Consider the following 57671-nt stretch of genomic DNA (forward strand, 5'->3'; position numbering starts at 1 on the left):
TTGCCTGAGATTTTCCCTATTATTTCGCGTTCCAAAAATCTGTCAAGAAGTATCATATTAGCCTCAAGTAAATCCTCTGGAGTTCCAGTATCTTTCCACCAACCTTCTACTATACTATAGTTAACTTCCTTTCCTTCGTTAAGTAGTTCTTGGATAGCATCAGTTATTTCTAATTCTCCTCTCCAACTAGGCTTAATTTTTTCAATAGAATTAAAAATACTTGGAGTAAATGCATATACTCCTACTAATGCTAAATCAGATATAAACTCCTTTGGCTTCTCTACTAGTTTTATTACTTTTCCTTCATTTATTACAGCTACACCAAATCTATTAGGATTATTTACTTTAGCAAGAAGTATAGAAGCTTCACCATTAAAATTTATCAAATTTTTAAGACCGTCAAGCACTACGTTATCTCCTAAATACACAACAAATCTATCGTTACCTACAAAGTCTTTAGCCTTATAAATCGCATCAGCTAGACCAAAGGCTTCTCCTTGATAAATATATGTTACGTTTATATCAAAAACAGATCCGTCTCCATAGAATTCTACTACTTTTTCTGGATGATTATTTCCTAGTATTATAGCAAAATCTCTTATTCCTAAATCTCTAAGAGATAATATACCCCATAGCGAAACTGGTTTACCTGCTATCTTAAGCAACTGTTTTGGTCCAGTATGCGTTAATGGTCTAAGTCTTGTTCCTTGACCACCGTGAAGAATAACAGCTTTCATTAATTGATTAAAAGAGCGCAAATATAAAAATTTGAAATATAGTAATGCCAATATAATTCAGCATATCTCTAATATTGCGTAAAAATTTAATATATTATTTTCACTTACTCTCTTTTATAATTTTAAATATTATAGTTATGATACCTTAATGCTTAACTATTTTAAAAGTTTTTCAAAAATTGACGATTTATTCTACAAAATTTTTAGATAGATATATGAGCAAATATATAATTTATTATATAAATGTTTAAAGAGAATAAACATTGTTTACTTTATAAAGTAAAAAATTTAATATATTAGATTGCTAACTTAAAAGTTCTTTCCAAAATTTTCATTATTATTAGATTTATTTAATCAGATGTATAAAGTCTATTTGATCATATATGAATTCGAAAAAAGTAGTTATGTCGATAGCATTCGTATTAATTTTAGTTAGTGCAGTTTCATCTGTATATCTCTTATCATCTACATCAATAACTGAACAATCTCCTCAAAATAGTGCTCACAATTCATATGCTTGGATATCTGCATCTCAAGTAACTCCAGGAAAATGGATAAAAATAACTAATCAAGATTTCGCGCCCGCAAATAAAACTGAGGTATTCCTAGATGGCTGGATAGGATGCCATGTAGCAGCTATGGATTCATGGCTAATATATTACGTTTTATCTCATTATGGGGTAAACTTCACTTATGAGTTTCATACATCAGATCCTTATAGAGTTCCACCTAATGTTCCAGGATTAATATTCGAAGGATACAAGGCACCTAAGAATTCTCCTATAATGTTTGACTGGATATATATGTATAATGAATACCTAAATGAGACTACATTACCAACTCCAGAGCCAATGAATTACACAATAAGCCCAAGTATAGCGACCTATGACGGATTAATGGAATTAAAAGACTTCGCACCACAATGGATATATAATATAGCCATAACATATAACGTTCCGATAGTAGGTCAATTTAAATCTCCACCTCACGTAGTAACCATGTTAGTAGTTACAGGACCTAATGGCACATGGTTATTGCTGGGACCATCATATCCTCCATCTGCAATAGCCAAATTAACTCCAGAACAAGTAATGGAAGATTTACTAACTCAGAGTAATCCAGAACTAATGCAGGCAATTTATCAATTTTGGCAAGTTTTAAATGAATCTATGGGAAAACCAGTTACTATAACAGTTAGCCAACAACAAGAGGAAATAACATATTTACATGGATTTGGATTCACCACATATTACCTATCTAATACTCCAAGCATAAGTACTGGTCCATCTTCATGGAATATGTATGCTAATAGTCCAAATAGAAATCCAGTATTTTCCGGAAATCTAGATGTCAACTGGATATATCAACAAATGAACGCTTTTCAGTATGGAAACATAACAGCCTGGGAACAAGATACAAAAATGCTAGGATCTGAATTTGGTTCAGGATATGAACAAGCGGCTGGTGATGCTGTAGGTCCATCATTTGCTAACGGAATAGTTTACGTTGGTTCAGATAGCGGACAGCTATATGCCATAAATGCGCAAACTGGAAACGCGATATGGATATTGAGTACGCCTGCAGCAGTAATAATGTCGGAACCAGTAGTTTACCATGGCATGATTTATGTAGGATTAGGTCCAGCTACTTTCACGTATGAACAAGGTAAATTAAACGCATACGGTGGTGGACATAGAGGATTGTATACTGGATTAACTGGTTTGCTAGCAGTAAATGCTAGTGATGGAATACCGAAATGGATATTCTTAACTAAATCTCAAGCAATGCCCACTGCAGTTGCATATAATGGAATGGTAATGTTTGATGATGGAGACGGAAACGTGTACGCATTAAATGCTACTAATGGAAACTTAATATGGAATTACTCTTATGATGGAAGTGCCAATATGGCAAGTTTAGATTTATATGTAGGGAACAATTATGCATTATTAATAACAGCGTTCTCTCCAGGTTATCCTGTTAATATGTCTGCAATTGTTGCATTATACGTTAACAATGGAACACCTGCATATGTTCTTAAAGTGCCCTTTGCATATGGTTCTTCAGTAGGTGATGCAGTACCAGCAGTATATGGACAATATTTAGTAGATAGTTTCATGGGTTATCCGGTATATCATGGCGTTTATTTAAATCAAATATACGTTAGGCAAGTGTTATTAGTAGCTAATGTTACTAACGGAAATATATTATACGTTGAAAATATAACTGGATATGGTCATCCAGGTGACGATAATAATGGCTTTAGTCCACTAGTATATAATGGAATTATTTACGTACCTTCTCATATAAATAGAACCGTAGCAGCATTCAATTTAACCTCTGGTAAATTAATATGGATATCTCCACAGATGAAGCATGCATCATTAGCTGATCAGCCAGTTTACTATGATGGGTATATAATAGTGCCAGATTTTGATCATTTTGCAGTACTTAACGCTGCTAATGGAGACTTAGTTAACAAGTATTATGTTGGAGTAGATCTAGGTAAGGATCAGCCAATAATAGTAGGAAATACTATAATAGACTCATCAATATTTGATTATGTAATAGCTCTTCCTATAAGTCAAGTGATTTAAATTCTCTAATTTAGATTTTTATTTTAAAACTATTTTTGGTTTAAATGGTTTAGGTTCTGGAAGTTTTAAATAAAATATTGAAGCTAAAATTCTTAAAACGCCTACACCTAACATTAATAACCTTATGGAATCTATTCCTGCTATTGACGTAAAATATTCTGCAAGTATTGAGCCTATACTAGAGCCTATTAGATCTCCTAAACCACCTATTGCACTATATATTCCCACAGATCTCTTTACATCACTTGAAGAATCATAGAGGTAAGACATATAAGCTGTAGAATTAACTGAATTAGTAAATCCCGCAACTACATTAGCTAAATATATTTCATATACCGACGTTGACAGCGCATACGCTAAAGGAAAAGTTGCTAATGCGAGTCTTCCAGTAAACATCATAATTTTTCTGTTTTTGTCTACTAATTTTCCTATTTTTCTTTGTAACAAAAGCGTAGATGAGCCAGAAATTACGCTGATAATGGCAACTTCGCTAAAATTCATCTTAAAGACATACACTTGTGCCATGGGGAAGAGTGGCCATGCTAAAGACCAAACTATATTGAAAAGGAAGGATATTAAAAGATAATCTTTCAATTCTCTAGATATATTTATTTTAATTGTATTTTTTACTTCGTAATCTACATCAAATTTAGTAGATATAACGCCATCAAGTAATGTGAGTACGCCAGCAATAATAAAGAAATATCTTATTAGCGAGAATCTCTCTCCTACTATAAATCCTGTTATTAATGTAGCTATAAGTCCTCCAAAAGTAGAATAAAAAGAATATTGAGCTAATATTTTTCCTCTGGATGTTAAACTAACTTTTTCCATTATTAAATACCAACCAAATATAGATATTCCCATAGAAGCGTCAAGAGCCAAGTAAACTATAGTGAAAAAAATGCTAAAAGGGACTATCGATAAGACTAACCATAATATACCAGTTAGAAATGTTCCAAAACTAACTAACGTTTTTGCTCTAGCTTTAACATAACCTAAAAAGAATTGTACTACTGAAGGTAAGACTGTTCCTGCAGAAGATATTAAACCCAATTGCTCTCCTATAAGTCCGTAAGCCGCAGAGACAAAGGAAATAAATGGTTGTACTAATTCTAACGAAAAGTTCTTTAAAATAATGTAAGTCCGCAGAGGTTTCATTCTACTTTCTCTTAAGGCTTCTTCCTTATAATTATTATATTCCTAAATTAGCGAAGAAAAATTTATTAAGTGAATTTTTAAAAGTCAGTTATAAATTAAGTTATAAAGTAATCTATATTTACTTTACTAATCGCATCATCAATTTCTTTTAATATATTCTCTTCTAATTTCCATCCTATACTTTCAATATTCTCTTTTAAATGATTGATTTTTGAGGTATTAAATATTGGAAAGACATTCTCCTTATTAAGTAACCAATTCAATACTATCTGAGCTAAAGTCTTTCCTGTTTCTTTAGAGATTCTCTCCAACTCCCCTAGTAAAGGTTCTAAAGACGAAATATATTCTTGTCTTGCTAAATAATACCACCTAAATTCGTCTCTAACTTCTTTTCTACCTATTAGATAACCTAAACCTAAAGAATCATAAGCCAATAGAGGAATATTTTCTTTTTTCATATAAGGATATATTTCTTTTTCTACATCTCTAAAAAGCAGATTATAATGCAGTTCATTAGCAGCCACATCAGTTTTTGAAAGATATTCTCTGAATTCTTTCATTAAAGGTAGGGAAAAGTTACTTAATCCTACGTATCTTACTTTTCCTTCCTCATATAATTTTTCTAGTGCTTTAGCAGTTTCCCTAATAGGGACATAAGAATTTGGCCAATGCACTAAATATAGATCTATATAATTGACATTTAGTCTTCTTAAACTTCCTTCTGCAGCTCTTAATACGTCGTTATATCTTAGATGATTTTCGGAAACTTTAGTTATAATAAAAATATCTTCTCTCCTAATTTCCTTAATTATCTCACCTAAAATTCTCTCAGACTCTCCATTACCGTAAGTTTCCGCAGTATCTATAGCGTTAATTCCTAAGTTAATCGCCTCTTTAATTATCTTTTTTGAATCTTCTCTAGTAACCATAGTTTTAGTTCCGAACTCCCAAGATCCTAAAATTAGAGGAAAAATTTTTTCCTTTGTCCATCCAAACTCCATACTATAATTACTATTTCGTATCATTAAATCTATCTAGATAATATTCTACTTCTCTGCATAACTCTTATAATTCCTTAAAAATAATTTACAATGATGAATATACTCATAATTCTTAATCGGTCTACAGGCAAAGCTGTAATTTTCCTCCTATATTTAATCTCAAGGTTATTATCAATACCTTGGTTTTATCAGTTTCTTTATTACCTATTTACTTTCCCTGACGCTAGTTTCTCTGGTTTCTTTATAAATCTTGGTTTAATACCCCTATTATTTATTGTTCTAATAATAGTGGCCATTATAAAACTGATCCTAAAAATCAAACATAAAAATTGATTATACATTTTTTAGATAAGGTTATGTATACTACATTTTTCAGTAGGAAGTTTTATAATATCATTCACTGCGTTTATACACGCGTAGTAAAAATGAAAGTAAACGAATTAAAGCCTCGTGCAGGGGCAAGTGTAACTGTAAAGGTAGTAAGTGTAGGAGAACCCAAACAGGTTATGAACAAGGATGGGTCAACTCATAACGTTGCCGATGTATTAGTCGGCGATGAGACTGGATCTATCCTTTTCAGTCTTTGGGATGATAATATAAGCAAAGTAGCAACAGGAGATGTTTTAGATATAACAAACGGTTACGTATCAATAGTAAGAGGATCAATGAGATTAACATTAGGTAGAGACGGAAAAATGGAAAAAAGTACAAAGACTATAGAAAATGTGAATACTGAGAATAACTTATCCAATAAAACAGTAGAAGATACAAGATACGGCGGCTATAGAAGAAGCGGCGGAAATTTCAGGAAAAGATTCTAAACTTTTGTAACCATAATTAAAATTTAATTTTCATTTTTTAGTGCTTATCTATTCTATCATTATTAATCTAGAAAGGCTTATATTTTAGGCTAGAGAGTTTATATCAATGAAAGCGATAGTAGTAAAACCAAGCAGTAAAGGAGTAGAAGTAAGAGATGTAAATGAGAAAGAAGTGCAGAATTTTGGAAGGGTAAAAGTTAGGATTATAGAAAATGGAATATGCGGTACTGATAGAGAAATTGTACAAGGAAAAATGACATCCGCAAGGGCTCCTCAAGGTAGAGATTGGTTAGTTTTAGGTCATGAGGCCTTAGGAGTAGTTGAAGAACCTTTTGGAGAATTTAAGGTAAACGATGTGGTTATGCCAGTAAATAGAAGAGGATGCGGAAAATGTAATAATTGTCTAATGGGTAGAGCAGATCATTGTGAAACTGGGGAATTTGTTGAAGCAGGAATAAGCGATATGGACGGATTTATGAGGGAATATTATTATGATGATCCGAAATACTTAGTTAAGGTTCCCAAAGGTATAGAAGATATAGCCATATTAGCACAACCTCTTTCTGACTTAGAAAAATCAGTAAATGAGATAATAAAAGTTCAAGAAAGAGTTTATTGGACATGTAATGATGGTACATTCTCATGTAGGAGAGCTCTTGTTATAGGTAGTGGGCCTATAGGGATTTTGGTATCAATGCTTTTAAGATCCCATTCTTTTCAAGTTATTGTAGCAAATAGGAGAGAACCAACAGAAATAGAGGATCAAATATTTCAAGAGATAGGTGCAGAATACTTTAATTCAGCAAAAGGTTATACAGAGCTTAAAGGAAGATTTGACGTAATATTTAATGCGTCTACTGCTCCTCCAACAGTAATAGAGGACATAATACCGTTTTTGAATTATAACGGTGTTTTAGGACTTTTCGGATTTCCACCATCAGGAGAAATGAAGCTTAGTTTTCAAGAAATTCAGAGACTGTCTTTAAAAGGTGTAGCGATATTAGGATTGGCAAATGGACAAAAACCTCACTTTGAGGAAGCAATGAGACATTTGTCACAGTGGAAAATAACTTGGCCAAAAACTACAAATAAACTTATAACCAGAACAGTACATGTTGACGAAGCGCCTAAAGTTCTTTCTTTCAAAGAAGAGAATGAAATAAAAGTTAAAATTAGATGGTAAAACTGATAAGACATTTCTTTTTGTAGTAAATTTTAGTTCAAATTTTTAATCTTTACAATCATTATTATTTTATGACATTTTTATTATCTGCCACATATGATATCGTTCCAGAGAAAGATAGTATATTACCTCCATTAACGTCAAAGGTACCTAAATATATTCTAGAAAAATCACCATCTATATCTCCTTTAATTCGAAATAAGACTAAGTATAAGGGATTGACAATTTCTCCCTTAAAAAGAGATGGACAGTATCTTTATTCTATTCCAAACTCTCCAGTAAATGTAGCAAAATCTGGTACGAAAATGTCATTTCATCTCTCATTTTCCACTCAAGATATAGACCCAAGTATTTTTTATATAGACGAAATTCAAGATACTCCTTATGGAAAATTTTATATTACGCTTAATCAAATAGAAGTAAAAGAGATGATAAATCTTAGTTTTAAAATTAATGATTTCTTTGTAATACGGTTTGAAACTCCAACCTTATTATCGAACAAATATATGCTTCCTCCTCCATTAAAAAGAAAAAATATTAAAGCAATGAATAAGCTTATTCCTCAACCTTCTCTAATATTTTCGTTTCTTACTAGTTTATGGAACTCCATTGCTGAACCTAAGGAAAAGATAATAAAAGGAGACTTAGATTGGACTCCATACATGATAGGCAGAATATCTGATGTTATTTTTACAGAGCTGGGATATTCTATTAAACCTATTACAGTAATTTTAGGAAAAGATAGTCACGATAATCTAAGAGAAGCTAGGGGCTTTATAGGTTGGACAAAGTATAAAGTTACTCATTATAGAAATTATATTAGAATTATGGAACGTCTGTTAGGATTAGCATCAATAATGGGTATAGGAAGATCTAGAGGAATTGGTTTAGGTATAGTTAAAATACTAAACCAAGGGCAAAAAGTTTTAACTTGAATATATTTTATTACTTACTATTGCTGCATATTTATATATTTTCTTATCATTCTCACTAATATTGGAGTTAATTAAACTATTTAGTTCTCTATTTGAAATATAAAGAAGTTCCTCCCTTCTTTTAGATCCCATAAGTACCTCGTATATTAAATTTGATACTTGTATTGAAAAGCTCCTCGTAGAACTATCAGGATTTAGAGCATCTGCTGCTATATCTCTTAACATGTAAGAAATGTTTTCATAAAAAATCTTATTTTCAAGAATTTTTTTAACTCCTATGCTATATCCGCTTACAACAGACGCAGTACTCATTCCTCCAGCGTCAGAAATTACATACATTCTAGATTGATCTATTATCGCGTTTGTACTCACCATTTTATACGTAAGCCATAAAGTAAACGCAGTTAAAGGTTGAAATCCAGGAATATAATCTATTCCTTTTAAAAGGTCCGGTATAACTGTAAAACTATAATCAATATCCTGTGGAAATAAATGTATTCCTACTCTCTCTCCTCTAGAAAATGGTGCAACTCCTAACCTAGTTAAAGTCCATCCTACCACTGATAACATGACATATGAAGGTTCGATTTTAATATCGTTTTTCCTATTTCCAACGTAACCTGGATACCTTCCAAATTCGTATAATTCTGGTTTTATGAAAGATAAAGCAGAAACTTTTTCACATTTCTTTTCCTCTGGAGTTATTTTCTCTAAGATTTCTGAAAGATTAGAGTCTGGGGGTATATTAAAACATTTTAAAACTGACTGGAAAGGTTTCTTATCGTTTCCACTCATTGGTAACAACATGACGCGTTTTTTAGTTCTCTTTTGTATAGAATCTTCTTTAGCTTTCGCTATTTGATATGCTATATTAGAAACGTTTTTTACTTCTTCATCCGATATCTCTATTTCGTCCTTAAGTCTTCGTGAGCCTTTAGCCAGCGAAGCTACTGCTATTATATAATTATCTCCAAATATATCGTAGAGTTTAACTCTCATTTTCCATCTCCTCAAGAGATTTTATAAACCTACTTTTAGCTTTGGATCCTTCATCTACGGACCTTTGTTCATTACTGTCCAGATTATCTCCTACTATTAGTGGAGCTAAAAGAAAAATATATCCCTTTGCTATATTCTTCTTCATAGAAAAGGCTTTTAGCCATTCTACCATTAGCTGAAAATCTCTCATTTCATAATCATTTACATTCAGTTTTCCATCTATTATTCCTTCCATATCTCTATCAAATTCGTTAATTAACACTTCCCCATATTTCTTTAGATAGAGCATTTCTTTCCTTAAATTTACCTCTGATATTGTATGAATTCCTCTAATAGCGTTTAAATGATTCATAATCGTAAGGACTGACCAAAATTTTATAATTTCATTATTCCAATTATTTTTAAAGAGAAATACAGATCCTCCTATTTCATGATAAATAAAAGTCGTAGTTTTTCCAATTGGTTTACATTCATCGTCAAATTGCCTTTGATAGTACTCCGCAGCTTTTCCTATATCGTGGAAGGCTGTTAGGAAAATTGTAAGTTTTTTCAATTGTTTCCAGTCAATATCATATATCTTAGATAATCTCTTACTAGCTACAATAAAATATTGATTATTAAATATCTTTTCCACTTTGTTTACTGCACCTTTAGAATGGTCAATCAAAGTCTGGTTAGAAAATGCACAAGGTTTCATAATATACCACCTGTTTCGTCATATCCCTTTATTACTATTCCATCAATTCCTTTCTTTAAGAAATATATTGAAATACAATCTCTTCTTGGAATAGCATCTAAATATTCTTCCTTTCCATCTTTTATCACTTTTTTATTGCTTTCTAATTCTTTTAATGCTTCCTCCTCCGTTAGAGGAATTGCACAATTTACTGAATAGCATCCAGGCGGAAAACCCATTACCAGTGATACCTCCCTAGTAAGATTACATTCCTCCTCTATGAGATCCCTTGAAGTTAATGAGAACAATACATTATCATCTATTAATTCAAGTGACTTCAATAACATTGGGTTTAGATCGCTGTGTCCTTTTGAAACCGACATTAAACTTTGGTCTATTGATCCTCTTTTTCTAATTTCATTTAATGTTTCATTAACTTCGTCTCTATCATATACGTAGCCTCTAAATGGAAAAATTATAACCTCACCGTACCCTCCATAACGAGCTACTCTTCCAGCCCTTTGGATAATACTTGACGCTGGTGCAGCCTCAGTAATTAATCTATCAAATGATTTATCTATTCCAGCCTCTATAACTTGAGTGGAAATTACTAAATTATAATCATCAATAGATTCTATTTTTTTAGTCCTATCAATTTTATTGAATTTACTATGTAGAAGAAGAGGATTAAAATGTTTAAGAATTTTGTAAGCTTCTATCGCATCTTTTCTAGTATTAAAAACTATTAATGTCTTCTTATTTTTATCTATTGGGAATTTTTCTACGAGCTGGTTAATGGTTAGTTTCTCGTCATCTATAAAGTCCATACTTATCTTTCTTTCAATAGAAAAATCGTTAGCATTTACTTCACATAAATTTCCGTTTATTTCAAGTTCCTTCTTTATAAGTCCCTTAATATTTTCAGAAAGAGTGGCAGTCATAATTATAAAAGGTACACCTAAATCGTTTAAAGCCCTTAAAGAAGCTATGGTAGAAGTAAGAGGCCTACCCTCTTCTGAGAAAAGATGGAATTCATCAAATATCACTATCGAAGAATATATCATAGCTCTAGGAATCTCAAAATGAGAACCATTTCCTTTTATTACTCTTTTTATTTCTGCAACTGGTACTTTAAACAAATTGAGAATAAATGTATCAAGAGTAGTAATGTTTACTTTCTTTAAAAAATATGGGGAATCGGTAAAATCCATATCTTGGGCAGCTATCTCTCTTTTATCTATTCCCAATTTTTCAGAATTTTTTAGTAATTTTCTATACAAATCTTGAACTATACTCCTAAGGGGCAAAACATGAATTACCCTATCAAAGACTTCATTTCCTTTAATTGCTGCTAACGCTAAGACTTCAGTCATTGTAGTCTTTCCATATCCAGTAGGTGCAGTAAAAATTACAGATTTCCCCTCTTCTATTTTCTTAATTGTATCTTCAATACCAGATCTTCTTGAAAAATTCAAAGCGTTTATAGTATAATTATAATAATCCATTAAATTAGTTAACGACGACGATTTCTCCTCCAACATCGTAAGCCTCCTCCGCTTCTACTTTTGCTTCCACGGAATACAAAGGAAAAGAGGATATGGGCACTGCATACGTTTTCTTTTCTCCTTCCTCTCCCCATGTCTGACCTCCTTCCCAAAAATCTATATATTTTATGAATGGTGAAGCATCGTGTTTGACTGTAGCTGGAAAATAATATTTTGTAGTAACTCTACCTGAAACTTTTTTTGCTTTTCCAATCTCAACATTTTCTACACTAACTATTCCTTCCTTAGAGCCTATCCTAATTATGGACCAACTTAATTTCTCTAGTTCTTGAGGTTGAATCTTATCTGTAATGAATACTACTATCATTTCTCCATTTGGAGAATATATTTTCCCAGTAGGAACAATATTGTATCTATATGCCTTCTCTTTTCTTCTTTCAGGTCTTTGGAAATACGTTACAACGTTCCTGACTATATCCTCTATATAAATTCCTGCAGAATTATCCTCATATCTAGCTGCAGCTATTATGTTATCGAAGTTTTTAGCAGGGCTACATGTTTTCCCTCCAATTTTTACTAGATCTTTTCCCCTGAATTTGCCATATGATAGGGCGCCTATAAGGGTTGTAGGAGGAGGAAGTAATAAACCAGATTTCGATTTAGAGGATAATGGAGAAACTACAGAGAATCCCCAGTGAAATTTTATGTATACCTTAGAATAAAAAAATTCACTCATTATTTTCACTAAGTGATGATATTAGGTCTTCTGGACTATTTACTACAGTAGCTTTTCCTACATCAATACCTTCTTTATTTATGGCGTATATTGACGTAGAACTACCGTTCAATATTGTTTTTGCTCTCTCTATCCTTTCAGACGTTAATTTAATGTAATCTTCTGAATGTCCAGGCTCTGGAATAAATGGAAAATCACTCACCGTAACTACTGCAGATTTTAGTTCTATTGATGGCAAAAATCTAGATCTCTTTCCTCCAAAATATCCAGTCATTATTGAATAAAGTGCATTTATAGCCACCTTTCTCCTTTGATCTTTAGTTTTAACTAGCTCATCTTCTTTGTCTACTTTCTCTCCATAGTTAGAAGGAATCCCTATGAATTCATCGTCTAATGAAAAACTTAAAGTGTAAAGAGCAGATCCAACTTCCACGTTAAATATAGCCTGTTTCTCTTTGGAGCTAACTACGGAATATCTAACGTGAAATTGAGCTTCTAATTGTGCAGGTATCTCGTCTTTAGATAGGACTGGAATCATGTAACCTACCATAAACTTAGAAGATCTCCTTACAGGATATTTACCAGCATACATAAATCCTCCAATATCTGCTACAACGTCTTTAAGCATTACGTCTACCTCGAATCTTCTTGCATCATTGTCAGATTTTGGTGGATTTATTCCTTCTTCTTTTAGCGTATCATCGTCTGAGAATTTTATAAGCTCCCCTTGGTAAGTTTTTAAAGATACGGGTAATCCATTTTTTTTAGCTAAATCGGCTACAGCCATTTGATATGCATGGGCAATCGATTCTCCAGAGATTGCTGGAACATATCTTACAACGTATCCGCCATCAGATGTCCGTACAACTACTGGAGCTGTTCTATGTCTTGTTAAGTTACCTACTGATTCTACTCCATTGAGAGACTCGACGTTTATTAAAAATCTCAAACTTCCAGAAATCATTGATTCCCACCTAATTTTGCTTGATTTACAATAGACATAGCTATGGCGCCTGCTTTTCTTGCATTATAAATATCTTTCTCGACCTCTAGTAGGAAATTCTCTATATCTGAAGTTGTTGGCAAATATCCATAAATTGAGAGCATTTTCTCTCCTTTTATAGATATTATAGGATGGTCATCCTTTTTATTTTGGAAAATATCTCCCTTAGAAATTCCACTTTCAATAATTCTTTGAGAATCATTTAAAACTTTAGTTATAGCTTCCTTTGATAAAGCATTTGCAATTCTGTCTATGAGCGTTGGAGAGTCCGTATATAAAGACGATGTTGCCAAAAGGTTAGCTATTCTTTTCAACACACCTTCATCCATGAGAGATAATTATATAAAGAAATATATAAGCTTTTATGATATTTGGTGATGAAAGTCTTTTCAGAATTATGAAAAATTATTATATATACTAATGAATATTTCTCCTTTTTTAGTTAGAGAAAGCTGTTCTCCCTCTTTCTTTATATAATAATTATCTACTAATTTATTCACCTTCCTCCACGCAGTAGTTACTGGTATTTTTACTCTTCGTGAAATTTCAGACACACTTTTTTCACCTTCATGAATAGCTAAAAGTATTTTAACGTCGTCCTCCTCAAAATCTTTCCTTACCATTTCATCTATTCTCCAAGAAATTACTCCCTCTAGACTCTCAGCTTCAACCTCAATTTCAGCATTTAAATCAAGAATTAAGAAAGCTGATAGAATTTCCAAATTCACAATTCTCATACCACTAGAAAGACTCAGAACAAACGAAGTATATTTAGAAGACTTAATCCATTTGGAAATAGAGGAGACTGAAGATACGTAATCCAGATAATTTATTTCAAGAATATTTAACTGTACTGATACTTCTTTAAGTAAATTATTAAAAGAGTCAATTGCCTTCTTTACTTTCTCATTATCTCCCAAAGGTTTAACTAGTAAAACTCCAGATATTTGCGATCTACCTCTCCGTAGAAAGGCTCTCAGCAAAAACTTTTCCTCAAAACCAACAGAAGAAACTAAAAGAGACATGATTTAATTAATAAAAGAAGAAAAATAAGCTTGATGCTATAAAATGCTTTGCTTAATGGTTGGATTTTACTAAGCCTTAGACTGGATCAAGATAAATTCTAAACTTAAGTTTGATTAAAATATGTTAACATTTTTCCTGAGGAAATTGAAGTAAATCATAAAGCATGAAAGAGGATAGTAAATAATAATTTTATTTTACTACAGTATGTTTTATGGAAAGATATCTCTGGATCTCCTTTATTCTATTGGCTTTAGGAATAATATTTGACGGAATTTTAATTCTATTCTTTATATTCTCAATATTAGCCCTTATTACAATATCGTTAAAAAGAAAAGAAGTATTTAGACTATTTTTATCAGCAATGCTAATAGGCTTCATTTTCGAAAAGATTGGAGTATCTACCGGTATACCTTTTGGTCATTATTATTACAATTTTCCACCCTACATTCTAGGAGTTCCAATATTCGTAATTTTTGCATGGGGAATTATCTCATTTATATCTTATTTGCCCATAATGCAATTCCCAAAATATCTAAAAATAATATTATTCCCATTAATGATGGTAATAATTGACCTATCTGTAGATCCAATCATGGTTTCAGCCCACTATTGGACATGGGAATATTCGTCATTAAACTGGTTCGGAATACCTTTAACAAATTTTTTAGGGTGGTATATAGTATCTATGATTATTATCATTTTTAATTTATTTAAGATGAAAGAAAATAAAATACAGACAAATCCCTTTCCAATAATTTATTTTCTGTTTTCTCTAAAATTCTTCATTTTCGCAAAACTAAAATTGTTAGAACCCTTACTTATTGCCACAATTATTTCTTTATTAATGACAATTTTAATATTCTATATTTCGAAAAGAATTCAGCCAATTTGATAACAAGCAAAACTTAACAAAAACTCTTTCACTTCACAAGAATATAATCCATTACCTTTAAATTTGTTATTGTTTTTGGACCGGTTAAATTATATTAGATCTTGGACGTTAGATCAAGTAAGTTCTAAATCTATCGATTGATTAAAAGTAAGTTTAATATTATTTATGAAAATAAAGTAGCATATAAAACAAATTTATTATAGTTTTATTGAAAAATCTCTTATGTCTATTATTTTAACCAGATATTATTACTTCTATAACTTAATCATATTTACTATTAATAATATTTAATTTTATAACAATTATTTTTATATATTATATTAATTTATTATAAATTAATTTTATGATTGCTAAATATCTATTAAATTTTCTATAAAATCATGAAATTAAAATTAAAATATAATTTTTTTAAAAAATACTACTATCCAGAGATTTTAAATATCATCAATACAAGATTTACCAATGACTAAGATTTGTCCAGTTTGTGGCAAAGAAAACGATGATAATGCTCAGTTTTGCGTTAATTGCAATTACGATTTTTCCTCACCTCCTCCAGTTCCAACACCTTCTCCTTCAAATTCTTCAAAATTCCCTAAGAAAATTATAGGAATAGCCGCAATCATAATAATTATAATAGCTGCAATCATTTTTTTACCTTCATTTTTCCACCATCCAACTTATACGGAAGCCTCGGCTGCAGAAAAAGCATATGGAGGAAAATGGATAGTTAACACTACTTACAGCGGGACTGAAATAATAAATTCTAATAATACTGTATCAATAAAATTCTTAAATGGAACTTCAACAGTGCTAACAGTAAATTCTACGGGCTTAGCCGGTACCAAGGCCTTAATAATGATACTAACACAAAAGAATTCCACAAATTATATTGAGTTAGCCGACATAAATTTCACCAATACCACAGTAGCATCAAAATATTTCTCATTCTTCTACACATCAATAGAGGAAGAGTCGTCTTTCACCAACATGAGTATTAATAATGCAACATACCAGAACTATAAACTAGTATATATTGCAGGAGGATCAGTAAAAACGGTTTATGGCATATATCCCGTTCCTAGTATTGCAATGGCTATTCATGGATCAAATGTAATCACTTTAAGAATAAACGGATTTTCGTCTAATTTAAGCCAAATAGTCGACTTATTAAAACCATTAATTTAGACATTATATATTTTATATTTATTTTTCAATTTTAGTTTTCGACATGATTTATGACAATCACACTTTCAACTCTATGAAAGATTAACGGCTCCTCCACGTCGGGAGGAGGGACGGGGTTTTCCTGTACCTTTCAACTCTATGGAAGATTAACCACTTTCACACAGGAAGGAGCGGGTTCTATAGATCTCGACTTTCAACTCTATGGAAGATTAACATGCTTTAGATTTCGTAGTAGTAGTAGTAGGCGTCATAGTCTTTCAACTCTATGGAAGATTAACGATATTCGTAGATCTGCCGCGTACTGGCATATAAATTATCTCTTTCAACTCTATGGAAGATTAACATGGCGAAGGAGAATGACATGCATGAAAGGAATGAGAATGCTTTCAACTCTATGGAAGATTAACCAAATCCAGAAGTATTAGACGCTGTAACAAATATAATAACCTTTCAACTCTATGGAAGATTAACATTATTATGTTGTCTTTTCGTTTGGAAGAAGGGAAAGTACTCTTTCAACTCTATGGAAGATTAACTATTTTCGTAACAGGGATATGGAAAAGTGATACTGGTATTACTTTCAACTCTATGGAAGATTAACCCGTCAACCGTCCAAGTGATATTCTTTTGAATTATAACGAGCTTTCAACTCTATGGAAGATTAACTGCGGAAATTGCCCTAGGTCCTATAGCAAAAATTGCCCTCTTTCAACTCTATGGAAGATTAACTTATCATTTGCTGATATTTTTCCAATACAAAGCACAGTAATCTTTCAACTCTATGGAAGATTAACAAAAAGATGATCTATAACGGTAGCAATTTCCACATAAATGACTTTCAACTCTATGGAAGAATAACAGTGCCATGTCGGTTGGTGAAACTTTATCAACATAGCCCTTTCAACTCTATGGAAGATTAACTTATTTTTTTAAACTAGTTCTTAACTAGAGTTATATTAGCTTTCAACTCTATGGAAGATTAACACTGAAGGGTAATAAAAAGCAGATGGCAGTGAAGTTAATGCTTTCAACTCTATGGAAGATTAACAGTATTACGTATTTCTGAATGATGTCAAATACAGGGGGTTGCTTTCAACTCTATGGAAGATTAACTAAACGTGACGAATAGGGTTATTATAGGCAACGAAACTTTCAACTCTATGGAAGATTAACTAGTCGATAAAAAAATAGCAAACGACTAAACGTAAAAATACTTTCAACTCTATGGAAGATTAACCATCTGAACGTCGATAAAAGTAGTGTCGTCTGGTGGGCGTATCTTTCAACTCTATGGAAGATTAACTGCGATGAGATGGAGTATGACACCTTAGCGGTTAGAGCAACTTTCAACTCTATGGAAGATTAACCGATATATCGAATTATTGCCGGTAGGCACAATCACGCTTTCAACTCTATGGAAGATTAACGAGAGCAATATGTCACAGTCAAAAAACCCAAGATGGGAATCTTTCAACTCTATGGAAGATTAACGCGTTTAAGCCTGGGGTAGATCTCCCTGCTCTCCACTTGTACTTTCAACTCTATGGAAGATTAACGGAGACCTAGTAGATTTAGGTATGGATTTCTTCTACAGGTCACTTTCAACTCTATGGAAGATTAACTTAATTAACGGATACACTAGGCTGAAGATAGCTAAGGAATTCTTTCAACTCTATGGAAGATTAACTAACTCTGGAGTTTTAGAACCTACCAACATAACTTCTAATTCCTTTCAACTCTATGGAAGATTAACTGAATGTTTTTATACTTGTACTATTCTTTTTCCTTCTTTTATTATTTAAGGTTTTCTTTGTCTATTTCCTTATATTTTTTCTTTAATCTTTTACTCATTTTCTTTTTTCTTTATTCATTTTTTGTCTGTCCCGTGTAATTTCGGGATTTTTATGAAGAGAAATTTTTAGTCTTCATTTGGAGAACGTTAAAAAATTTTATCGTAAAGTGAAAGAATCTCCCGATTTTTGAAAAAATCATGAAGATACAAAGAAAAAGAGGAAAAAATTAGTATATAGACATGAAAATAGTTAAAATTCTTATTATTGCTAAATAGAAGTTTCTCGATTGAAAACTTGCATTTAATTAATAAAAGTTATAAATATGGATATAAATGCGTTATAACTGAAAATAAATAAATTGTAAAATCGGGAGTTAACCTAAAGTTGATTGTAGTTTGTCTAATTAGATTACTATTAACATAAAAGTAAATGATGTTGACTAGACTCGACATGATAAGAGGGTTGAAGAGCCTCCACGAAATAAGAGCCACTGATCCTGTCCAAGAAGAATTAAGGGGATGGTACTACTACAGTCCTCCAGTAAAACCTAGAGCTTACCTTTCTCTTTCTATTTCAGATGTAGCATATGCCTACTGTCCTACCAAAAGAGACGTTTATCTTAGGAAAGTAACTGGATCTAAAGGAAATTACGAAAAACCCCAGATAATTAACGGTACCGCTATTCATAAGGTGTTTTACAAAGCATCAAAAGACGTTTGGAGCATAATATCTTTAGGGAAAGATCCTATAGAATCTTTTAATTCTTTAGCTCCAGAATTGGAATGCCCTCAAAATCTTCAAAATTATTGTATAAAACTCTATAAATACTTGACTATGTTATGGTTATCAGAAGTGGCTAAGGCTAGAAGTTCCTATGGTGGAGAATCTATTGGTCTAGTACCTTGGCTCAGCGAAGTGAGAGTAGACGGATCTATGCTAGGCCTTTCAAATAGGTTATCGATAGATGCTATAGCGGATTTTTCTATAATAGAGATAAAAACGGGAAAGCAAGAAGATTTTCACAAATTAGGTGTAGTAGGATACGCATTGGCCATAGAATCTAGCATGGAAATACCTATAGATTACGGATTTTTAATATATGTAAATGGATTTAATAGAGATAGTATAGAGATCTCAACTAATGCTATTTATATTTCCTCTGACTTAAGGAAAGAATTTCTCGATAGAAGAGACGACGTAATTGATATGATATTAAGTGAAAAGGATCCTGGAATGCCTGCTTCATGCCCAGATAGTTGTCCGTTTATAGAGGTGTGCAGAAAATGAAGTCTGTTTTACTCTCAAATTACGGTGTAAAGCTTTCTGTAAAGGGTAGAATGTTTATACTCTCTTCCAAGGAAAAGAAGGAAACCATATCCCCGGCAGACGTGGACCAATTTGTTATAATAAGCTCTGGAATTTCTATTTCATCAAAGGCAATAAGGTTAGCAATGGAATACGGCATAGATATGGTTTTCCTTGATAATAGAAAGAATTGGGCTAGGATATGTTTTTCTAACCCTATTATGACAGTCGAAAACAGAAAGGCCCAGTACATAGCTATTTTACAAGGTAGAAAGGAATTCGGAGAAGAAATAATAAGAGCAAAGGTAGAGAATCAAGCAGGTCATATAAAATATTGGTCTAGGAAGATAAAAAGAGAAGATTTCTCTCAAATTTTGAATTACACTAACAATGAAGCAACAGCAGCCAGAATATACTGGAGTATGATAGCTGACTTACTTCCTAATAAAATAGGATTTGAAGGAAGAAATCATGACTCTAAGGATGTTTTCAATATAAGCCTAAATTATGCATATGCAATACTTTATTCAGAATGCCATAAAGCTCTGTCTTTGGTAGGCTTAGATCCCTATGCAGGATTTATACATAAAGATAGGAGCGGTAACGAAAGTCTTGTCTATGATTTTTCTGAAATGTTTAAACCAGGAGTAGTAGATTTTACGTTAATGAACATGATACTAGAAGGTTATATACCGCAAATAAGAGACAGCTTACTTTCTCCGGATAGTAGAAAAGAAATAATAAAAAGAATTAATACAACGCTAAACTCTAACGTAAAAGACTCTGAAGATGGTGAAGTAAGAACATTTCTCCAAACCATAAGAGTATATGCTATGAAGATGTCATCCTCATTAAAAGGAAAAGAAAACTTCAGAGGGTTTGTTCAAAGATGGTAAGAGTAATAGTAATTTATGATATCACTGACGATACACAAAGAACTAAATTATCAAACGAACTTTTTAAAATAGGACTTTCAAGAATTCAAAAGAGCGCATTTTCAGGAGATATAGATAGCCAAAGATTCAAAGACTTAACAAGAATATGTCAAGATTTCATAAAATCTTCTAACGATGTCATTCATGTAGTAACTTTAGGGATTAGGGATTGGGAAAGAAGAATAGTATTAAGAGGAGAGTAAAATGATCCCTGTTACATTATTAAAGCAAATGGATTTCTGTGAAGCTATACCATGGATAATTCAAAGGATGAGCTATCAAGAACCCGATACTTTTTCTTTAATAAAAGGAAGAGAAATAAATCTTAACGATGTCGCAAAAAAATTAAACTTGGAAAATCCTAAATTCGAAGTTTTTGTGAGTGACTCAATAATATCTGGGAAAGTTGATATAATAGGTGGTAAAAATAGACTAATTGTCGTGGAAGCTAAGGAATTTCATAGAAGAAGTTTTCTTCACTTTAGAACGCAACTATTGGCATATGCATATCTAGTAAATAAGGAAATAGCTCCGGTAGAAAGGGCAATATTATTCATGGGGAATAAAATAGAGCTTGATATAAAGCTTGATAAAACACATTTAGAAGCAGTAGAGAATAAAATTCAAAAATTGAAGAGTATATTAGATTCAGAAGATCCACCCGTGGTTAATAGGGATAAAAAGGATTGTATCTCTTGCCAATATAGGAGAATATGTCCAGTAACCTCGTATTAATTATGTTCAATACTTATCATTTTATATTTAAAACTTGGGATTGCCTATAACAAATTATTTCGCCTAGTTTACTAAGATAGTATCCTCCATTTTTCCCTTTCTGAAAAACAATTCCGGCTTCTTTCAGTTCTATTAAATGATTTATTAAAGTTTTTCTAGATCTATTCATAACATTGGCTAGTTCATCTATTGTAATTCCCTGATTTCTATATATATTTAATAAAATTGCCATTTTTTCTTTAGATATATTGGAAATTAACGATTTTAATTCTAAATTTTCGAAGAAAATTTCAAAATTATCCCCTTCTTGTGTAATAAAAAATTTAGCTTTCTTGTTTACTGCCAAAGTAGAGACAACAATCGCAAAGCCTATTAATCGCATTCCTCCAGAAACATCTACTATAAAAGGCTCTGGATATTGTAAAATTTCTGTAGATATATTTTTTACTATATCAAAAAAATCAGTAAGTTCTATTTCTAGAAGATTGGGTTCCTTAAGAAATAACTTAGAACAATAAGATTGAATTCCTTGATATGCTCTTAATGATGCTCCAGCTATAGGCTTAGGAGCCACAAGAAGTATATTATCACTTTTATCAGCAAATGTATTATGTAATCGCCTAATCATAAAATCCTCATGAAAACCTAAACTGAAAAGATAAGTTTTCATAGATTATTTATGGTATTACTTATTTTAAAGTATTATCTTCCGTTAACTTTACGCTAAAGTATGTGAAAATAACTATCTCTTGTACTAATTTTTTCCTCTTTTTCTTTGTATCTTCATGATTTTTTCAAAAATCGGGAGATTCTTTCACTTTACGATAAAATTTTTTAACGTTCTCCAAATGAAGACTAAAAATTTCTCTTCATAAAAATCCCGAAATTACACGGGACAGACAAAAAATGAATAAAGAAAAAAGAAAATGAGTAAAAGATTAAAGAAAAAATATAAGGAAATAGACAAAGAAAACCTTAAATAATAAAAGAAGAAAAAAGAATAGTACAAGTATAAAAACATTCAGTTAATCTTCCATAGAGTTGAAAGGTTCTCGAACTGTATCCTCTCAACGTCGCTAGCAAACATTGTTAATCTTCCATAGAGTTGAAAGTTTGACATAAAACTTTTTTATATTTAAACGTTTTAACGGCGTGTTAATCTTCCATAGAGTTGAAAGTATAGTACTATTAGACCTATATGCCATGGAAAACGGGTTGTTAATCTTCCATAGAGTTGAAAGAGTACTAGTAGCTCAGGAGGACCCTAAGTATAATATTCCGTTAATCTTCCATAGAGTTGAAAGCTCCAGACAACACCAAGTAGTAAGGCGTGAACATGCTCATGTTAATCTTCCATAGAGTTGAAAGAGTGCTGTCCCGCAGCGTCATAAATCACCTTGTTCCCGTGTTAATCTTCCATAGAGTTGAAAGATTAATACAAAACCAGCTTTTTTATAAATTGTATTTGTATAATGTTAATCTTCCATAGAGTTGAAAGTTGACTGAGGGACATACTGTAACTTCAGCGTTTGCACTTCGTTAATCTTCCATAGAGTTGAAAGGACTGCAATTGAGCTCCACAGCCCGCCTGGATGGTAGCATGTTAATCTTCCATAGAGTTGAAAGTAACCATTACGATGTATAGCTGATCGCCTACATTGGCCTGGTTAATCTTCCATAGAGTTGAAAGCAACACTGTGCAAGATATTGCAAAAAAGTTCAACTGCGGTTAATCTTCCATAGAGTTGAAAGTTTCACTCAAATCGCTCTTATTCCCTTCTCCCTTCCATTGGTTAATCTTCCATAGAGTTGAAAGAACGTCGTTTGAGACGCTGACGGTGCCGTGTTGTTATTAGTTAATCTTCCATAGAGTTGAAAGCAGCCTTTTCCCTAAATTTCTTTTCTGTTTTTATTATATGTTAATCTTCCATAGAGTTGAAAGAAAATATGAATGAGTAGAATTGAATTTTCTCTTATTATATGTTAATCTTCCATAGAGTTGAAAGAATTTCGGGCTTTGCGCCTGGCCCCTTTTCTAACTCTCTGTTAATCTTCCATAGAGTTGAAAGCATCAACGTTAATGTTATGTGACTCGGCGTACTCTAGCACCGTTAATCTTCCATAGAGTTGAAAGATACATTCTTCAGGAGTAACGGTAATATTAAGAACTTCTTGTTAATCTTCCATAGAGTTGAAAGTGTTTTCTAATCATTTTTTATAGTTCAAAACTTTCTCTTGAATAGCTTTGGCTAATGCCTTTATTTCTTCTGGAACTTTAACGCTTTCAATTCTATATTGCCCCATAAAAAGCTCCTCAATAAAAGGCATAAAAATCTTAATATTTTCAATATCTGCTACTGCATATTCAGCGTTTTTCATCTCTTGAGGAAATGGTGGTATCATATTAACTACTAGTCCCCATAGTCCTTCAGATCCATAAGCTCCTTTCTCAAGTCCTTCAATATATTTTTTAGTTTGCTCTATTGATGACTCGCTAGGATCTGTGACATAAATTCTAAACCTTTTCTGATCTGAAAGAGCTTTCCTGAACATATTTCTTTCAATCTCTACTATTTCATCGTTGAAGGTCACTAACGAAGGGTTATCAACTATGTATACATCAAAATTTCTTTTCAATATAGAATAGTAGGCGTCTTCTAATTTTTGTCTCAAAGAAGGATCCTCGGCTTTCTTTATGTCGTAATAAAATCTTCCATAATCACCAAAAAATTTTAGCACAGTTAGTCTCTCTAAAACAGTTTTACAAGAACCTTCAATTTTCTCTCCATTAACTACTTTGTAAAGTAAGCCTGGATCCTTTATTCCTATAAGATTAGAGGCCCAAGATAATGGATCTCTATCTATTAGAAGGACTTTCTTTCCTTCTAATACATATTCCTTAGAAAGGAGAAGGGAAATAGTAGACTTTCCTACTCCTCCCTTAGCTCCTAGGACTACAATTCTCATTATAAGTTTATATAGAATATGTACTTAAAAAAGGCTTTTATGAACTGTATAAATATCTTGGATAGAGTTAAATTAAAAGTATAAACAAATATTATATTTCTACTAAGAGAAAAAGACTAAGAATAGAGTAGATTATTATGGCAGTTAAGGATTTTCCTTAAGTAATCGTTGGTGATATTTTCCTATTATTATTTAAAAATAAAATATTCAGTTGAGGCTTAAATAACCAATAAAAGTGTGGAAATTTTATACAGTCTATTGAAATATAATGATTTCGTTTTTAAGAAAAATGAGCTCATAGTTTTTTCTCTTATATAAAAATTATTTTCTCGTAATACTCTACACGATAATAGAAAACAATGAAAAAAATTTCATACTTTTCCACATAGTAAATGAAAACTTTTAAAAGTCACGAACCTTAATAAAAGGATTTTAATAAAATTCGCGGATATTATAAAGAAATAGCCTAAATCAAGAAATTGAAAGCTATATTATGATCAAAATGAAAGTTCAAATCCTCCAAAATCAATACTTTATAAGATATATTTTAATAGGAATATCTGCAGCGTCATTATTAATGGCGTTACATGGTCTAATAGGACATGGAGAAATTGTTGAAGGCGGATTTCCAGGTTCTGGATAAATATTATAAAGGAAACGTTTTTAAATATATATTTTAGAACATTTATAAGATGAGCTTTTTAGCTGAAGATTCTGCTGTTTCTAAAGTTCTTTATTATGTTCAGAGATTCGGAGATCTGAATTCACAAGTGATTGGCGCTTTATCGAAAGTAAAGTCTACTAAAACTATAATAGACGAATTACGTTTAAAAAAGAAATTATTTGTATCGTTATCACCTAGGCATAGGAGTCTTGGACTTAAATATTATATAGCTTATGCTATTGGAAATTATAATATATCATTATTGAATGTTTATAATATTCTAGACGAAATTCCTGTTGTTATAGCTCGTAATATAATGAATCCAAAAGAGCTAGTAATGGGTCTAGTTTACACTACGCATCCTTCATTTATTAGGGGATTGGAGGCTTTAGTTTCTGCTGGTGTAATAAAATACTACGAAGTATATGAAGAAACTCAAAGATTAGAATACCCAATAGATTATTCTTCATTCGATTTTAAAGAATGGAAATATAGGAATAATTTCTTAGTAAGTGAACGTGAACCCTTTGATTTCCCTGATCTTTCTGACGATTTTTATCCCGACACTTATGATGTAACAATTTTAGGAAAGAAACAAGCTCATCCTACTTATTCCCTTAAAGATATTTCACAATCAACACGAATTCCATTTAAGGACGTTTTATATCATTATCAAAATCACATAGTCGGAAAAGGTTTAATATCTGTATACAGAACTTATCTTTTTCCTATAGATTATAGAATATCTATCTTTTTCAAAGATGATAAAGATCTTATATCTGAGTTGAGTAGAATCCCAACTTTGCTTTATATCTCAAAATCTGAGGAAATGGACTATGCCATGATAGTTGGTCAGAACTATATGCTTTTTGATATTCTTAACTATCTAAATTCCTTATCAGAAAAATATACTGATATAAGCATAAAGGTTCATCCGAATAATTCTAATTATTCGTTAACTGCTTCAATACCTTATGAGCATTTTAATGGAAAATGGAACTTTAACCCTGAAGTCATGGTATTAAGGGCTGAAGAAAGTCTATAAAAGAAGTTTTATGTTACGCTAAATCCAAGGCTCTGTAATTTAGCTATTAATTCGCTACCTTTATGAACTTTGCTAAATCTCAATAATTCTACACCGTTTTGTAGGAAAACTACGTCTTCTACAACGTGATTACCAGCTGTCCTAGTATTTATGTACTGCGGATTTACTGCAGATACTAGAAGATTTGGTGTATTAAGAGGTATTTCATTCTTTATTTTTCCAAATCTTAAGTGTAAGGCTCTTTCATTTGTCACAACGTATTGATTGGCAGATCTTAATAAGAAATACATTCCTAAACCTAGTATAATTAACATGATACCGAGAGCTGCTAGAAATATTGTTAATGTTAGTATAATACCTATGATAACTATTGCTATTGTATAATTTTTTCTATAATTGCTTAATGGGAACTCTTTCCAAATTATCTGTTCTCCAGGATTTAAATCCATATTTATCTTAAACTGAACAACTTGATTTTAAGTTTTTTAATCATAATACTTTCGTTTAATTAAAAAGTACACTCAATCATTTTCCTCTTAACCATGCAATAATGCACTATTTTCTAAAATATGTAAGTAAATCTTTTCATAGAAAAGAATATTCTTTATATGTTTTTCATAGATCAGAAAAGTTAATGAGAAGTAAGACTTAAAAATAATCACGTAAGATAGGAATTTTTGAATTATGATGAAAATTCAAATATTTCATTGTCATTAAATGAAGCGAAATGTTGATTTAGCTTATGTAATAACTTAGTTTATGCAAAGCGTTGCTGTTATAGGGAGCGGAAAAATAGGTTACGCTATATTAAACGCTATAAAATGCAATTTTAATGTAATAGCTACTGGTAGGAGGGAAGAAACTATAAATAAAGTAAAGTCTTTAGGTATTGAAGGTACAAAAGATAATGATTACGCTGTAAGGAAAGCCGACGTCGTAATTCTTAGCGTTAAGCCTCAGCATTTTTCTACTGTTCTTACGCAAGTTAATAAGGAATCTTGGAAAGGGAAAACTGTAATCTCCGTAATGGCAGGTATAAAATCGTCTACCCTTTCTTCTCTTCTACCTCAAACTGAGGTATATAGAGCAATGCCAAACATTAATGCGTTAGTTAACAAAGCTACTACGGCAGTAGCTGAAAGAGAAGGGGAAAATAAGGAAATTGTAGAGAAAATTTTTAGATCTATAGGCAGCGTGTATTGGATTCCAGAAGAGTTAATTGATGTATGGACAGCATTAATAGGAAGTGGTCCAGCTTTTATTGCAGAAATATTGGACGCGTTTGCTTTGGGAGCCGTTGCTTGCGGAATGCCAAGAGATTTGGCTTATGATTCAATATTAGATATGGTAAACGGTACGATAGAAATGTTGAGGTCTAATAAATCTCATCCAGTTATATTGAGAGATCAAGTAACTACTCCTGCAGGAACCACTATAAGAGGGCTTATGACCATGGAATCTGAAGGAGTTAAGTCAGCAATAATAAAAACTGTAGAAGCATCATACCAAAGATCAATTACTATAGGAAACGAAATTGACAAAAAATTTAGGATGTAAATTTAGATATTTCATTATTGATAAAATAATAAACCTATGCAAAACCTTAATTGAATTGTTCTTGATGGATTTTCTATATGAACAGTTTTTAAACGAAAAATCGTTAATTTAGAGATTCTCACAAATAACTATAAAAATACTTTTTAATAGATTAGTAAATAAAACAAAATCGGATACTTTAGACCTCAGTTTCCGTTTTCAGAAATAATATCTACTTTGAAATTTCCCTAAAGTGCTATACTAGTATTTTCTAAAAGTTCTTATACTAGGATTTGGTTGTATATCCTTAAGTCTAAAGCTATAAACGTTTTGAAAGCAATAACGAAAACTAGCGCATTTTCTGAAAGAAAACTTTGTATAAATCTAATTAAAGCTTCAATAAATCACTTATCTTGTTTCTTATAAAAGCTAAATAAAAAATTTAGTCAGAATTAAATTCCTTTGGATATCATTTTTCATTAGGAAAATATGAAAGTAAGTAAATACTAGTATTGTAAACTTCATTTCCAAACCATATTTCTGCATTAATAAGCTCCATACAGTTACCAGACGATGTGTTTGGCCAGTTTCCGATTTCATAGATATGATTTCCTACATTAATTATGTTTGAATATAGTTTGTTATCAACTTCTATCTTAGAAGGTTCACGTGGCAGTATTGCGTAAAGTTTACCATTGTGGGAAACTAGATATGGAACGAGTGGCGTTGTTATCGTAAAATTAAGTTTAATAGTAACGTTTGTTAACCATGAATAAACTAATAATTCGTAATTACCAGGATTTAGATCTGATAATCTGGAAAACGCGTTGTAGAAAGCTGTGTTATTAGGAATTGGACACAAATAATCTATCTTTTTATAAAACCACATAGTCTGTCCAGGCTTAAACGTATAATTTTTTGGAATGATAATAGGACTCCCAAGTATCACTCCTGTTGGTAATAAAGAATATGCCGAATCATTTAGTGGATTCAATATCTCAATATTTAGTGGATAACTTCCAAATAATTCTATTGTCGTGTTGGGTTTAAAAAATTCATCAGTAAGTATTATTATAGAGCTATTTCGAAGGTTAGTAAAGGAAACATTAACATAATAGTAAAATCCATTAAATCCTAGAGTTACATTCTCTGTAAAACCATTACGCGTTACAGTTAGTAGTTTACTTCCATTTAGTGAACTGCCACGCCCTAACGGACGTGGCTTCCTGCTTCAAAGCCGAGGCTTGCCAAAGGTAGAGGTCTCAGCTCCACAGGCACTAAGGGTCGTTCCGACCCCGAGCACTAATGTGAACCCACAGTATCCCAATATGGGACTGTTGAATGGAGCAGAGGCGTACCACATAGACCCTCGCTTTAACCAAGGCGTCTCAGTGACGCTTACTCCGTCAGTGACTGCCATTAATAGAATATTTGAAAAATACGTATTTAAATGTAACCACAAAGGAGGCTCCTACGGCGATTTTCACGAACAACACTCCTAAACAAGAAGACAAGCTTTACAAGAGTAAAACTTTTATAAAGAGAACAAGAAAATAACACAAGCCGAAAGTGAACATGGGGATAAAACCCCGTTGGATAGGCTGGCTATACGTCCCCGCGATCTAACATGTGGGACAACATCCCGAGTAGGAGCGTGCAAAAATTTAAGGGGACGTTCTCATAGTTAGTTCGCACTATCTCCTAACAAAATTAACAATACAACGCGTATTATAGAAAAATTCAAGAATCAGAAAAAGAGTATTACACATACAAAGTGAAGATCCTAAAGTTAACCTCTATCGAGTGGTTTCCTCGCCTCTTCAAGCTATCGCCTAGCCATGTTAGAGGCGAAGCATGTGGAGCCTATCCATCTCCACCCTTACCGGTAGACCCAAAATCATATTAGAAAAAATATTTCTGGTAGGATAATATCGAATTTATAAAAGATAAAGAAATTTATAAGAGTGTAAAGAATTGAAGAAAGGGTTTAAGGTGAGGGAGATGGAGTATTACCACGTGAGATAGGAAGATGGTAACACCCGGTCTCCCTCACCAAAATAACATTCAACAAATAGGATATAAATTACTTTCCATGTTGAACTTCCAAGGGGAAAAGGTAGATGAGGTAGCAAAAACTCTCATCTCCGCGTGTTTGTGGAACGATTCAGTAGAGAACAAGTCCAGAGCGTATGACGTATCCCCACAGACCGTGAGGAATTACGTAGAGAAACAAGGGATGGAAGTGATTGAAAAGCTATTGGAAAGAGCTAGGAAAATATCCTTAGAAGTACTGAAGGGAGTGAATGAGATAGATCTTTCAATAGACTGGACAACCAAGACGTGGTATGGGAAACCAGTGAAAGGGCTCGGGAGCTCTGAAAAAGGAAACTCGTGGAACTACGCAACTGCAACAACCAAGTATAAGGGGAAAGTACTTTTACTTGCCTTTATTCCGCAAGTGAACGGTATGACTAAGGACGAGATAGTGAAGGTTCTTGTGGAGCAAGTAATGGCAATGGGATTCAAGATAAGGTTGATAACTCTTGACGCTGGTTTCTACACAGTTGATGTGCTCAATTTCATTTCACAGTTTAAGTATATAATTGCTGTCCCAGCTGGGGACGTGAAGGTGTTTGAGGAGTTTGACGGGGATTACACAACTAATAGTAAGTAGGAGGGATGAGCAGGTCAAGTTCAGGCTTCTCGTGTATAGCAAGGAAAAAGTGAGGAGAAAGAAGAGTCTTGTTTATTTTGCTAGGGCTACTAATCTAGATCTGCCCAAGAGGGAAGTGTTGGATTTGTACAATAAGGTAAGAGGTCCCATAGAGACCTCTTATAGGAACATTAAGGCTTTTCTTCCATTTACTAGTTCTACTAAGTTTGTTTTCCGCACGTTGATCTTCGTGCTGGCCCTTGTACTCTACTCCTTATATACCATATTCAAGGGGGAGGTGGGGAGAGAGGAATTTAGATTATTATTAATTCTTTTATTTCCTGATTTATTCAATCCAGAGAATTTTACATTTAATATAATTGAAACACTTATTTACACTATAGATTTATTTTTAAGGAGGTGATTTTGGGTCTACCGGATAATGAGGGGCATAGGTAAATAGATTTCCATTAAATATCCACTAGCACCTGCAGTAGCTTGAGAAGTTCTTGAAGCTATACCTTGAATACTTGAGGCAGCACCGAAATCTTCAGTAGATATCCCTTTCATGTTTACTGTAGATCTACTCGGAGAACCAAAACCAGCTATGAGACTTCTGAGTATGTAAATAAAACTTCCTATAAAATACGGAGAAAACGGAATTAAAATTAATAAAGCACCGCTTAATATTCTAGTCCAAGAAGCTATATTCAATATGCTTATCCATTTAGATAAATTAGATGCAAAGAATGAGCCCAATGCAGTAGCTAAATATGATATGCTATAAATTATTCCTATGTCATAAGATGATATTTTATACATTAATTCAAACCATGCTGAAGCGTAATATTTTCCATTTTCTAGAAGTACTTTAGCGGTATCCAGGTCTTCTAAAGCTTGCTCAATCCATTCCTTATAATCCATTATGAAGATTATTTGGAAAAAGAAGTCATATAGCTTTCTATAGTGTTTCATAAGGTCTTAGATTCTGATTTCGGCAAACGATTTGAAAGTTAGAATAAAACCATTTTATGTCTTACTTTATCAAATTATAAATATATAGATAATAAATATGAATCAGTTATTTTATTTCTAGGTTATAATATTCCTTGAAAGTATATTTAAGGAAAGTAAATATAAGCATAACTACACTAACTAATACGTAAGTCCATCCAACTCCAATAATTTCTATTAAAATGCCCCCCAAAGGGCCGGAAAGTGTAGATAATCCGTTGGCTATTACTCCAATAAATCCAGTAGTCCTTCCCCAATATTCTTTATCTATATATCTTAGTAATGTGGCCGACGTTAATGTTGAATTGACTCCAGAAGAGAATAATATGAGGAAAGTAGGAATTAATGCAAGAAATATATTATTAATAAGGATGTATGATGCCAATGACGCTGATATTATTAGTCTAAATATTATTTGATAAAAGCCTAATTTTCCTTTATTTATTCTTAATGCAAATATCGATCCTACTACTATTCCTATTTCAGCTGATATAAGTAGTGCACTAAAATAAATTGGCCCTTGATGTAAGACGTCTTCAACGTAAAATAATAGTAGTAATCCCTGCATTTCGAAGAATAAATTATCCGTTGTAAGTATTGTAAACTGAGTTAACACTTTACTTCTCTTCACATAGTAAAACCCGTCAATAAGACTTTTCTTAAAACTATGCATCCTTTTTTCTTCAACATTCTCTGTAATATTCATAGATAATAAAAGAAATCCTACTACTACTAAAATAATTAATGATGGAGTTATTGAATATTTAAAGCTAATAGCAAGAAATATTCCTGCCAAAGCCTCCGCTAAAATCCTTAATGACCTAAGAGTAACTCTATTAATAGATGAGACCTTCCTATAATCCTTTTCATTCACATTTTCCTTAATCCATATACTTAAAATGATACTTGCTATATCAGAGGTAAAACCGGTTAATATAGCAAAAGTGTAAAATAGTAAAATAATAGTGAAAATATCGTTGTTAGCAAGTAAGGCAATTTGAGACAGGAATAAAATAGTAAAAAGCGTTATTATTAATCCCAAAAGTATTGTCTTCTTTTTCCTAGTTAAATCCATAAATGCTCCGGTAAAATAACTGAAAAAGTAAGCTAATGAAGAGAGACCTATTAGAATTCCAGTGAGTAAACTTGAACAAGTTAGCTTTGATATTATCCATTCCATCGTAAATATTGCAAGCGTTATATTGAAATTAATTAAATTAATTGACATTATATTATACAGAGCATTTTTCCAATTAGTTTTCGACATATTCTACTATCTCTTTCATTTTTCTAAGATTTTCCTTAAAGCTTTTCCATTTAATATCATTAAGCATTATATCATTTAATTCAACTAAAAATCCTTCGTATAAACCTAAGTAATAATTACAAGCATAATTATCTATGATAACTTTTCCATTTTCGCCAAACTTTAAATCGCCAAGGCACGCATTGCAAATTTTCATTATATCACATGTTCTACATTGGTCTATATTAGTTTTTACATTCACGTACTTAAGAAAATTTTGAACTTTAAACAATCTATAATTATTTAATCCATTAATAATATTACCCATATAAAATCTGTTATCGTATGAGAGCATATAACATGAGTATATATCACCATTTGGCATAATAGTTATATTACTAAATCCTGCACTGCATGGTAGACCCAAAATCTTATTAGTAAAAATAATTTTTATTTGTTATTAATGGTTCGTAAAGATTTAATGTAATTAGTTAGATAATTATATGATAATTTTTATAAATTTCCAAGTACCATATTAGATTTTTTATATTTCCACACGATTAACTGAGAGATATTATTATAATATTAGAAAATGATAAAGATGTATATGATAGAATCTGTTTTATTTACATTGATTATTTAATACATTATTCTTAATGCTCTTGATTATGAGTATAATGAAGTATGTTCCTTTACTTATGAAGAAAAAATATGAGGTTTAATGTTGAATTTATATTTGTAATATGATTTTGGATCTACCGGTAAGGGTGGAGATGGATAGCCTCCTTTGTAAAACTTATATACTTCTTTTTCAAATATTCTATTAATGGCAGTCACTGACGGAGTAAGCGTCACTGAGACGCCTTGGTTAAAGCGAGGGTCTATGTGGTACGCCTCTACTCCATTCAACAGTCCCATATTGGGATACTGTGGGTTCACATTAGTGCTCGGGGTCGGAACGACCCTTAGTGCCTGTGGAGCTGAGACCTCTACCTTTGGCAAGCCTCGGCTTTGAAGCAGGAAGCCACGCCCGTTAGGGCGTGGTAGTTCACAGTCAACGTAACCTTAGGAGGATTCGCTCTTTCAGTACTTACAAATAATATAGTATTAGGAGGTATAATAATAGTAATAACTGATGTTTTTGTAGTAATTTTAGGATCGTCGTTCATTCATAAATTTGAGAGTTACGCTAGTGTTCTGTTAATTCTTTTAGGAATTTTTGTAACAGTTGAGGTTACAGCAAAGAATATACATACTCCTGCAGGAAGCTCGATTTCGTCTTTTTGGTTAGTTTTCCTAACTTCCTTCGGTGCAATATTAAGCTGGTCTCCTTATGCAAGTGATTATAGTAAAGGAATTAACTTAAGTTTAAAGAAATCTTTACTTTACACTTCCTTTGGAGTAACTATTCCGAGCGTTTGGCTAAGTTACATTGGTTATCTTAGCGCATTAGCAATGGGAAAACCTTCACCAATTGCTGACGTTTTAGGAATTTTAGGTAAATATTTCATTGCAGGAGTATCAATAATGATTTTAGGAATTATATCAGCAGATGCGTTAAACCTCTATACAAATACAGTAGCATTAACGTCTATAGTTAAGACGAAGAAAAGGATAGCAACGTTAATAGCAGGAGTTTTAGGATTCATAATTTTTTACTTTGTTTATCAAAATTTTCTAAACTTTCTAATAAATTTCCTCAGTAGTCTAGGCTATTGGATTTCTCCTTGGATAGGCATATTAATAGCATATACAATGAAGAAAAAAGATTGGAAAATAGCATGGTTATCTTTTGCTGCTGCTATAATTTTAGGTTTACCTTTCATGAACCTTAAACAGTATGGAATACCTTATGAAGGCCTTGTATCAAGTATTTTAGGAGGAATAGATATTTCTCAAATAATTATGCTGATAGTCTCAATTGTAGTGTATATGATTCTCTAAAAGATAAATATTCTTTAATTGAAGTTTTTTATAATTTTAGTTAGTCTTGAACTTACACTCGCTTCATCGGCTAGTATGGAACTACAGAATTAAATACCGTATTAGGTTATGTACAAAGAGTAAGGAAATATCAGAAGTTAATAGTTCAAATTCCCTTATTTTTTCTATAAAGGTAAAATAACTTATTCACTCAGTGAAATTAATGGGATAGTAGAAGGCAGTATTTTAAAATCTATAAAATTTTAATATAAATTTTCGAGATTTATTCAAAACAAATGATGTAATACTAATCTATGATTAAAAAGGAATTTTAAGGTGCAATTCCATTTATAAATAAAGGAGAATTATGGCAATCATAGTTAGGAAAGTTCATAAGAAGGATGACGGCAGTACAATTTGGATAAGAGTAGGAGAATCTCCTCCAGTAATAAAGGATGGGAATGTAATTGACGGTGGATTTTTTATAAGAGTTGGTGACGATAAGAGCGATAAAATAATTCGGTTATCCGACCAAGAGGCTTTAGATATAGCATATAGGATAATAGAGTCCTATAGGAGACACGTTAGGATTTTTACTAAACTGGACGAGCTATCGTATGAGCAATATAAGAGAAGTAAGGAAGTTGTAAAAGAAGATGATGAAGAGGAGGAGATTAGGAAAATAGAAGAAAAAAAGAATTTAACTCCAGATAAAATTGAAGGAGAATTGATAGATTATTTAATAGCTGCAGGTGGAGAAACAACTTTAGACAAAGTTAGGGAAGAGTTAGGAGAAGAATATGTTGCTTACTTAAAAACAATGAAGAATAAGGGAGTAAGAATTGAAGGAATCAAAGTTAGCCTAGACAAAGATTTTAAAAGTACTTAGATGATAATCCTGTCTTTAAAGATTTTAAAGTAAAGTTATCTTTTATAAGATAAAGGAAATATAAAGTAGATATTATAAAGAATATTCCAGATATTTCTATATTTATAAACCTAAAGAAATACGATATCAAAAGGAGATAAGGAATAGGATAAGCTTTACTATAGTTATACCTTGATGTTGAATATATTATACAATTAAAGAAGAACATTGCCATAATTCCTAGAGCAAAAGCGTGAATTTCTTCTCCCAAGAAGATTGAGGCTAAGGTTATAAAAAGCGATACAAAAACTACCGATAATCCATTTTTTATTATCTTTGAGTTATAAAATAACCATACAAAATAACCTAAGAGAGAAAAAAATAAGAAATTATGGTAAATTGTTAATATTATTAAAATAAATATTGGCAATTGTTTTATGCCAAATTTAGGTTTAGCTCCTACTGTTGCAGTAAATACGCCAATGTTTATTCCAAAAAGATAAAACAATAATCCTACCATTAAGATTGAGTATCCTAAATATGGATAAAAAGACCAAGCAAGCAATGAGGAGAAAGGTGAAGCTAAAACTAATAGATTAATTGGAAATTTACTACCATAATGTATTACGTCTTTTAATCCCCACAATTCATTAAATATTAATGATAACGATGCTATAGCTTGTAATGGATAAATAGGAATAGCTATAAGTACTAACGAAAGAATATGTAAAGGAAAATATTTCCTAGCCGGGAAAAAGAGTCTTAACAACATTCCAAAGAATAAGGAATAAGCTCCTATCATCATAAAATAAGGATGAAATGGCAATCCTTCTGCTAAGGATATCCCTCCTAATGACCAATATATAATTGTCAGGATAATAAACGGTATGTTGACTCCCCACGGTTCTATTGCCTTTTTCATATCAACTTTAAGTATTGAATACAGATATTAGATATTTATGCCTAATATTTGAGTTTCAATCTCAAAATATTAGTACTATTTTATTATTCTCTATGTTAGGACTTCTGCCAAATTCAAAAGTTAAGATATCTTTATCTTTAAATAGAGTTTTTAGTAAAATATTGTTTATCTTAATTTTTTAATATAGTATAAAATAATCTGCTATATAATAGAAATACTTCCGCGGAAAACACGAATATTATTTCGTTATGAAAGCATTGTTACTCTTTAGCTAAAACACTTATCTACTTCATTCTTCCTCAATGTTATTATTTTTCTTTTAGTACAATAGTCTTATGGATTGGGAAAAATTAGGAGAAAAATTTCCTTATTTGGAAAATGATGTAAAAGAAGCAGTATTATCTATACTTAAGGCTAGTGAAAGGGAAGATAGAGAGTTTAATATTATTTCCTTCTATTCTGGCCTAGGAAGAGAGATTAATAATATAGAAGATACATGGATAAAAAGAATTAATGATGAATGTAACGAGTATCCTTCAGTATGTGAAGGTTTGGCTAGAGGTATATCTGAATTAAAGGAAATAAAAAAGGAAAAATTCATGACTTTAATTTCGTCTAAACTTATGGCAATTTATGTATTATCTAAAATAGATCTTTCTATACCAACCCTTAAGGACGGAATAATTTACGCTATTGACGTAATAAAGGAAGAAAAAAATTTAGGCGAAGTTGGCAAAAATTTTGGCGAAAATTATCGTAGAATGCCAATAGAAATTAAGGAAAAAATGAAGGAATTATTAAATAATAGTTCTTTTGCTTATGAGTTTTTAAGAGCTATAAATTTAAATGAGTTTTCTGATATATATAATTTCAAAAATTCTGAAGTTATGGAAGTAATAGGAGAAAAATTCAACCAATTAAATGATTTTCAAAAGAGAAAAATACTTTTTAGTGCTGATAGAGGTCTCGGTAGAGGCATAGGGAAAATCTTTGACTCTTTAACTTATTCTTGGAAATTAAATATAATTGAGGAGGCTAAAAATAATAAGGAATTTGCATTAGGGTTAATTGAATGCATAGATTTGGAATATATTCAGGATAAAGTCTTCTTTGAATTGCTTAATATCGCTCTAAAGGATTGTAAACTTTCTTTTGCAATGGGTACAAATTTAGGTCAGAATTTTTCCTATTTAACAGAAGATTTAAAATCAAAAGTCGAAGAAATCACCTTTGAAAATAAGGAATTTGCAAAAGGAATCGGCAATGGATTCTCAATAACTTTCAATAAATTCTTCGATCTCTTTATGAATTACAAAGAATTAAAGGAAGAAGACGAAATTAGAATATTAAATCTAGCTTTGAAAAACAAGGACGTGGCTGAAGGAATTCTGCAAAATCTCTCCTATATTATTCTTTCAAAGCATAAAAATAAGATTCTTAAATTAGTGGAAAATAATGAACAATACATAGAGAAATTCCTAAAACTTCTAAACAGGAGAGTAAATGAATTTGATATAGACGAATTATTTAATTTGGCAAAAGGTAAATATATGGTAGAATTAGGGAAAATACTATGCGAAAACTTTCCTCAATTAAATAAGGAAAAAAGGAAAAAAATTATAGAGAAAATAGAAAACAGAGATTTCTATCAAGGATTTCTAGAATGTGGAGATAAAACTTCTTAGCATTTAAAGAATATATTTATTTGTTAATGTTGAGAATTTAATATATAATGTTAAATCTAGGAACTTCAGCAGACATTTATCTTAAGGAAGGGGACGAATTCCTTAACAAAAACGATCTAGTTCAAGCAAGCGAAAAATACTACAAAGCAGCAGAAGAAGCAATAAAAATACTAGCTATAATATTAAGACTAAAATACATAGAGAAGGAGGTTTCAAAAGAAGGTTGGAATACTAGAATACTTAACGATGCAGTATTTTTAATTTCGGAAAAAATTGATGAGAAGATACCAATTTATTGGGCTTCTGCTCTATCTTTAATAACAGTAAACTTAAGTAAAGAAGTAATAGAAGATCTTAAAAAAGACATAGAAGAGTTGGTTAAAATTGCAGATAGAGAATATAATGCAATTCTTGAAGGAAGGGGACGAATTCCTTAACAAAAACGATCTAGTTCAAGCAAGCGAAAAATACTACAAAGCAGCAGAAGAAGCAATAAAAATACTATCAAATAAAAATAACATTAAAGTACTTTCTAAAGTTAAAAAATTTGATAGATGGAGATCAGAGTTTTTATTTGAAGCATCGTTAGAGCTCTCTGCCAATTATTCTATAATAAAAGATATATGGAAAAGTGCTTGGATACTTCACGTTGAAGGATTCCATGAAACTAGATTAACTAAAGAGAAAGTAACATTTTATGGAAATATAGTTAAAAATCTTTATAATATTATAAAATAGTTATTGTTGTTGTCCAGATTCTTGTGGCATTCCATAAGTTTGTACCCACATTTCAACAATGTCATAACCATACATTTTCTTAAATTTCTCTCTGCCTTCAGCAGACATCTTTAGTGGAGACCAAGGAGTATCTAAGTCAACATCTACATTAACACTTTTAGCAGGAACACTTTCCTTAATAACTTGCTCAACTGTGTAAACTAAATCGTCAATAACTGGGCAGCCTGGAGCTGTTAAACCTAGTCTAACATAAACGTCTCCATCGTCGCTAATTTTCAATTCATAAATTAATCCAAGATTTACGACATCTACAGGAATCTCAGGATCATAAACTTGAGTTAGACCTTCTAGAATTTTTTTTCTCCATTCATCTACGTTAATTTTGCTTGACATATGGTAAAGTATGCTTTACCAGTTTATATATTTCGCTTATAATCTCGCTTATTATTTATTTGAATTTATTTTTGAATTTATTCTCCTTATTTCATAGGTTTATAATTTATATATCCATAAAGAGATTTGATTCTATATTGAGAATAACTAATACTGGAGCATTAAGCCTCATATTTACGACGTTTCTCTTTTCAGCATTTTTAACTTCCAAATTTTTGATTCTTACTGAACTTATTCCGTTAGTGCTTTTAAATGGATTTACTATAGAAAGGCTTTACTCCAGATTATTGTCGAGAAAATTTTGTAAGTTTGACTATTTTTTAATAGCTTTAAATTCTGTTCCATATTTACTTTTCTTTACAGTTTATCTTATTATACCTTTGATCTTTATAATATTTGCTTTTATAACTTCATATTTAAAAATAAAAATTATACCGACACTTTTTGGAACTTATTCAATAGTTTCACTCTACTTACCTTGGTCTGCAATTCTTTATGAGATAAATATTAAGGTTATTTCGATATTTGTCCTTTGGTTTCTCTATACTTTAACTCAATCTTTATATGTTGAATACAAGATACCTTTTAGGAAAATATCTAAAAACACTGTAAGATTAGCATGGATAATAAGCCTCTTTACTATAGTTTACTTTTCTCTTTATATTCCAATAATATTAATAGGTTTAATAGAGCCTTCAATAAGATTCCTAAATCCTGGAAATAAATTAAGTTCTGCGAAGGATATAAAAAACCTTGGTTGGAAGATAGCTAGACGAACCATAATATTAATGCTTGTTATTATTATTTGTGAAATCTTCATAAGATATTATTTTATTTTCAGATACTGACTCCTTACTAAAATAAGAAAATACTCAAAAAGAGAAAAATTAAATCATTATATATCAGAAATATTTGAATTTAAATAGAAAAGTTTAAATTTTATCTTTCATATATCGTTATATGAAACGCTATACATTTTACATGAGTAATAACATTAGAAGACAAGTTTACAATGAAGCTTTAAGATATTTATCTCCTGAACAAATAAGGCAAATTGTAGGAGAACAGAAAAAGACATTATTTTGGAAGAACAGAGCTAAAGTATCTGATGAAGCTGTTGAAAAACTCTTAGAACACTTACCGAATCAAGTAAAGTTGGAAGTTTTAACTGTAATAGAAAATGATTTAAAAGAAGCTTTAGATTCTATAGAGAGAGAAAAGAAGGAATTAGAAAATAAAAAGTAATATATTACTGTATAAGCATAACGTATTTGTTAATTATAAAAATGAAGGTTAAATTAAATAATGAACTTTTCTAGGAAGATTTTTATTTTAGCAAACGCATGCTATCTTATGTATACGTATAACTTAGATGAAGTATCTGCAAACATGGTAAGCTATGTAGGAAGAAAAGCGGCCTACTTAGGAGACTTATATCATTATAACATAAATGTTCCTGAAGGTTTTGTAATAACAAAATCTGCATTTCAAGAGTTTTTAAATAAAATTAAAGGAAAAATTAATAATGAGCTAAGAAATGTTGATTTAAATGATTTAAATGATTTAAATGAAAGATTTCAGAGAATAAAAGAAATAATAGAAAAAGAAGAAATTCCAGAAGAAATAGAAAATGAGATTAAAATTAAACTTCATGGACTTTCCTCAGAATTTTTTGCTGTTAGGCCTACAGTAACTTCAAGTCTTTCTGGACATACTTTTGCGGGTGAGATGGAAACTTATCTTTACATAAGTAAAGAGGACGTTCCTCATTTTATAAAAATGGCCTGGTCAAGTTACTTTAATCCAAGATCATTATCATACCGTATTTCAACGGGCGAAGATCCATTACCTGCAGTTATTGTTCAAGAAATGATAAATCCTAGAAGTGCTGGGACTGCTTTTACACTACATCCAGTAACTAAAGATCCTAAAATGATAGTTATAGAATCTAGTTGGGGGTTAGGAGAAGCAGTTACTAAAGGTGTTGTAACTCCAGATAGATTTATCATACCTAAATACCAAAGAGTAGTAACTGAAAAATTTATTTCAGATAAAATAGTAAAATTTGTTTTTGACGAGAATGAGAGACTAATAAGAAAAATAGAAATGGACGAAGAAGAAAGAAAATCCCCTAGTATTACAGACGATGAAGCCGTTAAAATAGCAAATACTGCAATAAAAATTGAGGAAATTTTCTCTAAACCAGTTAACATAGAGTGGGCAATTAGTGATAACAGAATCTATGTATTAGAAGTGAGAGGTATAAATACGGTTATAGAAGGAGTTTAGATTTTTTTTAAAAAAAAATTAAATTATCTTAAATAATCCTCCAATATTCTGATACATTAGGTAGATTGCGACCAATATTATTATTATTGCAAATATTTTTCTAAGCATTCCTCTAGGTATAGAAGTAGCAACTTTTGTTCCTAAATAACCACCAGCTACTCCTCCTGCTAAATACAATAAAGAAATTAGAACGCTTATTTCTCCAGCCATTGTATATCTTATTGCGCTTACTACACCAAAAGTCCCTACGGCAATCAACGATGTGCCTACTGCTCTAAGCATACACAATCCTGCACTGAAAATTAGTCCTGGAACTATAAGAAAACCGCCACCTATCCCAAAAAATCCTGAAAGCAATCCTACAGCAAATCCAGTTGGAAGAATTCTATCATACCTTATTTTACATGAAGATTCTATTTCTTTCATAACGTCATCTACTGGCCTTGCAGGTTTTCCTTTATTTCTCCACATAAGTACAGCAACTACTATCATTAGTATACCGAAAAAGAACAATAAAGAAGAACCATGAACCAATAATCCAAGACTAGCTCCTATAAATGACCCTACTATACCAGGTACAGTAAATAGTATACCTTGTTTTACCTTTACATCACCTTTTTTAAAATGCATAAAGGAGTTTATGTACGCATTAAGTCCAACAGCTAATGCAGTAGTGCCTATAACTAAATGATCTATCTCGTTAGATTGAGGAGTACCTTGAGGATATAAGTATCCCAGACCAACAAAATATAGAAGGAGAGGAACAGCAAGAATAGAACCTCCTCCACCTATTAGACCTAAGCTAAATCCGACAATTAGTCCAGCTATTATAGAGAGTATATATTCTATTGGTGTAATTTCTATGGATATCATAGTTCAACTTTTATTAATTAAAAAAATCTTTAATAAATCTTTCTCACACGCATGTTAAATTTGGAAATACAATACTGAAAATTATCAACTTATTGCTTCTTCAAATATATACTTATGAAAAGCATTCAAATATCTAGATGTCTATTAACTTTTTCTCGGCATTATTCATGATTACATGATATATTTTCCTTATAGTTTCACTGTTTTCCTTAAACTGATTCCATGGTTCCACACTCGAGAACTCTCTATAAGAAAAAGTATATTTCTTTTGAAAATCTTTTACAGAAATCTTGGGTTGATGATATTCCTTTAAAAGCTCGTTCTCTTGATTACCTAAAATAATATGTTCCTTCTCTATTCCGAGAAATTTAAAGAGAATAAAAGGATCATAAGACATCATATCATTTAGGACTTTTTGCACTGCATATATGTGTTTACATGGCCTTTTATAATCTGGACATGTACAGTTGAATCCTAATTTTTGTGGAATTAAGTGAATGTTTTCCTTTTCAAGGTCTTTTTTTAACTCTTTAGGAATTTCGGATGATATTATAGAAGACAGATAGCCTTTCTGATGAATTATATTTATAATCTTCTCTTTCTCATCAATAGGGATGGTACTTCCATAGATTGTAACTTTATACATCGTTGTGCCTAAAACTTCTGCACTAATCTTGCCTGGATTTATTTCAATTTTTTTAACTGCTCCGTTTTGTGCATATTCTCTACCCCTCTGTGCTCTTGCATGATCGGTATTTTTTCTTATACTTTCACCGAATTCCCAGGCCCACCATTTTCTCATTTTAATCGCCAGAAGAAAGTTCTATCACTTTTTTCAAATCCTCTGTATTTAATTCTGTGATCCAGGAATCCCCACTAGCTATTATATCCTTAAATAATGATCTTTTTAATGATAACATTTGATCTATTTTCTCCTCTAAAGTACCTATTGTAACTAATTTATGAACTATGACATTCTTAGTTTGTCCAATTCTATATGTTCTATCTGTCGCTTGATCTTCGACTGCTGGGTTCCACCATCTATCAAAATGAATGACTCTATTTGCTGAAGTAAGATTTATACCAAAACCTCCAGCCTTTACTGAAAGTACAATGAATTTTACTGATGGATTATTCTGAAATTTGGATATTAAGTTATCTCTTTTCGCCTTAGATAATTTACCATAAATAAAAGGAGTCTCAATCTTAAATTCTCTCTCTAAAGTATTTTTTAGGATTTTACCCATTTCTACAAACTGAGTAAAAATAGCGATCTTATCTCCCTCATCTAACGCCTCCCTAACTATATCAATAGTTCTAATCATCTTTCCTGATCTTTCAATAGATGGCTCATCTCCTTTTATTAAAGCAGGATGGTCTACTATTTCCTTTAGCTTAAGGATAGTTGATAAAATAATTCCTTTTCTTTTCATTCCTTTTACGGCATCTATTTTATCTAATAACTTATCGACTTGAGCTTTGTACATTGCAGCTTGCTCTGTACTTAAATTACAGTATACGTTAGTCTCAATTTTCTCTGGTAAATCATTAATTATTTCTTTATCATATTTTGTCCTACGTAAAACGAAAGGAGATATTATAGATCTTAATTCCTCTTTCACTTTAGGATCTCCATTTTTTATTGGATTTGCAAATCTTTCTTTGAACTCATTGTAACTTCCCAATAATCCAGGATTAAGAAAACTCATTATAGACCACAAATCATCTACCTTATTTTCTATTGGAGTACCAGTTAGTGCCAATCTATATTTTGATTTCAATTCTCTGATAGCCTTGGATATTTTTGCATTTGGATTTTTAATATTTTGTGCCTCATCCAATACTATGTAATTCCATTCTACGTTCCTTAATTCCGTATCTCGTAACAAAATATTATAAGTAGTTAATACTACGTCGAATTTAGTTATATTATTCAAGTTACTTTTAAATTTGATTCTATTTTTATGAAAAACTAAAAAGCTTAGATCTGGAGCAAATTTAGTTAATTCTTCCTCCCAGTTCTTCAAAACAGATAATGGGCATATTACTAATGAGGGAGACAGTTCACCCTTTATTTTAGCATCAGAGAATGCTGCTATAGTTTGTATAGTTTTTCCTAAACCCATATCGTCGGCTAAGCATACTCCTAATCCTAGTTTGTTCATGAACCTTATCCACGAAAATCCTTTAACTTGATAGGGTCTCAAAATAGCTTTTAAATTATAAGGCTCTAAAAGCTGAACTGATTCCTTTTTATTAAGCCCATCAAGAAGGTCATTTTTAATATTCAAATTTCCAACAAGAGACTCTCTTAAAATATCAATTTTTCTTAATTTACCCTGTTTTATCTTCTCTATTATGCTCTTTATCCTCCTCAATGACGAAGAATCTATCTCAACTAAATTTCCTCCTATATCTATTATCGTTTTATTTTCATTTACCAATTTCTCAAATTCATCTTCAGATATTTCTTTATCTCCCAGTGAGATTTTATAGTCAAAAGACGTCAATTCTTCTGCAGAAAATAAATTATATGTATCAGAATTTATGCTAATTACTGGTTTTAATTTTCTAACTTTTGTAAATACCTTAACACCTTTCTCAATTAATTTGGGTACTATATCAAGAAAATTATTTAATTCATCAATACTAAGTTCGACGTCTTTTATTAATAGCCCATTCAGCTTTGGATATATGTCTGAAATTGAAGAAACAAGTTCATAATATATTTTCCTTAAATCTCCAGAATTAAGAACGATATCCGACGTTATTATTTTATTATCATCCTTATCATAGAGACCAGATATTATTTTACCTCCATTTTCATTATATAATATTGCAAGATATAACGTATAACCTAAATGCTTATCACCTAAATTACTCTGTAGTATTTTATGTAAGGTTATAAAATCATCAGAGCCTAAGACTTCTGTAGCAATAGCTGATATAACAGCTTCCATAAATGATTTAATTATTTCCGCTCTATTCGAATTCTCTAAAAATGCGTCCGGAGGAGCTTCATTAGCTAAAGAATATATATCTTCATCGCTAATCAAAGGTTTCCATTTTATACTACCATTTAAAACTGGAATTATTCTCCCAGATTTTATAAGCTGAAGTGTAGTTATTAGTATATTTTTCCAAAACATCGTCGATGGAGAATAAACTAGATTATCTACTTTTTTCCTAAATATTTTAAAAACTGCACTAATTGGAGTTTCAGCTACAAACACATTGAAAGAACCTAGTCCAACTGCGCCACTGTAATCATAAAATACGGGTCTATTAAATTCGTCAACTGGAAATATAATGGTTTCTTCGTTAAACTCTGGATAAAAATCGAGATCCCATGCTATCTCAAGCAAATCTTTTATAGTTCCGAATTTATTATCCTCAATCCATATTCCAAAGTTTTTCCCGTTCCATATAGCATGGACCACTCTCATAATACTATAAAAATGATAAATTTACGAAATAAATACTTTACTATTTAGAATTATCTTATTCAATATAAATATAAATTCAATTTCAAAAAATTCAATATTAAATTAGTTATTCTATTGGTTAAACCCTGTTAAAGTTTAGCTAGGTAAAAAAATTAATTAAAAATCTTTTTGTTTATAAGTTAAGATAATATATATGTGTGATTACAAGGTAATGAAAATAGAGAGGCCAATAAAAGATAATGGCAAAATAGTACTTCTAAATAGAGAATTTTTCAATAAATTATCTTCTGAAAATTATTTAAAGGTTTTATCATCTGATAATAGAGAAAAAATACGTTTAAGTAAAAGTTACTATTATTATATATTAGAAGAATTCAAAGAAAACGGAATAATAGAAGACAATGCAATAGCGTTTAAAGCTATAATACCTTTCATAAGCGAAGGAACATATATCAAAATTGATAGTAGTATAGTTTATGTCAATGAAAACATGATTTTCTACATAGATATGGGATCTACAACGTATTCCTGTGGAAAATGTCCTGTTGTAAGTCTTTGTGTTTATGGTTTAAGAAAAATAGCCCAGGAAATGAAAGTTAAAGTTAATACTGATTCCTGTGGACTTCCAGCAAAAATGTGGGAAAAACTTGTTTCATCAGTCTTTCAAAAATCTCTTATAAATGTGAATTCAATAAAACTATAGTATTATATAAAATATCTTATTAGCTTAACAACCTCCTCATAGCTTTTCTTTCTACAATCTAAACCCTCAAATCCTTTATTATCCAAAACTGAGAAGAACCTACATCCTCCCATACACATAGGTAAATAAGGACAATTATCGCATTTCCCTTTCCAAACGTTTCTAGCATTTTTGCTTGTAAATTTTCCATTATACTCAATTGATCCGTCTTCTTTCAGTTTACCTTTTATATACAAAGGATTTCCAGTAAATGCCCAACATGGATAAATGTATCCATATGGATCAACTACTATATCTTTCTCTACATGAGCAGCACATATGCCCAGTCTGAAAACCTCCTGCGGAATTTTAAATCCTTCTTCTCTAGCCATTTCCCAAACTTTCGTTAGAATATCTCCTTCTTCGTCTTTGGAAAAAATATTATCCCAATACTCGTTTCTAAAAACGTTCTCATGGACTAAATGAGGATCTATTCTTACTTTTGTAATTCCTTTTTCTTTTAAAGTTGAAAGCAAAGATTTTATCTCCTCAACGTTTCTATAGTCAACGTTAATCCGTAAAACCACCTTAGTATGATCTTGCGCATAAGCTAGATTATTTAATATTATATCAAACGATCCCTTACCTCCTACAAAATATCTTCTTTTATCATGAATTTCTCTAGGACCGTCTAATGTGATCTGTACATGAGATAGCCCAAATGAATTAAGTCTATCAAGAACACTTGGAGTTAAAAGGGAACCGTTTGTAACTATACTAAAAGAATACCCTTCTAATTCCTTTGATATCTCTTCTATTCTTTTCATTTGAAGTAACGGCTCACCTCCAAAATATGTAACTCTTACTTTTTTATCTTCTGAATTTCTCCTTATATAATTTATAAATCCTCTTACAACGTAATCTGAAACTCCGCCCTTCTTCCTAAAGTTCTTTTGAAAACAGTAGACGCAATCAAAATTACAATCATACGTTAAAAGCAAAGTAGGCTCTAAATATTCTTTCTCAAAAATCATCTTTTCAGGATCAAACTCTTGGTCAGAAAAACCTTCTTCTAATATATCTTTTAGATCTTCTGGTATCTCTCCTTTAGATAGCTTACTCATTTCATCGTCCGAAACTTTAATTGCATATCCTGTCAGAGTATTAAAAATTATATTGTAATCATAAAGAAAAATATTGAATTTAGATAGTTTCGTTTTTGTTTCACCTCATTGTCCCCAAGATGGAGAGTAGTTGCATCTTCCCATTTTTCTTTCGATTTTTACTACTTTTTTGGAGTCCATATGAAAAAAGAGGATAAATTGTATAAGTCTCTTTTTAAAATAAGTCCAATATAAACTATAGTAAACGGTGTTAAAAATACAACTCAGTATCATGTTAGAGTTAATATAATATTTTTCAATTTTTCTTTAAAATATTCTTATGAATCTCTTCGAATTTACCATAAATGTTTTCTAAATCAGAAATATTTTCACCGTTCTCTATTAACATTGTTATCCATAATAATTTATGACTTTTTTCAATATTTTTCTCATCAATGAAGGAGATAATATTATTCTTAATATAAAATTCATCATATTTATTGCTTAAGAGAAAACTATGTATTTTCTTCTTATGATCTAAAATTTCTCTAGGAAAGTTATTAAAAGGTAATAATTCGAATTTTATGCACTTTTTTATTATTACTCTTCTTATATTCAAAGGAGAATTTACGACAAGAAAGGAAATAGACGAAATTAGTGAATCTATGAGTTGAGATGTCTCTTTATATTTTATATTTTCCCTTATATTCCATCTTAATTTATTTTTAAACTTCTCTAATGCTAAAGATATTCCAGTACAATCTTCCAAGACGGATATATAATCTAAAGCTCTTAAACTATCTGACAATTTAAAAGATAGAAATTCTTTATTGGATATTATATCATAATTTCCATTAATTAAATTATTAAGATGATTTCTTAAACTATAGTCTATAATATCTAAAGGTAAAAATTTAAGCAAAAAATCATTTTCATGTGAGATCTGCATATTATAACATACTGCTTTAAGAGTATAAATTTTTTCTTTACATTCATAATCATACATTTTGATCAAATCGACTTCTTATTCTATAAAAATATTTCATGTGTATTAGCTAAATAATAACCATAGATAACGAGTAATCTATTCTTAGAGAATAGATTACTTTTTAATTTTAGTTCGATATTTTTAATAGTTTATAAGAGTTTTTAGTTTTACAAATTGTATTTTATGCAGCAAAGAACATGTATGCAATATATTTATAACGTTAAGTTCACATTATATTTTAATTCTTAATTAATATAAAATGTAAATTACATGAGTTTCAACTAATCATAATTTTCGTTAAACTGTGTTAATAATAACTCAAATTTAAATATTATCATGATAATTAATTATTTATGAGGCTAGTCGTAGGAACTAATTTTGATGATTCTTTATTGGAAAAAATTCGAGTATATCCAGTAAGATACGTCTTTGGAAGCGAAACAAGAAGTCTTACAGGACACGGTAGAGCGTCTTTTGTTTTACCAGAAGTAAACGACGAAAAATTAAAAAATCATATAGACGTAGCCCACTCGTATGGAATAAAATTCCTTTACACTATGAACACTGCAACATTAAACGGGAAAGAATACTCTCAAAAATTCATAGAAATGTTGCATAAAGAAATAGACAAATTGAATAATTTAGGAGTGGACGGTTTCATAGTAGCAATGCCATTTTTAGTAAGTTACATTAAAAAGGAGTATCCTAATAAGGAAATTTCAATTTCTTCATATTCAAGAGTTTATAATATTAGAGAGTTTGAGGAGTACGTAAATTTAGGAGCAGATACTATAATATTACATGAAGACGATAATAGAAATTTTAAGCTCCTTAGATCTTTAAACAAATTTAGATCTAGTGTTGACATAGAGGTAATAACAAATAACTCATGTCTTTGGGGATGTCCGTATAGGAGAACGCATGATATAATATCTTCTGTAACTTCCTCAGAAGACGGTGTAAACAACGTATGGTTCGAATATCCAATAATGTTCTGCGCAACTGATGTAAGAAATGATTTGGCAAATATAATAAGAATGAGATGGATAAGACCGGAAGATTTACATCATTATGAAGAGATTGGGATTGATAGATTTAAGATAGCTGGGAGGAACAAGAGCACGCAGTGGTTATTAAGGGCAGTTAAGGCTTATTCTGAAGGTAAATACGAAGGAAATCTCCTCGATATTGTAAGCTATCCACAAGGAAGAGCAGTGCCTAAGGTTATGAAGAAAGTAGGAGGTCCAGAAGATTATGATATTTTAGAAAAAGTTTATGTAGATAATACAAAATTTCCGCCTAATTGGTTAGGATACTTCAAATATAATGAATGTGAGACTAGGAGTTGCGAAGAATGTAGATACTGTGACGTAATTGCAGAAAGCGTAATTTCAGCGGAAGGAAAATCTCCGTCTAAACTTAATTTAAGTAAAATAAGACCTCCAATAGATCTTATTCCGAGGTTTTCCAAAAATGGTGAAACTGAACAATGAAATTAGAATTTTGGAATTAACTGAACCGAACTTCTTTGGAACAGTCCTCAATCATAACTTGACCGTGACCAAAGGACCTGGTGGAGGATTAATGCTCATAGATACTGGCCTTCCAGGATATTTGGATGAAATTGAAAGATATTTAAAATCATGGAGCTACTCTTTAGAGGATATTTCAGATATAGTCTTAACTCACTCTCATCCAGATCACTCAGGAAACGCACAAGAAATAAAGAAAATTTCAAAAGCCAAGATTTATGCTCATAAATTGGAGAAATTTGACAACCAGAAATTCCAAATACAGTATGATCAAGTAAAACAAGAATTCAATGTAAATGAAAAAGAATTTGCGGAAACTATGAAAAGAATAAATAATTTGGAATACGAAATTCCAAAAATAGATTTCTATCTGGAAGGAGGAGAAACTATAGGAAACTTTAAAGTAATTCATGTACCTGGCCATACACCAGGCCATATAGCACTTTACGATGGGAAAGTAGTAATTGCGGGAGACTCTGTAAGATATTATAAGGGTTTGAAGCCACCATTAAGATTTTTCTGTTGGAATTACGAAAAAGCAGTGAATTCGTTTAATATCTTGATAAATTTACCATTTTCATTTTTTGTTCCGTATCATGGTGAGGTGATAACCCCATGGTAAGTCCTTTTGTAGTAGTCTGGGAAAGCACAAAAGCTTGCGATTTTGCTTGTAAACACTGTAGAGCTAAAGCTATACCGAACAGATTGCCTGGAGAACTCACTAAAGAAGAAGTATCAAATTTAGTTGATGACCTAAGGCAAAGCGGAGTTAAACTATTTATAATAAGCGGAGGAGACGCACTAAAGAGAGAAGATATATTCGAAGTAATACAGGATTCTTCTAAAAAGATCACAACTGCAATTTCTCCAAGTGGAAGTAAAATAGACGAAAATATAGCGAGAAAGCTTAAGGATTCAGGAGTTTCGATAGCATCAATAAGTATTGATGGACCAGAAGAAATTCACGATAATTTTAGAGGAGTTAAAGGCGCATTTAAAATAGCTTCAAAAGCTGTAAATTCCTTACAAAATGCTGGAATTCCAGTTCAGATAAACTCAACAGTAAGTAAGTATAATGTTAATCAATTGGATAAATTAAAAGAAACAATATTGTCTTTCAAACCTGTCAGTTGGGATATATTCATATTGATACCTACCGGAAGAGCAACAAAAGATATGATGATATCTCCAGAAGAAGGCGAAGATGTTATGAGAACAGTATATAAATGGAGGGAAGAAGGAATAAATGTAAGGATGACATGCACTCCGTATTATGTCAGAATAAATAATGAACTAGGAAATAGACCATTACCCCCAGATATTAAATATGGAAGAAGAAGTATCAATGGAGCAAGAGGATGTATGGCTGGAAACGGATATGCGTTTATATCTTACGATGGAACAGTTTATCCTTGTGGTTTTCTCCCTATTCCTGCAGGGAATATAAGAGAAAGAAAATTTAGCGATATTTATGAAAATTCACCTATATTTAAAGCATTAAGAAATCCAGACGATCTTCAAGGAAAATGTGGAATTTGTGAATATAGGACTGTGTGCGGTGGATGTAGGGCAAGAGCATATTCTTTAACGGGTAATTTCATGGCAGAAGATCCATTCTGCCTTTATACTCCTATTAGGGTGAGGATATGATTAGCATTTCAAGATTAATGACAGGAAAAAGAGAAAAGGCAGACGAGATAAGATATTCTGGAAACAAGGATTACTACCCAAAAGTTCTTGTATTTAATGTTACTAGAAATTGCAATTTAAGATGCGAACATTGTTATTCTAACTCAGGATTTCATCACTATACAGATTTACCATTATCGACATGGATCAATGCAGTAAAACAAGCAGCAGATATGGGAGTAAAACACATACTTCTATCCGGCGGGGAGCCTTTAGATAGAAGGGACACATATCTTATAGCAAAGGAAGCTAACGATTATGGAATTTCAGTAGAACTTTCAACCAATGGCACAATGCTAACAAAGGAAAGAGTGGACGAAATTAAAAACTACGTAGATTATATAGGTGTAAGTATTGATGGACCAGAGGAAATTCACGACAAATTTAGGGGAATAAAAGGAACATTTAGAAAGGCAATAGAGGGAATAAGAAATTCTAAGGAAGCTGGTATAAAAACCGGATTAAGATTTACCATTACAAGAGATAATTATGAATACATAGACTTCATTTTCGAATTAATGGAAAAAGAAGGGATAGATAGAGTATGTTTCTATCATTTAGCTTATGCTGGAAGAGCTGACATAAAATTGGATATTGATAATAAAACAAGACTTAATGTTGTTAAAAAAATTATAAATTATTCAACATCTGGGAAAGAAGTGTTAACTGCAGATAATCCAGTAGATGGTATTCTTGTTTATGCAATGACTGGAAAAAAAGAAGTTTTAGATTTACTAAGAAGAAACGGAGGAAATAAGTCTGGGGAAAGGATTGCAGATATTACACCAGAAGGAATAGTTTATCCAGATCAATTTACTCAAATACCGATAGGCACAATAGATAACCTTAAGGAAATATGGGAAAAACCGAATCCATTAGTAGAAAAATTAAGAATGAGAAAATTATATGTAAAGTGTTCGGCGTGCCCATTCTTTGACGTATGCAATGGAGGTCTAAGAGGAAGAGCATTAGCTTTAGGTGACTTGTGGGGGAAAGATCCTTCTTGCTATCTAGAAAATATATTTAACAAATAATTTTTAGAAAAATATTTATTTTATTTACTTTTTGCTAATTTTTCTGTTTCAGTTTCTCTCCAAGGTTCTGTTTTTTGTGTGAAATGAACTTCAGATTTCATTCCTGCTAACCTTTTTGCAACTTCTTCCGAATAACTTAGATCATAAAGTCTTGTAAACATTATACGTTGAGCCGCAGGACTTCCAGCACCATGTACAGATTCTATTTGGAATGCTACCCCCAAACTCACATTTTCTAATAATCTAACCATTCTTATACGATCTTCTGCAGTATACCCCTCAATTCCTTGAAGGTATTTAGCTATATATTCCCTTAATTTAGGATTCTTTAGATCCCATTCGCTTGGTGCTGTACCTAATATTCCTCCTGCTATATCTACTGATAATTGAGATATTTGAGATGGAAATCTTGTAACTAGATGTTTGGTTACGTTTGCATGCATTGGATTTACCCACCAACAGCCTGGACAAGGTTGAACAGCATTAAGACTTGCAGCTATTCCTGCTGCATACATTGTTTCAGTTAGAAATATTTCTTCTGTAATTTTTTCTTGAATGTGAGACGCTTTTTCTACACCGGCCTGCTTAGCTAAATTATATGAAGCTCCTATAATTACGTCTCCTAATCCAGCTTTACATCCTCCATAGCCCTGTCTATGATATGCGGAGAAAATTTCAACTAATTGCCCGGTATATTGCCAATCTCTCAAAAGGAAGACTCTATCCATGGGAACAAAAACATGATCAAATATAACTAATCCCTCATGGTTATAGAAATAAGGTATTCCATCTATTTCTCCTCCTTCTAGTCTTCTAGCATCGTTTAATTGCCTTCCTACAATTATTTTTATTCCTTCGCTGTCTGTCGGTACTGAAAAAGCTACTGCATAGTCTTGATCTTCTGGACCCATAGCTCTCGTAGGAAGAACTACTATTTCTTCGCTTGCAGCTACTCCTGTTATGTTAGCTTTAGCACCAGAAACGTAAATACCATCTTTTGTTACTTCTGTTACTCTAACATATGCATCTTTATTAGGTTGTTGATGAGGCTTTAAAGTTCTGACTCCTTTTGCGTCAGTCATAGCTCCTGCTAACGCTAAATCTCTTTTTTGTACTGTCTTCAAATATTCTACAAACTTTTCTTTAGGTTCGGTTTTACCGTGCTGTGCCATTAGTTCTACCGTTATATATAAGGTGTTTAATGCATCGAAACCTACGCATCTTTGGAAACATGCTCCTACTTTATGACTTATCTTTCTAAGTAATTTTACCTTTGCAGCTAAATCGTCTGGAGACCTGTGAATATGATTAAATCTATTTGTTTCATCGTTTATAAATGGACTCCAAACTCTAGCCAAATCCTTAGTATCTTCGTCCCATGCAGCGTCAAAAGTAGCTTTAAATGAAAGAATTGAAGGTTTTAAAAACGGATTTGTAGTTACGTCTTTTACTTCTTTTCCTAAAACATATACTTCCGCTTTATTTCTTACTTTTATCGCGTCTAGGTATTGTTCTCCAGTTCTTAATCCCATATATAGCTATATGATTTAAAGTTTTTAAACTTTAGTATAAACGTTCTTCGTCTGAGAAAAAGTAGAATAAATGAGAAAATGGTAAAAATCGAAAGAAAATGATATATTTGCAAGAATAGAAAGCTGAAAAAGATGAGTATGTATAAAAATTCAATAATAATTTAATGTTATCTAGAATAGAAAATACTTAGAAAATACTCCTTTAAATACTTCGAAAGCGTCATCGGAATATAAGCAAATAATTATCTCCATCTCAGGATTTTTCTCTAAAATTACTTTAGCCATTATCTCTGCGCACCTTTCATAAGGATAGCCGTAAATACCCGTAGAAATTGCAGGAAAAGCTATCCTTTTTACTCCTAGTTCTTTAGCCTTATCCAAAGATTTTCTTATAGCAGACTCCAATTTATCATCTCCTTCTACTCCATATCTAGGACCTACGGCATGGATAACATACTTTGCTCTTAAATTGCCTGCAGAAGTTACAGCTACTTCACCAGTAGGAATAGGACCATTCTTCCTTACATATTCTCTACTTTCTTCTTGAATTATATATCCTCCTTTTTTAACTATTGCCCAGGCCACGCCTCCTCCGTGCTCTAAATAAGAATTAGCGGCATTAACTATTGCATCAGCCTCTATTTGAGTTATATCGCATTTCCTTATAGAGAGCTTCACAATTGTTTTACAAAGAAACGTTAGATAAAAAAGTTTAGAGTAGATAATATGTGAAATTGAAAATGAAAACGTTAGTACTTTCAGAAAGTTTATAGCTTTTATCTTAAGGATTTACCGTTAAATCCTAGTCTAAGAACTTTCAGTAAATACTAGTGTACATAACAATAGCAATACGATTCTAGATAACGTTATTCCAATTCTGTTATTGTTAATTATTATATTTGATATTCTTTTACTTATTAATACTAAAAATATTGCGTTATTAAATTAATTCCTTGAGCATTCCATCTACACTTTTCCCATTCATATCATAAACCGTTTGAATTGAAAGTATTAATGAGAACAAAAGTAACCCAACGTTTCCAATCTTTGTACCTAGTTTAAAGAATTTATTTAGTTTTATTTTACTTTTTTCATTTTCTTGGATTTTTTGAGGAAGAATAATGCTATACCAACCTAGATCTTTAAGTTCTTGAGTTACTTTCTCTACATCAATATTATTCCTAAAATCTCTATAAGTCTTTATGCTATCTTCTATAAGTTCCTTTGGCTTATTTACAGATTTTACTATAATGGGAAGAAGACCTATACTCTCGCTCATGGAAAGATTAGAGGATCTTAATCCCCAATATGCATATCTTAAATAAGATATTAACTCTAAAGTATAAGCGTCAGCATGCCCCTTACTCTTGATTTCTATTTTCCCTAAGACTTTTCTAAGTATATTCTCTTCTAACTTTAGTTTATCCTCGTTTATAGCAGTTACCGTTATTTCTTTAGGATTTAGAATTATCTCACCTAAAGTTGTTCCTAAACGTGGCTTTTCGTTACTAAAAAACGCAGAAACTTCATAAAATGGTAATCCATTAGAAATAATTTTCAAGTATAGAGAACTATCATAATATTGCTCTACAAATTCCCTGTCAACAGAATCAAATTTTTTCAATGTAGTAAGAACGTCCCTAATTTTATAGTTAAAAGCTACAGGATCTATTTTAAATGAAGCTTTAAGAGAATTGACTATCTCTTCCTTCTTTTTCTTATTCTTGATAAGAGACAAAATTTCTTCTACAAAGCCTTTAAGTTCTCCATCATTTAGATAGTCTTTTAGTAATCTTTGTTGAAGATAGAGTTCAAAGAAAAGCGGGTCTTTTTCTTTCAATTCTAATTTAGTATTTAAATCATATTTCTCCAATATTGGTTTTAATAACTCTACATTTGGCTTTTCAATAAGAACTTTCGAACCTATTAATAAAGCAGAATAAAATTCGTCAGCATTTTTAACTTCTATTTTACCTTCTATAATAACTCTGTAACTTGGTGAACTCATTAAATGATTCTTTGATTATGGCTAAAATATCTGTCTCCTATATACTTTATTATTTTACAATAAAAACTAATACTATGAATGTTAAGGAATCAATAATTTCTAAAATAAAGAATCCACAATTAGCAATGGCTTTCACTAAGGTTAATAGAGAAGATTTCCTTCCAGAACAACTAAAAAAGTATGCCTATGACGATAAGTATGTAGAATCTGCACTTACTATTTTACCTAATGTCACTACTACTGCTCTAAGCCTTGGAATTTACATGTTAGATTCGCTGGATCTACAGAAAGGTCAAAAAATTCTAGAGATAGGAACGGGAATAGGATATTATACTGCATTAATGGCAGAAATTGCTAGTAAGATAGTTTCAATAGAGATAAACGATGATATGTACGAATATTCTAAAAAGAGATTAAATTATAGTAATATTGAGCTTATAAAAGGAGATGGAACGTTAGGATACGAAAAGGAAAGTCCTTATGACAGAGTTATAAGCTGGGCTGCTTCGCCCACATTGTTATGTAAGCCATTTGAACAACTTAAGGAAGGAGGTATAATGATAACTCCTATAGGAGTCGAAAGAGTACAATGGTTATATAAGATTACTAAAAAGGAAGGAAATCCTATAATTGAGAAATTAACTGAAGTAATTTTTATGAGAATGAAAGGAGTATATGGATTTTACGATGATTATGAAGATCCTATAGAAAATAGATTAGAAAAACTAGAAAGACAAGTCAAATCTATAATATCTAGATTAAAGTAACTACTAAAAAAGAGGTTTAGCCTAATTCTTAATCTAAAAGTCAAGTATCTTATGAAAATTAACTAATGAAGAGATTTCTGATGTTATGAATTTGTTATGAATTTTAAAAACAAACATTATAGAAAATTTTTAAAAGTTTCTATTATATATTAAGGATATTTCTTTCTGAAGAGTAAAATAATAAGTATTACAAATAAGATACCAATGCTTCCTATCCTAATTGCTTTATATACTAGATTTACACTGGATTGATGAGTTATTGACGTAGTAATTTTCGTTACGTTATGTATAACTATTGCACCAATGAATTCTCCTACGCACTTACCGTTTTTATAAAAATATACTACCTCTGGATACGGAAGATAGAACGATTTACCATTTACGCAGTCTACTTCAGTATAATTGTTAAAATTGATTAATATTCTCTTTTCAGGTATGAAAGAATAGTTAAAATAGTAAAATGGCCTTATTGTTACGTTTTCTAACGCGGTAGAGTTTACAAAGAATCTCCCATTAGCTAACCACAAGCTACCCCTTGGAAACGTGTAGAGGGTATTATTAACAATTACGACACTAAAGTTATATAATTTCTGCATACCAGCGTTACCATAAGTTATCCACACTTTTCCATTGCTAAAATACGCATATCCGTTCGTAGCGCTTTCTCCAGTAGACGGAATCCCACTATAAGCTACTGGAGGAACATACCAATTTTTATTATATCTGTAATATTCTTTTATAGATATATTAAATCCTTTTGCAAGTCCCGCTACTGCGCCGTTCCCATATCCCCCTATTACAGTACCAGTATCATAACCAGAATACACTATTCCAATAAATTTACCTTTA

Annotated in this window: 55 protein-coding genes, 1 pseudogene and 2 CRISPR repeat arrays (2 of these 58 running past the window's edge); of the genes and pseudogenes, 28 read left to right on the plus strand and 28 right to left on the minus strand. The window is 31.4% G+C overall.

Features of this window, described 5'->3' with window-relative positions; all coding sequences use genetic code 11:
- Positions 1-737: the 5' portion of a glucose-1-phosphate thymidylyltransferase gene (locus DFR85_RS27900; protein WP_110271102.1), read on the minus strand. Its footprint begins 304 nt before the window's first position; 737 of the gene's 1041 nt are visible here — the first part of the coding sequence; the start codon lies at positions 735-737; the stop codon falls past the left edge of the window.
- A 383-nt stretch (positions 738-1120) separates the two neighbouring features.
- Here DFR85_RS27900 and DFR85_RS27905 point away from each other — a divergent pair, with 383 nt between their 5' ends.
- Positions 1121-3334 carry a DUF929 family protein gene (locus DFR85_RS27905; protein WP_110271103.1) on the plus strand — a complete coding sequence of 738 codons (2214 nt, stop codon included), beginning with the start codon at positions 1121-1123 and terminating at the stop codon, positions 3332-3334.
- An 18-nt stretch (positions 3335-3352) separates the two neighbouring features.
- Here DFR85_RS27905 and DFR85_RS27910 read toward each other — a convergent pair whose 3' ends face one another.
- Positions 3353-4495: an MFS transporter gene (locus DFR85_RS27910; RefSeq protein WP_110271104.1), complete on the minus strand. Its 1143-nt coding sequence runs from the start codon at positions 4493-4495 to the stop codon at positions 3353-3355.
- 95 nt (positions 4496-4590) lie between these two features.
- Complete coding sequence (locus DFR85_RS27915; RefSeq protein ID WP_110271105.1) at positions 4591-5496, minus strand: aldo/keto reductase; 906 nt, start codon at positions 5494-5496, stop codon at positions 4591-4593.
- A gap of 425 nt (positions 5497-5921) precedes the next feature.
- Here DFR85_RS27915 and DFR85_RS27920 point away from each other — a divergent pair, with 425 nt between their 5' ends.
- The 3 genes from DFR85_RS27920 (at position 5922) to cas6 (ending at position 8435) form a co-directional block, all read left to right on the plus strand.
- Complete coding sequence (locus DFR85_RS27920) at positions 5922-6317, plus strand: single stranded DNA-binding domain-containing protein (RefSeq protein WP_110271106.1); 396 nt, start codon at positions 5922-5924, stop codon at positions 6315-6317.
- A gap of 106 nt (positions 6318-6423) precedes the next feature.
- Positions 6424-7500 (plus strand): glucose 1-dehydrogenase, encoded by a 1077-nt coding sequence (locus DFR85_RS27925; protein WP_110271107.1) that lies wholly within the window; start codon positions 6424-6426, stop codon positions 7498-7500.
- Between the two features lie 71 nt (positions 7501-7571).
- The gene (gene cas6, locus DFR85_RS27930; RefSeq protein WP_110271108.1) at positions 7572-8435 is read left to right on the plus strand and encodes a CRISPR system precrRNA processing endoribonuclease RAMP protein Cas6; all 864 of its coding nucleotides are present in this window, start codon (positions 7572-7574) and stop codon (positions 8433-8435) included.
- Here cas6 and csaX read toward each other — a convergent pair.
- The 7 genes from csaX to csa3 (DFR85_RS27965) form a co-directional block, all read right to left on the minus strand.
- The gene (gene csaX / locus DFR85_RS27935; RefSeq protein WP_110271109.1) at positions 8427-9434 is read right to left on the minus strand and encodes a type I-A CRISPR-associated protein CsaX; all 1008 of its coding nucleotides are present in this window, start codon (positions 9432-9434) and stop codon (positions 8427-8429) included. The two genes, cas6 and csaX, sit on opposite strands and share 9 nt — an antisense overlap.
- A complete protein-coding gene (locus DFR85_RS27940) occupies positions 9424-10131 on the minus strand; it encodes a CRISPR-associated endonuclease Cas3'' (RefSeq protein ID WP_110271110.1) in 708 nt (235 codons plus the stop codon). Before DFR85_RS27940 ends, csaX begins: the two co-directional genes overlap by 11 nt.
- Positions 10128-11651, minus strand: a complete 1524-nt coding sequence (gene cas3 / locus DFR85_RS27945) for a CRISPR-associated helicase Cas3' (protein WP_110271111.1) — start codon at positions 11649-11651, stop codon at positions 10128-10130. Before cas3 ends, DFR85_RS27940 begins: the two co-directional genes overlap by 4 nt.
- Positions 11620-12351: a type I-A CRISPR-associated protein Cas5a gene (cas5a, locus tag DFR85_RS27950; protein ID WP_110271896.1), complete on the minus strand. Its 732-nt coding sequence runs from the start codon at positions 12349-12351 to the stop codon at positions 11620-11622. The genes cas3 and cas5a overlap by 32 nt, the downstream gene beginning before the upstream one ends.
- Positions 12344-13315, minus strand: a complete 972-nt coding sequence (gene cas7a, locus DFR85_RS27955) for a type I-A CRISPR-associated protein Cas7/Csa2 (RefSeq protein WP_110271112.1) — start codon at positions 13313-13315, stop codon at positions 12344-12346. Before cas7a ends, cas5a begins: the two co-directional genes overlap by 8 nt.
- The gene (csa5, locus tag DFR85_RS27960) at positions 13312-13683 is read right to left on the minus strand and encodes a type I-A CRISPR-associated protein Csa5 (protein ID WP_110271113.1); all 372 of its coding nucleotides are present in this window, start codon (positions 13681-13683) and stop codon (positions 13312-13314) included. The genes cas7a and csa5 overlap by 4 nt, the downstream gene beginning before the upstream one ends.
- Positions 13684-13749: 66 nt before the next feature.
- The gene (gene csa3, locus DFR85_RS27965; protein ID WP_110271114.1) at positions 13750-14379 is read right to left on the minus strand and encodes a CRISPR-associated CARF protein Csa3; all 630 of its coding nucleotides are present in this window, start codon (positions 14377-14379) and stop codon (positions 13750-13752) included.
- 212 nt (positions 14380-14591) lie between these two features.
- Here csa3 (DFR85_RS27965) and DFR85_RS27970 point away from each other — a divergent pair, with 212 nt between their 5' ends.
- From DFR85_RS27970 to cas4, 6 genes are all read left to right on the plus strand, one after another.
- Positions 14592-15272, plus strand: coding sequence for a carotenoid biosynthesis protein (locus DFR85_RS27970; protein WP_110271115.1), 681 nt, complete (start codon positions 14592-14594; stop codon positions 15270-15272).
- Positions 15273-15734: 462 nt separating this feature from the next.
- Positions 15735-16457 carry a zinc ribbon domain-containing protein gene (locus DFR85_RS27975; RefSeq protein WP_110271116.1) on the plus strand — a complete coding sequence of 241 codons (723 nt, stop codon included), beginning with the start codon at positions 15735-15737 and terminating at the stop codon, positions 16455-16457.
- 62 nt (positions 16458-16519) lie between these two features.
- Positions 16520-18210: direct repeats of the CRISPR family, unit length 24 nt; unit sequence CTTTCAACTCTATGGAAGATTAAC.
- 469 nt (positions 18211-18679) lie between these two features.
- Positions 18680-19537, plus strand: a complete 858-nt coding sequence (gene cas4a, locus DFR85_RS27980) for a type I-A CRISPR-associated protein Cas4/Csa1 (protein WP_246252887.1) — start codon at positions 18680-18682, stop codon at positions 19535-19537.
- Positions 19534-20451 carry a CRISPR-associated endonuclease Cas1 gene (cas1, locus tag DFR85_RS27985; RefSeq protein ID WP_110271117.1) on the plus strand — a complete coding sequence of 306 codons (918 nt, stop codon included), beginning with the start codon at positions 19534-19536 and terminating at the stop codon, positions 20449-20451. Before cas4a ends, cas1 begins: the two co-directional genes overlap by 4 nt.
- Complete coding sequence (gene cas2 / locus DFR85_RS27990; protein WP_110271118.1) at positions 20445-20693, plus strand: CRISPR-associated endonuclease Cas2; 249 nt, start codon at positions 20445-20447, stop codon at positions 20691-20693. Before cas1 ends, cas2 begins: the two co-directional genes overlap by 7 nt.
- 1 nt (position 20694) lies before the next feature.
- On the plus strand, positions 20695-21225 hold the full coding sequence (gene cas4 / locus DFR85_RS27995) for a CRISPR-associated protein Cas4 (RefSeq protein WP_110271119.1): 531 nt from the start codon (positions 20695-20697) through the stop codon (positions 21223-21225).
- A 16-nt stretch (positions 21226-21241) separates the two neighbouring features.
- Here the strand turns inward: cas4 and csa3 (DFR85_RS28000) are convergent, their stop codons facing one another.
- Together csa3 (DFR85_RS28000) and DFR85_RS28005 are read right to left on the minus strand one after the other, a co-directional pair.
- Complete coding sequence (csa3, locus tag DFR85_RS28000; protein WP_110271120.1) at positions 21242-21895, minus strand: CRISPR-associated CARF protein Csa3; 654 nt, start codon at positions 21893-21895, stop codon at positions 21242-21244.
- Between the two features lie 354 nt (positions 21896-22249).
- Positions 22250-23423: direct repeats of the CRISPR family, unit length 24 nt; unit sequence GTTAATCTTCCATAGAGTTGAAAG.
- Positions 23424-23433: 10 nt separating this feature from the next.
- On the minus strand, positions 23434-24192 hold the full coding sequence (locus DFR85_RS28005; RefSeq protein ID WP_110271121.1) for a nucleotide-binding protein: 759 nt from the start codon (positions 24190-24192) through the stop codon (positions 23434-23436).
- A gap of 502 nt (positions 24193-24694) precedes the next feature.
- Between DFR85_RS28005 and DFR85_RS28010 the strand changes: the two genes are divergently transcribed.
- The gene (locus DFR85_RS28010) at positions 24695-24835 is read left to right on the plus strand and encodes a hypothetical protein (protein ID WP_162582795.1); all 141 of its coding nucleotides are present in this window, start codon (positions 24695-24697) and stop codon (positions 24833-24835) included.
- 49 nt (positions 24836-24884) lie between these two features.
- Complete coding sequence (locus DFR85_RS28015; protein ID WP_110271122.1) at positions 24885-25901, plus strand: AsnC family protein; 1017 nt, start codon at positions 24885-24887, stop codon at positions 25899-25901.
- Positions 25902-25909: 8 nt separating this feature from the next.
- Here the strand turns inward: DFR85_RS28015 and DFR85_RS28020 are convergent, their stop codons facing one another.
- Entirely contained in the window at positions 25910-26350 is a 441-nt protein-coding gene (locus DFR85_RS28020) for a hypothetical protein (RefSeq protein ID WP_110271123.1), read from the minus strand.
- 310 nt (positions 26351-26660) lie between these two features.
- Here DFR85_RS28020 and proC point away from each other — a divergent pair, with 310 nt between their 5' ends.
- Positions 26661-27458: a pyrroline-5-carboxylate reductase gene (gene proC / locus DFR85_RS28025; RefSeq protein WP_110271124.1), complete on the plus strand. Its 798-nt coding sequence runs from the start codon at positions 26661-26663 to the stop codon at positions 27456-27458.
- 448 nt (positions 27459-27906) lie between these two features.
- Here proC and DFR85_RS28030 read toward each other — a convergent pair whose 3' ends face one another.
- Positions 27907-28431: a hypothetical protein gene (locus DFR85_RS28030; RefSeq protein WP_110271125.1), complete on the minus strand. Its 525-nt coding sequence runs from the start codon at positions 28429-28431 to the stop codon at positions 27907-27909.
- Positions 28432-29466: 1035 nt separating this feature from the next.
- Between DFR85_RS28030 and DFR85_RS28035 the strand changes: the two are divergent.
- A pseudogene (locus DFR85_RS28035) lies at positions 29467-30514 on the plus strand (ISH3 family transposase).
- A gap of 8 nt (positions 30515-30522) precedes the next feature.
- On the opposite strand, the gene DFR85_RS31970 reads toward DFR85_RS28035, so the two are convergent.
- The 3 genes from DFR85_RS31970 to DFR85_RS28050 all read right to left on the minus strand — a co-directional run bounded on the left by DFR85_RS31970 (position 30523) and on the right by DFR85_RS28050 (position 32777).
- Positions 30523-31014 carry a HEPN domain-containing protein gene (locus DFR85_RS31970; RefSeq protein ID WP_246252888.1) on the minus strand — a complete coding sequence of 164 codons (492 nt, stop codon included), beginning with the start codon at positions 31012-31014 and terminating at the stop codon, positions 30523-30525.
- A 157-nt stretch (positions 31015-31171) separates the two neighbouring features.
- Entirely contained in the window at positions 31172-32371 is a 1200-nt protein-coding gene (locus DFR85_RS28045) for an MFS transporter (RefSeq protein ID WP_110271126.1), read from the minus strand.
- On the minus strand, positions 32358-32777 hold the full coding sequence (locus tag DFR85_RS28050) for an SPASM domain-containing protein (RefSeq protein ID WP_168367210.1): 420 nt from the start codon (positions 32775-32777) through the stop codon (positions 32358-32360). The genes DFR85_RS28045 and DFR85_RS28050 overlap by 14 nt, the downstream gene beginning before the upstream one ends.
- 1028 nt (positions 32778-33805) lie before the next feature.
- On the opposite strand from DFR85_RS28050, the gene DFR85_RS28055 reads away from it, so the two are divergent.
- Together DFR85_RS28055 and DFR85_RS28060 are read left to right on the plus strand one after the other, a co-directional pair.
- Positions 33806-34294: a purine-cytosine permease family protein gene (locus tag DFR85_RS28055; protein ID WP_110271128.1), complete on the plus strand. Its 489-nt coding sequence runs from the start codon at positions 33806-33808 to the stop codon at positions 34292-34294.
- 346 nt (positions 34295-34640) lie between these two features.
- On the plus strand, positions 34641-35162 hold the full coding sequence (locus DFR85_RS28060) for a hypothetical protein (protein WP_110271129.1): 522 nt from the start codon (positions 34641-34643) through the stop codon (positions 35160-35162).
- Here the strand turns inward: DFR85_RS28060 and DFR85_RS28065 are convergent.
- Complete coding sequence (locus DFR85_RS28065) at positions 35149-36063, minus strand: hypothetical protein (RefSeq protein ID WP_110271130.1); 915 nt, start codon at positions 36061-36063, stop codon at positions 35149-35151. The two genes, DFR85_RS28060 and DFR85_RS28065, sit on opposite strands and share 14 nt — an antisense overlap.
- 335 nt (positions 36064-36398) lie before the next feature.
- On the opposite strand from DFR85_RS28065, the gene DFR85_RS28070 reads away from it, so the two are divergent.
- The 3 genes from DFR85_RS28070 to DFR85_RS28080 are packed head-to-tail and all read left to right on the plus strand — an operon-like array spanning position 36399 to position 38486.
- Positions 36399-37748 carry a hypothetical protein gene (locus tag DFR85_RS28070; protein ID WP_110271131.1) on the plus strand — a complete coding sequence of 450 codons (1350 nt, stop codon included), beginning with the start codon at positions 36399-36401 and terminating at the stop codon, positions 37746-37748.
- 47 nt (positions 37749-37795) lie between these two features.
- Positions 37796-38185 carry a PaREP1 family protein gene (locus DFR85_RS28075; protein ID WP_110271132.1) on the plus strand — a complete coding sequence of 130 codons (390 nt, stop codon included), beginning with the start codon at positions 37796-37798 and terminating at the stop codon, positions 38183-38185.
- Positions 38151-38486 carry a PaREP1 family protein gene (locus DFR85_RS28080; protein WP_110271133.1) on the plus strand — a complete coding sequence of 112 codons (336 nt, stop codon included), beginning with the start codon at positions 38151-38153 and terminating at the stop codon, positions 38484-38486. Before DFR85_RS28075 ends, DFR85_RS28080 begins: the two co-directional genes overlap by 35 nt.
- On the opposite strand, the gene DFR85_RS28085 is transcribed toward DFR85_RS28080, so the two are convergent.
- The gene (locus DFR85_RS28085; RefSeq protein WP_110271134.1) at positions 38487-38879 is read right to left on the minus strand and encodes a metal-sulfur cluster assembly factor; all 393 of its coding nucleotides are present in this window, start codon (positions 38877-38879) and stop codon (positions 38487-38489) included.
- Positions 38880-39016: 137 nt separating this feature from the next.
- Here DFR85_RS28085 and DFR85_RS28090 point away from each other — a divergent pair, with 137 nt between their 5' ends.
- The 3 genes from DFR85_RS28090 (at position 39017) to DFR85_RS28100 (ending at position 41168) form a co-directional block, all read left to right on the plus strand.
- Complete coding sequence (locus DFR85_RS28090; RefSeq protein ID WP_110271135.1) at positions 39017-39727, plus strand: hypothetical protein; 711 nt, start codon at positions 39017-39019, stop codon at positions 39725-39727.
- 112 nt (positions 39728-39839) lie between these two features.
- Entirely contained in the window at positions 39840-40124 is a 285-nt protein-coding gene (locus DFR85_RS28095) for a hypothetical protein (RefSeq protein ID WP_110271136.1), read from the plus strand.
- Positions 40125-40232: 108 nt separating this feature from the next.
- Positions 40233-41168 (plus strand): PEP/pyruvate-binding domain-containing protein, encoded by a 936-nt coding sequence (locus tag DFR85_RS28100; protein WP_110271898.1) that lies wholly within the window; start codon positions 40233-40235, stop codon positions 41166-41168.
- 18 nt (positions 41169-41186) lie between these two features.
- Here DFR85_RS28100 and DFR85_RS28105 read toward each other — a convergent pair whose 3' ends face one another.
- The 3 genes from DFR85_RS28105 to DFR85_RS28115 form a co-directional block, all read right to left on the minus strand.
- Entirely contained in the window at positions 41187-42041 is an 855-nt protein-coding gene (locus DFR85_RS28105; protein ID WP_110271137.1) for a sulfite exporter TauE/SafE family protein, read from the minus strand.
- 133 nt (positions 42042-42174) lie between these two features.
- Positions 42175-42843, minus strand: coding sequence for an SWIM zinc finger family protein (locus DFR85_RS28110; protein WP_110271138.1), 669 nt, complete (start codon positions 42841-42843; stop codon positions 42175-42177).
- Between the two features lies 1 nt (position 42844).
- Complete coding sequence (locus DFR85_RS28115; protein WP_110271139.1) at positions 42845-45487, minus strand: DEAD/DEAH box helicase; 2643 nt, start codon at positions 45485-45487, stop codon at positions 42845-42847.
- Positions 45488-45680: 193 nt separating this feature from the next.
- Here DFR85_RS28115 and DFR85_RS28120 point away from each other — a divergent pair, with 193 nt between their 5' ends.
- Positions 45681-46190, plus strand: a complete 510-nt coding sequence (locus DFR85_RS28120) for a hypothetical protein (RefSeq protein ID WP_246252889.1) — start codon at positions 45681-45683, stop codon at positions 46188-46190.
- Positions 46191-46192: 2 nt separating this feature from the next.
- On the opposite strand, the gene DFR85_RS28125 is transcribed toward DFR85_RS28120, so the two are convergent.
- Together DFR85_RS28125 and DFR85_RS28130 are read right to left on the minus strand one after the other, a co-directional pair.
- Complete coding sequence (locus tag DFR85_RS28125; RefSeq protein ID WP_110271140.1) at positions 46193-47293, minus strand: radical SAM/SPASM domain-containing protein; 1101 nt, start codon at positions 47291-47293, stop codon at positions 46193-46195.
- A 295-nt stretch (positions 47294-47588) separates the two neighbouring features.
- Entirely contained in the window at positions 47589-48221 is a 633-nt protein-coding gene (locus DFR85_RS28130) for a hypothetical protein (protein WP_162582797.1), read from the minus strand.
- Between the two features lie 392 nt (positions 48222-48613).
- On the opposite strand from DFR85_RS28130, the gene DFR85_RS28135 reads away from it, so the two are divergent.
- Genes DFR85_RS28135 through DFR85_RS28150 form a run of 4 tightly spaced genes read left to right on the plus strand, consistent with a single transcriptional unit; the run spans position 48614 to position 52515 of the window.
- Positions 48614-49753, plus strand: a complete 1140-nt coding sequence (locus tag DFR85_RS28135; RefSeq protein WP_110271142.1) for a peptidase U32 family protein — start codon at positions 48614-48616, stop codon at positions 49751-49753.
- The gene (locus DFR85_RS28140) at positions 49734-50414 is read left to right on the plus strand and encodes an MBL fold metallo-hydrolase (protein ID WP_110271143.1); all 681 of its coding nucleotides are present in this window, start codon (positions 49734-49736) and stop codon (positions 50412-50414) included. Before DFR85_RS28135 ends, DFR85_RS28140 begins: the two co-directional genes overlap by 20 nt.
- Positions 50408-51442 carry a radical SAM/SPASM domain-containing protein gene (locus DFR85_RS28145; protein WP_110271144.1) on the plus strand — a complete coding sequence of 345 codons (1035 nt, stop codon included), beginning with the start codon at positions 50408-50410 and terminating at the stop codon, positions 51440-51442. The genes DFR85_RS28140 and DFR85_RS28145 overlap by 7 nt, the downstream gene beginning before the upstream one ends.
- The gene (locus tag DFR85_RS28150; protein ID WP_110271145.1) at positions 51439-52515 is read left to right on the plus strand and encodes a radical SAM protein; all 1077 of its coding nucleotides are present in this window, start codon (positions 51439-51441) and stop codon (positions 52513-52515) included. The genes DFR85_RS28145 and DFR85_RS28150 overlap by 4 nt, the downstream gene beginning before the upstream one ends.
- A gap of 20 nt (positions 52516-52535) precedes the next feature.
- Here DFR85_RS28150 and DFR85_RS28155 read toward each other — a convergent pair whose 3' ends face one another.
- The 3 genes from DFR85_RS28155 to DFR85_RS28165 form a co-directional block, all read right to left on the minus strand.
- Positions 52536-54047, minus strand: coding sequence for a 4-hydroxyphenylacetate 3-hydroxylase family protein (locus tag DFR85_RS28155; RefSeq protein ID WP_110271146.1), 1512 nt, complete (start codon positions 54045-54047; stop codon positions 52536-52538).
- A gap of 171 nt (positions 54048-54218) precedes the next feature.
- The gene (locus tag DFR85_RS28160; RefSeq protein WP_110271147.1) at positions 54219-54725 is read right to left on the minus strand and encodes an ADP-ribose-binding protein; all 507 of its coding nucleotides are present in this window, start codon (positions 54723-54725) and stop codon (positions 54219-54221) included.
- 262 nt (positions 54726-54987) lie between these two features.
- A complete protein-coding gene (locus tag DFR85_RS28165) occupies positions 54988-56055 on the minus strand; it encodes a hypothetical protein (protein ID WP_110271148.1) in 1068 nt (355 codons plus the stop codon).
- A gap of 74 nt (positions 56056-56129) precedes the next feature.
- Between DFR85_RS28165 and DFR85_RS28170 the strand changes: the two genes are divergently transcribed.
- Complete coding sequence (locus DFR85_RS28170) at positions 56130-56822, plus strand: protein-L-isoaspartate O-methyltransferase family protein (protein ID WP_110271900.1); 693 nt, start codon at positions 56130-56132, stop codon at positions 56820-56822.
- A gap of 149 nt (positions 56823-56971) precedes the next feature.
- On the opposite strand, the gene DFR85_RS28175 is transcribed toward DFR85_RS28170, so the two are convergent.
- On the minus strand, positions 56972-57671 hold the 3' portion of the coding sequence (locus DFR85_RS28175; protein ID WP_432417911.1) for a hypothetical protein. Its footprint extends 434 nt past the window's final position; the window shows 700 of its 1134 coding nt (coding positions 435-1134); the start codon falls outside the window, past its right edge; the stop codon is at positions 56972-56974.

The sequence above is a fragment of the Acidianus brierleyi genome (genome assembly GCF_003201835.2).
Classification (GTDB): Archaea; Thermoproteota; Thermoprotei_A; order Sulfolobales; family Sulfolobaceae; genus Aramenus; species Aramenus brierleyi.

Excerpts from the sequence above, each read along its gene's own strand:
- DFR85_RS28100 (WP_110271898.1), top strand. The coding sequence starts at position 40,233 with ATGTATACGTATAACTTAGATGAAGTATCTGCAAACATGGTAAGCTAT.
- DFR85_RS27940 (WP_110271110.1), bottom strand. The coding sequence starts at position 10,131 with ATGAAACCTTGTGCATTTTCTAACCAGACTTTGATTGACCATTCTAAA.
- DFR85_RS28045 (WP_110271126.1), bottom strand. The coding sequence starts at position 32,371 with ATGTCGAAAACTAATTGGAAAAATGCTCTGTATAATATAATGTCAATT.
- cas4 (WP_110271119.1), top strand. The coding sequence starts at position 20,695 with ATGATCCCTGTTACATTATTAAAGCAAATGGATTTCTGTGAAGCTATA.
- DFR85_RS28140 (WP_110271143.1), top strand. The coding sequence starts at position 49,734 with ATGGTGAAACTGAACAATGAAATTAGAATTTTGGAATTAACTGAACCG.
- DFR85_RS28085 (WP_110271134.1), bottom strand. The coding sequence starts at position 38,879 with ATGTCAAGCAAAATTAACGTAGATGAATGGAGAAAAAAAATTCTAGAA.
- DFR85_RS28165 (WP_110271148.1), bottom strand. The coding sequence starts at position 56,055 with ATGAGTTCACCAAGTTACAGAGTTATTATAGAAGGTAAAATAGAAGTT.
- DFR85_RS28010 (WP_162582795.1), top strand. The coding sequence starts at position 24,695 with ATGAAAGTTCAAATCCTCCAAAATCAATACTTTATAAGATATATTTTA.
- DFR85_RS27905 (WP_110271103.1), top strand. The coding sequence starts at position 1,121 with ATGAATTCGAAAAAAGTAGTTATGTCGATAGCATTCGTATTAATTTTA.
- DFR85_RS28095 (WP_110271136.1), top strand. The coding sequence starts at position 39,840 with ATGAAACGCTATACATTTTACATGAGTAATAACATTAGAAGACAAGTT.
- DFR85_RS28125 (WP_110271140.1), bottom strand. The coding sequence starts at position 47,293 with ATGAGTAAGCTATCTAAAGGAGAGATACCAGAAGATCTAAAAGATATA.
- DFR85_RS28150 (WP_110271145.1), top strand. The coding sequence starts at position 51,439 with ATGATTAGCATTTCAAGATTAATGACAGGAAAAAGAGAAAAGGCAGAC.
- DFR85_RS28145 (WP_110271144.1), top strand. The coding sequence starts at position 50,408 with ATGGTAAGTCCTTTTGTAGTAGTCTGGGAAAGCACAAAAGCTTGCGAT.
- DFR85_RS31970 (WP_246252888.1), bottom strand. The coding sequence starts at position 31,014 with ATGGATTATAAGGAATGGATTGAGCAAGCTTTAGAAGACCTGGATACC.
- csa3 (WP_110271120.1), bottom strand. The coding sequence starts at position 21,895 with ATGAAAACTTATCTTTTCAGTTTAGGTTTTCATGAGGATTTTATGATT.
- cas4a (WP_246252887.1), top strand. The coding sequence starts at position 18,680 with ATGATGTTGACTAGACTCGACATGATAAGAGGGTTGAAGAGCCTCCAC.
- DFR85_RS28115 (WP_110271139.1), bottom strand. The coding sequence starts at position 45,487 with ATGAGAGTGGTCCATGCTATATGGAACGGGAAAAACTTTGGAATATGG.
- DFR85_RS28135 (WP_110271142.1), top strand. The coding sequence starts at position 48,614 with ATGAGGCTAGTCGTAGGAACTAATTTTGATGATTCTTTATTGGAAAAA.
- proC (WP_110271124.1), top strand. The coding sequence starts at position 26,661 with ATGCAAAGCGTTGCTGTTATAGGGAGCGGAAAAATAGGTTACGCTATA.
- DFR85_RS28080 (WP_110271133.1), top strand. The coding sequence starts at position 38,151 with ATGCAATTCTTGAAGGAAGGGGACGAATTCCTTAACAAAAACGATCTA.
- DFR85_RS28020 (WP_110271123.1), bottom strand. The coding sequence starts at position 26,350 with ATGGATTTAAATCCTGGAGAACAGATAATTTGGAAAGAGTTCCCATTA.
- DFR85_RS28065 (WP_110271130.1), bottom strand. The coding sequence starts at position 36,063 with ATGAAAAAGGCAATAGAACCGTGGGGAGTCAACATACCGTTTATTATC.
- DFR85_RS28055 (WP_110271128.1), top strand. The coding sequence starts at position 33,806 with ATGGGAAAACCTTCACCAATTGCTGACGTTTTAGGAATTTTAGGTAAA.
- csa5 (WP_110271113.1), bottom strand. The coding sequence starts at position 13,683 with ATGGATGAAGGTGTGTTGAAAAGAATAGCTAACCTTTTGGCAACATCG.
- DFR85_RS28155 (WP_110271146.1), bottom strand. The coding sequence starts at position 54,047 with ATGGGATTAAGAACTGGAGAACAATACCTAGACGCGATAAAAGTAAGA.
- DFR85_RS28070 (WP_110271131.1), top strand. The coding sequence starts at position 36,399 with ATGGATTGGGAAAAATTAGGAGAAAAATTTCCTTATTTGGAAAATGAT.
- DFR85_RS27920 (WP_110271106.1), top strand. The coding sequence starts at position 5,922 with ATGAAAGTAAACGAATTAAAGCCTCGTGCAGGGGCAAGTGTAACTGTA.
- DFR85_RS28110 (WP_110271138.1), bottom strand. The coding sequence starts at position 42,843 with ATGAGAAAATGGTGGGCCTGGGAATTCGGTGAAAGTATAAGAAAAAAT.
- DFR85_RS27910 (WP_110271104.1), bottom strand. The coding sequence starts at position 4,495 with ATGAAACCTCTGCGGACTTACATTATTTTAAAGAACTTTTCGTTAGAA.
- cas2 (WP_110271118.1), top strand. The coding sequence starts at position 20,445 with ATGGTAAGAGTAATAGTAATTTATGATATCACTGACGATACACAAAGA.
- DFR85_RS28060 (WP_110271129.1), top strand. The coding sequence starts at position 34,641 with ATGGCAATCATAGTTAGGAAAGTTCATAAGAAGGATGACGGCAGTACA.
- DFR85_RS28105 (WP_110271137.1), bottom strand. The coding sequence starts at position 42,041 with ATGATATCCATAGAAATTACACCAATAGAATATATACTCTCTATAATA.
- DFR85_RS28130 (WP_162582797.1), bottom strand. The coding sequence starts at position 48,221 with ATGCAGATCTCACATGAAAATGATTTTTTGCTTAAATTTTTACCTTTA.
- DFR85_RS27925 (WP_110271107.1), top strand. The coding sequence starts at position 6,424 with ATGAAAGCGATAGTAGTAAAACCAAGCAGTAAAGGAGTAGAAGTAAGA.
- cas3 (WP_110271111.1), bottom strand. The coding sequence starts at position 11,651 with ATGTTGGAGGAGAAATCGTCGTCGTTAACTAATTTAATGGATTATTAT.
- cas1 (WP_110271117.1), top strand. The coding sequence starts at position 19,534 with ATGAAGTCTGTTTTACTCTCAAATTACGGTGTAAAGCTTTCTGTAAAG.
- cas6 (WP_110271108.1), top strand. The coding sequence starts at position 7,572 with ATGACATTTTTATTATCTGCCACATATGATATCGTTCCAGAGAAAGAT.
- csa3 (WP_110271114.1), bottom strand. The coding sequence starts at position 14,379 with ATGTCTCTTTTAGTTTCTTCTGTTGGTTTTGAGGAAAAGTTTTTGCTG.
- DFR85_RS28120 (WP_246252889.1), top strand. The coding sequence starts at position 45,681 with ATGTGTGATTACAAGGTAATGAAAATAGAGAGGCCAATAAAAGATAAT.
- DFR85_RS28075 (WP_110271132.1), top strand. The coding sequence starts at position 37,796 with ATGTTAAATCTAGGAACTTCAGCAGACATTTATCTTAAGGAAGGGGAC.
- DFR85_RS28170 (WP_110271900.1), top strand. The coding sequence starts at position 56,130 with ATGAATGTTAAGGAATCAATAATTTCTAAAATAAAGAATCCACAATTA.
- DFR85_RS27975 (WP_110271116.1), top strand. The coding sequence starts at position 15,735 with ATGACTAAGATTTGTCCAGTTTGTGGCAAAGAAAACGATGATAATGCT.
- cas7a (WP_110271112.1), bottom strand. The coding sequence starts at position 13,315 with ATGATTTCTGGAAGTTTGAGATTTTTAATAAACGTCGAGTCTCTCAAT.
- DFR85_RS27970 (WP_110271115.1), top strand. The coding sequence starts at position 14,592 with ATGGAAAGATATCTCTGGATCTCCTTTATTCTATTGGCTTTAGGAATA.
- DFR85_RS28005 (WP_110271121.1), bottom strand. The coding sequence starts at position 24,192 with ATGAGAATTGTAGTCCTAGGAGCTAAGGGAGGAGTAGGAAAGTCTACT.
- csaX (WP_110271109.1), bottom strand. The coding sequence starts at position 9,434 with ATGAGAGTTAAACTCTACGATATATTTGGAGATAATTATATAATAGCA.
- DFR85_RS27915 (WP_110271105.1), bottom strand. The coding sequence starts at position 5,496 with ATGGAGTTTGGATGGACAAAGGAAAAAATTTTTCCTCTAATTTTAGGA.
- cas5a (WP_110271896.1), bottom strand. The coding sequence starts at position 12,351 with ATGAGTGAATTTTTTTATTCTAAGGTATACATAAAATTTCACTGGGGA.
- DFR85_RS28015 (WP_110271122.1), top strand. The coding sequence starts at position 24,885 with ATGAGCTTTTTAGCTGAAGATTCTGCTGTTTCTAAAGTTCTTTATTAT.